The organism is Duganella vulcania, from assembly GCF_009857655.1.
In the GTDB taxonomy this organism is placed as follows: domain Bacteria; phylum Pseudomonadota; class Gammaproteobacteria; order Burkholderiales; family Burkholderiaceae_D; genus Rugamonas; species Rugamonas vulcania.
In genome coordinates, this window is record NZ_WWCX01000033.1 from 1 (window position 1) to 57,671 (window position 57,671).

Annotated in this window: 54 protein-coding genes (1 of these 54 running past the window's edge); 23 read left to right on the top strand and 31 right to left on the bottom strand. The window is 63.2% G+C overall.

The genetic code is table 11. The features are described from left to right. From GTP90_RS18130 to cyoA, 5 genes are all read right to left on the bottom strand, one after another. On the bottom strand, positions 1-432 hold a 432-nt coding region (locus GTP90_RS18130), incomplete at its 3' end, for an SURF1 family protein (RefSeq protein ID WP_308937308.1). Further along, positions 429-830, bottom strand: a complete 402-nt coding sequence (gene cyoD, locus GTP90_RS18135) for a cytochrome o ubiquinol oxidase subunit IV (protein ID WP_117010840.1) — start codon at positions 828-830, stop codon at positions 429-431. The genes GTP90_RS18130 and cyoD, both read right to left, overlap by 4 nt. Then, positions 827-1,456 carry a cytochrome o ubiquinol oxidase subunit III gene (gene cyoC / locus GTP90_RS18140; protein WP_117010842.1) on the bottom strand — a complete coding sequence of 210 codons (630 nt, stop codon included), beginning with the start codon at positions 1,454-1,456 and terminating at the stop codon, positions 827-829. Before cyoC ends, cyoD begins: the two co-directional genes overlap by 4 nt. Beyond that, on the bottom strand, positions 1,449-3,449 hold the full coding sequence (gene cyoB, locus GTP90_RS18145) for a cytochrome o ubiquinol oxidase subunit I (RefSeq protein ID WP_161084879.1): 2,001 nt from the start codon (positions 3,447-3,449) through the stop codon (positions 1,449-1,451). Before cyoB ends, cyoC begins: the two co-directional genes overlap by 8 nt. Before the next feature lie 2 nt (positions 3,450-3,451). After that, a complete protein-coding gene (gene cyoA / locus GTP90_RS18150; protein ID WP_161084880.1) occupies positions 3,452-4,450 on the bottom strand; it encodes a ubiquinol oxidase subunit II in 999 nt (332 codons plus the stop codon). 131 nt (positions 4,451-4,581) lie between these two features. On the opposite strand from cyoA, the gene GTP90_RS18155 reads away from it, so the two are divergent. Both GTP90_RS18155 and GTP90_RS18160 read left to right on the top strand, forming a co-directional pair. Next, on the top strand, positions 4,582-5,934 hold the full coding sequence (locus GTP90_RS18155) for an MFS transporter (RefSeq protein WP_161084881.1): 1,353 nt from the start codon (positions 4,582-4,584) through the stop codon (positions 5,932-5,934). Positions 5,935-6,023: 89 nt separating this feature from the next. Next, positions 6,024-7,013 (top strand): 2-dehydropantoate 2-reductase, encoded by a 990-nt coding sequence (locus GTP90_RS18160; RefSeq protein WP_161084882.1) that lies wholly within the window; start codon positions 6,024-6,026, stop codon positions 7,011-7,013. Between the two features lie 4 nt (positions 7,014-7,017). On the opposite strand, the gene GTP90_RS18165 is transcribed toward GTP90_RS18160, so the two are convergent. Next, entirely contained in the window at positions 7,018-7,209 is a 192-nt protein-coding gene (locus tag GTP90_RS18165) for a hypothetical protein (RefSeq protein WP_117010849.1), read from the bottom strand. Positions 7,210-7,522: 313 nt separating this feature from the next. Between GTP90_RS18165 and GTP90_RS18170 the strand changes: the two genes are divergently transcribed. Further along, positions 7,523-9,073 (top strand): fatty acyl-CoA reductase, encoded by a 1,551-nt coding sequence (locus GTP90_RS18170; protein WP_161084883.1) that lies wholly within the window; start codon positions 7,523-7,525, stop codon positions 9,071-9,073. Positions 9,074-9,119: 46 nt separating this feature from the next. Beyond that, on the top strand, positions 9,120-10,496 hold the full coding sequence (locus GTP90_RS18175) for a wax ester/triacylglycerol synthase family O-acyltransferase (RefSeq protein ID WP_161084884.1): 1,377 nt from the start codon (positions 9,120-9,122) through the stop codon (positions 10,494-10,496). A 174-nt stretch (positions 10,497-10,670) separates the two neighbouring features. Here the strand turns inward: GTP90_RS18175 and GTP90_RS18180 are convergent, their stop codons facing one another. The 5 genes from GTP90_RS18180 to GTP90_RS18200 all read right to left on the bottom strand — a co-directional run bounded on the left by GTP90_RS18180 (position 10,671) and on the right by GTP90_RS18200 (position 13,076). Continuing rightward, positions 10,671-11,144 carry a hypothetical protein gene (locus GTP90_RS18180; protein WP_161084885.1) on the bottom strand — a complete coding sequence of 158 codons (474 nt, stop codon included), beginning with the start codon at positions 11,142-11,144 and terminating at the stop codon, positions 10,671-10,673. A 94-nt stretch (positions 11,145-11,238) separates the two neighbouring features. Further along, a complete protein-coding gene (locus tag GTP90_RS18185; RefSeq protein ID WP_161084886.1) occupies positions 11,239-11,619 on the bottom strand; it encodes a hypothetical protein in 381 nt (126 codons plus the stop codon). Positions 11,620-11,786: 167 nt separating this feature from the next. Next, complete coding sequence (locus tag GTP90_RS18190; protein ID WP_161084887.1) at positions 11,787-12,068, bottom strand: hypothetical protein; 282 nt, start codon at positions 12,066-12,068, stop codon at positions 11,787-11,789. 47 nt (positions 12,069-12,115) lie between these two features. Then, on the bottom strand, positions 12,116-12,517 hold the full coding sequence (locus GTP90_RS18195) for a lysozyme inhibitor LprI family protein (RefSeq protein ID WP_161084888.1): 402 nt from the start codon (positions 12,515-12,517) through the stop codon (positions 12,116-12,118). A gap of 79 nt (positions 12,518-12,596) precedes the next feature. After that, the gene (locus GTP90_RS18200) at positions 12,597-13,076 is read right to left on the bottom strand and encodes a DsrE family protein (RefSeq protein WP_161084889.1); all 480 of its coding nucleotides are present in this window, start codon (positions 13,074-13,076) and stop codon (positions 12,597-12,599) included. Between the two features lie 662 nt (positions 13,077-13,738). Here GTP90_RS18200 and GTP90_RS18205 point away from each other — a divergent pair. The 5 genes from GTP90_RS18205 to GTP90_RS18225 all read left to right on the top strand — a co-directional run bounded on the left by GTP90_RS18205 (position 13,739) and on the right by GTP90_RS18225 (position 17,593). Then, on the top strand, positions 13,739-15,337 hold the full coding sequence (locus tag GTP90_RS18205) for an inorganic phosphate transporter (protein ID WP_161084890.1): 1,599 nt from the start codon (positions 13,739-13,741) through the stop codon (positions 15,335-15,337). Between the two features lie 14 nt (positions 15,338-15,351). Continuing rightward, on the top strand, positions 15,352-16,272 hold the full coding sequence (gene ppk2 / locus GTP90_RS18210) for a polyphosphate kinase 2 (RefSeq protein WP_175048137.1): 921 nt from the start codon (positions 15,352-15,354) through the stop codon (positions 16,270-16,272). Positions 16,273-16,497: 225 nt separating this feature from the next. Next, positions 16,498-16,869: a glyoxalase superfamily protein gene (locus GTP90_RS18215; protein ID WP_161084891.1), complete on the top strand. Its 372-nt coding sequence runs from the start codon at positions 16,498-16,500 to the stop codon at positions 16,867-16,869. Next, positions 16,859-17,221, top strand: a complete 363-nt coding sequence (locus GTP90_RS18220) for a hypothetical protein (RefSeq protein ID WP_254451924.1) — start codon at positions 16,859-16,861, stop codon at positions 17,219-17,221. The genes GTP90_RS18215 and GTP90_RS18220 overlap by 11 nt, the downstream gene beginning before the upstream one ends. Before the next feature lie 21 nt (positions 17,222-17,242). Further along, positions 17,243-17,593 (top strand): DUF3147 family protein, encoded by a 351-nt coding sequence (locus tag GTP90_RS18225; RefSeq protein ID WP_161084892.1) that lies wholly within the window; start codon positions 17,243-17,245, stop codon positions 17,591-17,593. On the opposite strand, the gene GTP90_RS18230 is transcribed toward GTP90_RS18225, so the two are convergent. The 5 genes from GTP90_RS18230 to GTP90_RS18250 all read right to left on the bottom strand — a co-directional run bounded on the left by GTP90_RS18230 (position 17,594) and on the right by GTP90_RS18250 (position 24,406). Then, positions 17,594-18,658 (bottom strand): porin, encoded by a 1,065-nt coding sequence (locus GTP90_RS18230; protein ID WP_161084893.1) that lies wholly within the window; start codon positions 18,656-18,658, stop codon positions 17,594-17,596. Between the two features lie 31 nt (positions 18,659-18,689). Then, positions 18,690-20,003, bottom strand: coding sequence for an MFS transporter (locus GTP90_RS18235; RefSeq protein ID WP_161084894.1), 1,314 nt, complete (start codon positions 20,001-20,003; stop codon positions 18,690-18,692). Positions 20,004-20,045: 42 nt separating this feature from the next. Beyond that, on the bottom strand, positions 20,046-20,519 hold the full coding sequence (locus GTP90_RS18240; RefSeq protein ID WP_161084927.1) for a gluconokinase: 474 nt from the start codon (positions 20,517-20,519) through the stop codon (positions 20,046-20,048). Positions 20,520-20,762: 243 nt separating this feature from the next. Then, a complete protein-coding gene (locus GTP90_RS18245) occupies positions 20,763-23,087 on the bottom strand; it encodes a GH92 family glycosyl hydrolase (RefSeq protein ID WP_161084895.1) in 2,325 nt (774 codons plus the stop codon). A 110-nt stretch (positions 23,088-23,197) separates the two neighbouring features. Beyond that, on the bottom strand, positions 23,198-24,406 hold the full coding sequence (locus GTP90_RS18250; RefSeq protein ID WP_161084896.1) for a cyanophycinase: 1,209 nt from the start codon (positions 24,404-24,406) through the stop codon (positions 23,198-23,200). A 148-nt stretch (positions 24,407-24,554) separates the two neighbouring features. Here GTP90_RS18250 and GTP90_RS18255 point away from each other — a divergent pair, with 148 nt between their 5' ends. The 6 genes from GTP90_RS18255 (at position 24,555) to GTP90_RS18280 (ending at position 29,479) form a co-directional block, all read left to right on the top strand. Beyond that, complete coding sequence (locus GTP90_RS18255; protein ID WP_161084897.1) at positions 24,555-24,890, top strand: hypothetical protein; 336 nt, start codon at positions 24,555-24,557, stop codon at positions 24,888-24,890. Positions 24,891-24,953: 63 nt separating this feature from the next. After that, positions 24,954-25,439 carry a hypothetical protein gene (locus tag GTP90_RS18260; protein ID WP_161084898.1) on the top strand — a complete coding sequence of 162 codons (486 nt, stop codon included), beginning with the start codon at positions 24,954-24,956 and terminating at the stop codon, positions 25,437-25,439. Further along, positions 25,436-26,329: a tetratricopeptide repeat protein gene (locus GTP90_RS18265; RefSeq protein WP_161084899.1), complete on the top strand. Its 894-nt coding sequence runs from the start codon at positions 25,436-25,438 to the stop codon at positions 26,327-26,329. The genes GTP90_RS18260 and GTP90_RS18265 overlap by 4 nt, the downstream gene beginning before the upstream one ends. A 5-nt stretch (positions 26,330-26,334) precedes the next feature. After that, positions 26,335-27,561, top strand: coding sequence for an ATP-binding protein (locus tag GTP90_RS18270; RefSeq protein ID WP_161084900.1), 1,227 nt, complete (start codon positions 26,335-26,337; stop codon positions 27,559-27,561). Positions 27,562-27,605: 44 nt separating this feature from the next. After that, positions 27,606-28,046: a RidA family protein gene (locus tag GTP90_RS18275; RefSeq protein WP_161084901.1), complete on the top strand. Its 441-nt coding sequence runs from the start codon at positions 27,606-27,608 to the stop codon at positions 28,044-28,046. Positions 28,047-28,117: 71 nt separating this feature from the next. Continuing rightward, entirely contained in the window at positions 28,118-29,479 is a 1,362-nt protein-coding gene (locus tag GTP90_RS18280; protein ID WP_161084902.1) for an amino acid permease, read from the top strand. Between the two features lie 24 nt (positions 29,480-29,503). Here GTP90_RS18280 and GTP90_RS18285 read toward each other — a convergent pair whose 3' ends face one another. After that, on the bottom strand, positions 29,504-31,264 hold the full coding sequence (locus GTP90_RS18285) for a glycoside hydrolase family 2 protein (RefSeq protein WP_161084903.1): 1,761 nt from the start codon (positions 31,262-31,264) through the stop codon (positions 29,504-29,506). A gap of 186 nt (positions 31,265-31,450) precedes the next feature. On the opposite strand from GTP90_RS18285, the gene GTP90_RS36985 reads away from it, so the two are divergent. Beyond that, positions 31,451-33,106, top strand: coding sequence for a glycosyltransferase family protein (locus GTP90_RS36985; protein ID WP_254451925.1), 1,656 nt, complete (start codon positions 31,451-31,453; stop codon positions 33,104-33,106). A gap of 57 nt (positions 33,107-33,163) precedes the next feature. Then, positions 33,164-35,245, top strand: a complete 2,082-nt coding sequence (locus GTP90_RS18290) for an NAD(P)-binding protein (RefSeq protein ID WP_371875078.1) — start codon at positions 33,164-33,166, stop codon at positions 35,243-35,245. Positions 35,246-35,272: 27 nt separating this feature from the next. Here the strand turns inward: GTP90_RS18290 and GTP90_RS18295 are convergent, their stop codons facing one another. Genes GTP90_RS18295 through GTP90_RS18305 form a run of 3 tightly spaced genes read right to left on the bottom strand, consistent with a single transcriptional unit; the run spans position 35,273 to position 38,311 of the window. Further along, a complete protein-coding gene (locus GTP90_RS18295; protein ID WP_161084904.1) occupies positions 35,273-36,550 on the bottom strand; it encodes an aminotransferase class V-fold PLP-dependent enzyme in 1,278 nt (425 codons plus the stop codon). A gap of 55 nt (positions 36,551-36,605) precedes the next feature. After that, on the bottom strand, positions 36,606-37,604 hold the full coding sequence (locus GTP90_RS18300) for a polysaccharide deacetylase family protein (RefSeq protein ID WP_161084905.1): 999 nt from the start codon (positions 37,602-37,604) through the stop codon (positions 36,606-36,608). 11 nt (positions 37,605-37,615) lie between these two features. Then, complete coding sequence (locus GTP90_RS18305; protein ID WP_161084906.1) at positions 37,616-38,311, bottom strand: SDR family oxidoreductase; 696 nt, start codon at positions 38,309-38,311, stop codon at positions 37,616-37,618. Between the two features lie 77 nt (positions 38,312-38,388). Here GTP90_RS18305 and GTP90_RS18310 point away from each other — a divergent pair, with 77 nt between their 5' ends. After that, on the top strand, positions 38,389-39,648 hold the full coding sequence (locus tag GTP90_RS18310; RefSeq protein ID WP_254451926.1) for a hypothetical protein: 1,260 nt from the start codon (positions 38,389-38,391) through the stop codon (positions 39,646-39,648). Then, positions 39,645-40,949, top strand: coding sequence for an amino acid deaminase (locus GTP90_RS18315; protein ID WP_161084907.1), 1,305 nt, complete (start codon positions 39,645-39,647; stop codon positions 40,947-40,949). The genes GTP90_RS18310 and GTP90_RS18315 overlap by 4 nt, the downstream gene beginning before the upstream one ends. Here the strand turns inward: GTP90_RS18315 and GTP90_RS18320 are convergent. Genes GTP90_RS18320 through GTP90_RS18330 form a run of 3 tightly spaced genes read right to left on the bottom strand, consistent with a single transcriptional unit; the run spans position 40,946 to position 46,531 of the window. Continuing rightward, entirely contained in the window at positions 40,946-44,002 is a 3,057-nt protein-coding gene (locus tag GTP90_RS18320) for a response regulator (protein WP_161084908.1), read from the bottom strand. The two genes, GTP90_RS18315 and GTP90_RS18320, sit on opposite strands and share 4 nt — an antisense overlap. Before the next feature lie 55 nt (positions 44,003-44,057). Next, entirely contained in the window at positions 44,058-45,197 is a 1,140-nt protein-coding gene (locus GTP90_RS18325) for a glycerate kinase (RefSeq protein WP_161084909.1), read from the bottom strand. A gap of 11 nt (positions 45,198-45,208) precedes the next feature. Continuing rightward, positions 45,209-46,531: an MFS transporter gene (locus tag GTP90_RS18330; RefSeq protein ID WP_161084910.1), complete on the bottom strand. Its 1,323-nt coding sequence runs from the start codon at positions 46,529-46,531 to the stop codon at positions 45,209-45,211. A 199-nt stretch (positions 46,532-46,730) separates the two neighbouring features. On the opposite strand from GTP90_RS18330, the gene GTP90_RS18335 reads away from it, so the two are divergent. The 4 genes from GTP90_RS18335 to GTP90_RS18350 all read left to right on the top strand — a co-directional run bounded on the left by GTP90_RS18335 (position 46,731) and on the right by GTP90_RS18350 (position 51,977). Further along, complete coding sequence (locus GTP90_RS18335) at positions 46,731-47,879, top strand: sugar diacid recognition domain-containing protein (protein ID WP_161084911.1); 1,149 nt, start codon at positions 46,731-46,733, stop codon at positions 47,877-47,879. A 105-nt stretch (positions 47,880-47,984) separates the two neighbouring features. After that, positions 47,985-49,373, top strand: a complete 1,389-nt coding sequence (gene bcaP / locus GTP90_RS18340) for a branched-chain amino acid transporter BcaP (RefSeq protein ID WP_161084912.1) — start codon at positions 47,985-47,987, stop codon at positions 49,371-49,373. 137 nt (positions 49,374-49,510) lie between these two features. Then, a complete protein-coding gene (locus GTP90_RS18345; RefSeq protein ID WP_161084913.1) occupies positions 49,511-50,812 on the top strand; it encodes a cation:proton antiporter in 1,302 nt (433 codons plus the stop codon). A gap of 61 nt (positions 50,813-50,873) precedes the next feature. Next, positions 50,874-51,977, top strand: coding sequence for a GNAT family N-acetyltransferase (locus tag GTP90_RS18350; RefSeq protein ID WP_161084914.1), 1,104 nt, complete (start codon positions 50,874-50,876; stop codon positions 51,975-51,977). A 10-nt stretch (positions 51,978-51,987) separates the two neighbouring features. Here GTP90_RS18350 and GTP90_RS18355 read toward each other — a convergent pair whose 3' ends face one another. The 8 genes from GTP90_RS18355 to GTP90_RS18395 form a co-directional block, all read right to left on the bottom strand. Further along, complete coding sequence (locus GTP90_RS18355; protein ID WP_161084915.1) at positions 51,988-52,440, bottom strand: DUF3304 domain-containing protein; 453 nt, start codon at positions 52,438-52,440, stop codon at positions 51,988-51,990. A gap of 23 nt (positions 52,441-52,463) precedes the next feature. Further along, entirely contained in the window at positions 52,464-52,925 is a 462-nt protein-coding gene (locus GTP90_RS18360) for a DUF3304 domain-containing protein (RefSeq protein ID WP_161084916.1), read from the bottom strand. Between the two features lie 28 nt (positions 52,926-52,953). Next, positions 52,954-53,415, bottom strand: a complete 462-nt coding sequence (locus tag GTP90_RS18365) for a DUF3304 domain-containing protein (protein ID WP_161084917.1) — start codon at positions 53,413-53,415, stop codon at positions 52,954-52,956. 160 nt (positions 53,416-53,575) lie between these two features. Then, entirely contained in the window at positions 53,576-53,749 is a 174-nt protein-coding gene (locus GTP90_RS18370; RefSeq protein WP_161084918.1) for a hypothetical protein, read from the bottom strand. Further along, entirely contained in the window at positions 53,746-55,920 is a 2,175-nt protein-coding gene (locus GTP90_RS18375) for a T6SS phospholipase effector Tle1-like catalytic domain-containing protein (protein ID WP_254451927.1), read from the bottom strand. Before GTP90_RS18375 ends, GTP90_RS18370 begins: the two co-directional genes overlap by 4 nt. Positions 55,921-55,946: 26 nt before the next feature. After that, complete coding sequence (locus GTP90_RS18380; protein WP_161084919.1) at positions 55,947-56,387, bottom strand: DUF3304 domain-containing protein; 441 nt, start codon at positions 56,385-56,387, stop codon at positions 55,947-55,949. A gap of 128 nt (positions 56,388-56,515) precedes the next feature. Beyond that, on the bottom strand, positions 56,516-57,427 hold the full coding sequence (locus GTP90_RS18390) for a DUF4123 domain-containing protein (RefSeq protein ID WP_161084921.1): 912 nt from the start codon (positions 57,425-57,427) through the stop codon (positions 56,516-56,518). 9 nt (positions 57,428-57,436) lie between these two features. After that, positions 57,437-57,671: the 3' end of a type VI secretion system Vgr family protein gene (locus GTP90_RS18395; RefSeq protein ID WP_161084922.1), read on the bottom strand. 2,639 nt of this gene lie beyond the right edge of the window; the window shows 235 of its 2,874 coding nt (coding positions 2,640-2,874); its start codon lies beyond the right edge, outside the window; it ends in the stop codon at positions 57,437-57,439.

Here is a 57,671-nt window from a genome sequence, read left to right on the forward strand (position 1 = left end):
GGCGTCCGCCGGCGCGGCAGGTGGCGCCGGCTGCGGCGCCCAGCCGCCGGAACCGGCGCGGATGAAGCCGCGATTGACCATGACGATGGCGCCGTCTGGCGTGCACAGCGGCGTCAGCACCCAGTAGCCGATGCCGCGGTCCAGCGAGGCCAGCACCTGCGTGTCCGAGCCCTTCAGGAAGTGGCCGCTCAGCCGCACGCGGCGGTAGTCGTCGGCCTCGGCGTTCAGGCCCGGCCACCGGGCCACGCCGGGCGCGTCCACCGGCGCGGCGTGCACGCGCTGCTCGACCCGCTCGATCAGCGCCAGCTTCCATTGCAGGCGGTATAACTGCCACGTCCCCAAAGCAAAAAACCCTGCAAACATCACCCCGGCCGCGATGGCCAGGATGATGCGCAGGGCGCTGGAACGTGGGCGCGATGGCCCGTCCATCATTGCATGTCGCGCATGTTGTGCACGTCCGTACCCATGGACGGCATCATGTTGACGTTCATGTGGTACATGACCCAGATCGAACCGGCCAGCACGATGACCAGCAACACCAGCGTGAACAAGGTCGCCAGCAGCGACCAGCCGCCTTCGATCTTGCCGTTCATGTGCAGGAAGTACACCATGTGCACCACTACCTGGACGGCGGCGAAGGCCAGGATCACCGCGGCGGTGGTGCTGGACTTGTCGAAGGCCTTGTGCATCACCAGCCAGAACGGAATCGCGGTCAGGATCACCGACAGCACGAAGCCGATCGCGTAGTCCTTCAGGCTGCCGTGCGGCACGGCGTCGTGGCCGTGGCCATGGTCGTCATGGCCGTGGTGGTCGTGATTGTGTGCGCTCATGGCAGGACTCCCATCAGATAAACAAAGGTAAACACACCGATCCAGATCACGTCCAGGAAGTGCCAGAACATCGACAGGCACATCAGGCGACGGTTGTTTTCCGGCGTCAGGCCGTGCTTGGCCAGCTGGAAGATCAGCGTGACCAGCCAGATCGAACCGAACGTCACGTGCAGGCCGTGCGTGCCGACCAGCGCGAAGAACGAGGTCAGGAACGCGCTGCGCTGCGGACCGGCGCCTTCGTGGATCAGGTGAACGAATTCATCCAGTTCCAGGTACAGGAAGGCCAGGCCGAACAGGCCGGTGATGGCCAGCCAGACGATGGTGCCCTTCACGCTCTTGCGCTGCGCGGCGATCATGGCGAAGCCATAGGTGATCGACGACATCAGCAGGAAGCCGGTGTTGAGCGCCACGGTCGGCAGGTCGAACAGCTCGGCGCCGGTCGGGCCGCCCGCGTAGTTGCGGCCCAGTACGGCGTAGGCGGCGAACAGGCCGGCGAACAGCAGGCAGTCGCTCATCAGGTAGAGCCAGAAGCCCAGCAGCGTGCCGTTCTCCGGGTGGTGTTCGCGCACGTAGTAGCGTGCGCTTGGGTCGGCGCTCACGGCGCCGTTAGCGATAGTTTCAGACATGGCTTTCCAGCAGACGAGTATGCGCTTCTTCGGTGCGGATGACTTCTTCCGCAGGGATGTAGAAATCGCGCTTGTAGTTAAAGGTGTGCGTGATGATGGCAACCATCATGGCGATGAACGCCAGGCCGGCTGGAATCCACATCTGCCAGACCATGGCGAAGCCCAGCGCGAAGGCCAGCGCCGAGATGATGAAGCCGGCGGCGGTGTTCTTCGGCATGTGGATGGCCACGAAGCCCTTGGTCGGACGCTGGTAGTGGTTGGCCTTCATGTCGGCCCAGCTGTCGCTCTCATGCACCACTGGCGTGAAGGCGAAGTTGTAGTCCGGCGGTGGCGACGAGGTGGCCCACTCCAGCGTGCGGCCGCCCCATGGGTCGCCGGTCACGTCGCGCAGCTTCTCGCGGTTCTTCCAGCTGACGTAGAACTGCACCAGCATGGCGCCGATACCTGCGGCGATGATCAGCGCGCCGATGGCGGCGATCACGAACCATTTTTGCAGCGACGGATCTTCGAAGTGGTTCATGCGGCGGGTGACGCCCATGAAGCCCATCACGTACAGCGGCGTGAACGCGACCCAGAAGCCGACCAGCCAGCACCAGAACGAGACCTTGCCCCAGAACTCGTCGAGCTTGAAGCCGAACGCTTTAGGGAACCAGTAGTTGATCGCGGCGAAGCAGCCGAACACCACGCCACCGATGATGACGTTGTGGAAGTGGGCGATCAGGAACAGCGAGTTGTGCAGCACGAAGTCGGCTGGAGGCACGGCCAGCATCACGCCGGTCATGCCGCCGATGACGAAGGTCAGCATGAAGCCGACGGTCCACATCATCGGCACGTCAAAGCGCACGCGGCCCTTGTACATGGTGAACAGCCAGTTGAAGATCTTGGCGCCGGTCGGGATCGAGATGATCATCGTCGTGATGCCAAAGAACGAGTTCACCGACGCGCCCGAGCCCATCGTGAAGAAGTGGTGCAGCCATACCAGGTAGGACAGGATGGTGATCACGACGGTGGCGTACACCATCGAGGTGTAGCCGAACAGTTTCTTGGCGCTGAAGGTCGAGACGATTTCCGAGAACACGCCGAACACCGGCAGCACCAGGATGTACACCTCGGGGTGGCCCCAGATCCAGATCAGGTTGACGTACAACATCGGGTTGCCGCCGAGGTCGTTGGTGAAGAAGTTGGTGCCGACCATGCGGTCCAGCGACAGCATCGCCAGCGTGACGGTCAGGATCGGGAAGGTGGCGACGATCAGCGCGTTGGTGCACAGCGCGGTCCAGGTGAAGACCGGCATTTTCATCAGGTTCATGCCTGGCGCGCGCATCTTGACGATGGTGGCGATCAGGTTGACGCCCGAGAGCGTGGTCCCCACCCCGGCCACCTGCAGCGACCAGATGTAGTAGTCGACCCCGACGTCCGGCGAGGCCGCGATGCCCGACAGCGGCGGGAAGGCCAGCCAGCCGGTGCGGCCGAATTCGCCGACGAACAGCGAGACCATGGTCAGCATGGCGCCAAAGGTGGTCATCCAGAACGAGAAGTTGTTCAGGAACGGGAACGAAACGTCGCGCGCGCCGATCTGCAGCGGCACCACGTAGTTCATCAGGCCGGTCACCAGCGGCATCGCCACGAAGAAGATCATGATCGTGCCGTGGGCCGTGAAGATCTGGTCGTAGTGGTGCGGCGGCAGCATGCCGGCGTTGTCGCCGAAGGCGATCGCTTGTTGGGCGCGCATCATCAGCGCGTCGGCGAAGCCGCGCAGCAGCATGATAATCGCCAGCACCATGTACATGATGCCGATTTTCTTGTGGTCGATGGAGGTGATCCAGTCGCGCCACAGCGGGCCCCACAGGCGGAATTTGAACATCGCGGCCAGGAAGGCCAGGCCGCCGATCGCCACCATGGCGAAGGTGCCGATCAGGATGGGCTCGTGGTATGGAATTGCTTCCAGCGACAGCCGCCCAAAGATCAGTTTGGTCAGGTTGAGATCAGACATGGTCATTCTTTACGGAGTGGTTGGGCCGTGGCGGTGGCGACTTTAGGCTCGCACACATCTTTCGGCAGTTCTTTCGCGGTCGCGGCAGCCTGCATGCGCATGGCGTCCTGCTCCATCTGCGCGTTCATGCAGGTCGAGCCTTCGGCCACGCAGCGGTTCAGCACCAGGTCGTACAGGCCCTTGTCGACGCTGCCGAAGTGCATGATCGGATGCTTGATGGTCGGCTTGTCCAGGTCCAGGTAGCCGGCGCGGGTCAGCGTGCCGCCGCCGGCGCGGGTCTTGGCGACCCAGGCGTCGAAGTCGGCCTGGGTGACGCCGTGGTACTTGAACTTCATGTCCGAGAAACCGGCGCCGCTGTAGTTCGACGAGAAGCCGTCGTACACGCCCACTTTGTTCATCACCGCGTTCAGTTGCGTGTCCATGCTGGGCATGGTGTAGACCATGCCGGCCAGCGCAGGGATGTAGAACGCGTTCATCACGCTCGAGGACGTCATGTGGAAGCGTACCGGCACGTCGATCGGGGTCACCAGCTCGTTGACGGTGGCGATGCCTTGTTCAGGGTAGATGAACATCCACTTCCAGTCCATCGCCACGACCTGCACTTCCAGCGGCTTGACGCCGACCGCCACGGGACGGTTCTCGTCGATGCGGCTCAGCGGACGGTATGGGTCCAGCAGGTGGGTGTAGATCCAGGTGATCAGGCCCAGCACGATGATGATCAGCAGCGGAGCGCCCCAGATCAGCAGCTCGAGCTTGGTCGAGTGGTCCCAGTCCGGCTGGTACTCGGCGGAAGTGTTGGACTTCCGGTAGCGCCAGGCGAACAGGCAAATCAGGAACATAACGGGTACGATAATCAGCAGCATCAGCAGCGTTGACACAACAACAAGATGTGCCTGCTGGGCTGCGATATCACCGGACGGGTTCAACACCACCGTGTTGCAGCCTGCTAGCCACAACAGCGGCGCGAGGAACAGTCCACGACGCGCGAGAGAAGGAATCATAGGTAATCTACGTTACAGTATGTGGATGATGTGTTACTGTACCAATCACGGAATGTTCCTGCCATTGGACACTTTGTCCCAGGGGCCGGGGCATGATCGTGATAAAAATATCAACGCAGGAGACAGAGACCATGGCCACTACGACTACACCAAACGGCGTGCATGTTGGCGCCCAAGAACCATCTCAGGCCGGTAATGATGCACGCAACATCAATGCGCGGGACGACGATCACATCTCACCGGGCGAAATAGCGGTCGGCGTGGTGATCGGCCGCGCATCCGAGTATTTCGATTTCTTTGTCTACGCGATTGCCTCCGTGCTGGTGTTCCCTTCGCTGCTGTTCCCTTTCGACGGGCGGCTGGAAGGCACCTTGTACGCATTCACCATCTTCTCTTTTGCCTTTATTGCAAGGCCGATCGGCACCGTGATCTCGATGGCCATCCAGCGCCGCTACGGGCGCGAGGCCAAGCTGACCGGCGCGCTGCTGCTGCTCGGCTCGACCACCGCCGGCATCGCCTTCCTGCCCTCGTACGCCGACAGCGGCTTCTATTCCATCGTGATCCTGTCGGTGCTGCGCATCGGCCAGGGCCTGGCGCTGGGCGGCTCGTGGGACGGCCTGCCGTCGCTGCTGGCGCTCAACGCCCCTGAGAACAAGCGCGGCTGGTACGCGATGCTCGGCCAGCTGGGCGCGCCGACCGGCTTCTTCATCGCGGCCGGCCTGTTCTGGTACCTGATCGGCAACCTGAGCGACCTGGACTTCATGGACTGGGGCTGGCGCTATCCGTTCTACGTGGCCTTCGCCATCAACGTGGTGGCGCTGTTCGCCCGCCTGCGCCTGACCTCGACCAGCGAGTACGCCAAGCTGCTGGAAGAGCGCGAGCTGCAGCCGACCAGCGTGATTGAAATGGCCAGCTCGCAATGCCGCAACCTGATCATCGGCGCCCTCGCCGCCCTGGCCAGCTACGCGCTGTTCCACCTGGTGACGGTGTTCCCGCTGTCGTGGATTACGATCTACTCGCCGCGCTCGGTCACCGGCTTCCTGGGCACGCAGATGGTGGGCGTGGCGCTGATGGCGGTGGGCGTGGTGGCTTCCGGCGTGATCGCCGACCGCATCGGCCGCCGCCGCACGCTCGGTTCGCTGGCCATCCTGATCGCGGTGTTCAGCGGCTTCGTGCCGACGCTGCTTAACGGCGGCGAAGGCGCGCAGGATACCTTCATCATGCTGGGCTTCGCACTGCTGGGCCTGTCGTACGGCCAGGCTGCCGGCGCCGTGACGGCCAACTTCCCGGCGCAGTACCGCTACACCGGCGCGGCCTTCACGTCCGACCTGGCATGGCTGGTGGGCGCGGGCTTCGCGCCGCTGGTGGCGCTGGGCGTGTCGTCGCAGTTCGGGCTGGCGTATGTGGGCTTGTACCTGCTGTCGGGCGCGGTCTGCTCGCTGGCCGCGCTGAGCCTGAACCGGGCGCTGGATATCCGCAACTAAAATTCCCCGTCGTTCCCGCGTGCGCGGGAACGACGTGCGTGCTTCTCTGATGTGGCAAAATAAGCAAACTTTCCCACACGGAGTATCAAATGAAAGTATGCATCGTCGGCGCCGGCGCCATTGGCGGTTTCATCGGCGCGCGCCTGGCCGCGGCCCAGGCCTGCGACCTGAGCGCCTACGCACGCGGCGACACGCTCGCCGCACTACGGCAACATGGCTGGCGCCTCCAACAAAGCGACGTCCTGATCCAGGCACCCGCCCACGCCAGCGACAATGCGGCGGACCTGGGACCGCAAGACGTGGTCATCATCGCTGTCAAAGGCCAGGCGCTCGCCGCCGTGGCACAGCAGATCGCCCCGCTGATCGGCCCGCACACCCTCATCCTGCCCGCCATGAACGGCGTCCCCTGGTGGTTCGGCCAAGGCGTGCCCGCCATCGGCAACGAGCCGCTGACCAGCGTCGACCCCGGCGGCGTGATCGCGGCGGCACTGCCTTACCAACAAGTGATTGGCTGCGTGGTCCACGCCAGCACCTCGGCGCCCTCGCCCGGCCTGGTCAGCCACAAGATGGGCAACGGCCTGATCATCGGCGAACCCGCCGGCGGCGACTCCGAACGCGCCCAGCAACTGGGCGCACTGCTGCGCCAGGGCGGCTTCGACGTCAAGGTATCGGCCGATATCCGCTACGACATCTGGTATAAATTATGGGGGAATATGACCCTGAACCCGGTCTCGGCGATCACGGGCGCCACGGCGGACCGCATCCTGGACGACCAGCTGGTGGCCGAATTCTGCCGCGCCGCCATGCGCGAGGCAGCCACCATAGGCGAGCGCATCGGCTGCCATATCGCTGAAACACCCGAGCAACGCCACCTGGTCACCCGCAAACTGGGCGCCTTCAAAAGCTCCATGCTGCAGGATGCCGAGGCCGGCCGCACGCTGGAACTGGACGCGCTGGTGGCGTCCGTGCGCGAGATCGGCCAGCGCCTGCAGCTGGCCACCCCGCACATCGACGCCCTGCTGGGCCTGACCCGCCTATTCGGCCGCGTCCACGGCTTGTACCCGGAAGCCCAGCAATGAAGGTCTAGCGCTCGTCGCGGTTGCCCCGTTCATCGCGGCTGCCGGACTGGCGCTGGGCCGGATCGCTGTTTTCCTTGTTCTTCGTATCGCGGCTGGTGTCCACGCTTTGCTGCTGGCTGCCGCCGCGGGTGCCGCTCTGCTGCGAGCCTGGCGTGCCCGATTGCTTGGCTTCATCTGGTTTCTGGCGCTGGGTCATGATCGTCTCCTGTGGAAGTTATTGAGCGCCGGCATTACCGGCAACCCATCATCTTCCAGCACGCCATGGGGCGGTATAGGCGTTCCGCCCACGCCGATGTAAGACCAGACTGAGTTCGCAAAGAACATAGGCCGTTGCGCAAATGCCTCAATGTTGCAAACGCGGCCATTTCAGTTTCCCCGGCGCCCACGCCCGCATGACTCGCGCAGCCATGCGTTTGGCTTCCAAAGCCACTGCAAAGTCGCCAGTCACTCCCCGGTTTCGCTCTAAGATCGGCTCATTGCAGTAATGACACCGTTTCTGAGAAACCGCTATGAAACCAGCATTGAACGTCCACGCAGCACTGTCGGGGAAGCGCGTACTGATTACCGGCAGCACCGGCTTCCTCGCCAAGGTCGTGCTGGAGAAACTGATCCGCAGCGTGCCCGACATCGCCCGCATCGTGCTGGTGATACGCGGCGGCCGCGGCAAAACCAACGGCGACGCCCGCACCCGCTTCGAGCGCGACATCGCCACCTCCTCCGTGTTCGACCGCCTGCGCGCAGAGCGCCCGGCCTTCCTGGCCGAGTTCTTTGCCGAGCGCATCGAATGCGTGACCGGCGAAGTGACCGCGCCCTGCTTCGGCCTGAAGCTGACCGAGTTCAACGCGCTGGCCCGCCGCATCGACCTGGTGATCAACGCCGCCGCCAGCGTCAACTTCCGCGAAGCGCTGGACGAGGCGCTGGCCATCAACGCCCTGAGCGTGCAGCACATTGCCGAACTGGCGCGCGCCGCCAACGCACCGCTGGTGCAGGTATCGACCTGCTACGTCAATGGCTACAACCGGGGCGACATGCTGGAGCAGAACGTCACCCCGGCCCGCGCCGCCATCCCGCGCCACACCGACGGCCATTATGATTTATACGGTTTACTCCAACACCTGCAGCACCGCGTGGCCGCCATCAAGGCCGAGACCACCGATCCCGAACAACTGGCGCGCCGCCTGACGGAGCTGGGCATCGCCGAAGCCAATTACCACGGCTGGAACGACACCTACACCTTCACCAAATGGATGGGCGAACAGCTGGCGATGCAGGCCATGCGCGGCCGCACGCTCACCATCGTGCGCCCGTCGATCATCGAAAGCACCTTGCAGGAGCCGGCGCCCGGATGGATCGAAGGCGTCAAGGTGGCCGACGCCATCATCCTCGCCTACGCGCGCGGCAAGACCAGCTTCTTCCCGGCCAAGGCAAATGAAATCGTCGACATCGTGCCGGCCGACCTGGTGGCCAACAGCATCGTGCTGGCCGCCGTCGAGGCGCTGACCGAACGCGGAACCACGCGCATCTACCAGGCCTGCACCGGCTCCGCCAATCCGATCTCGGTCGGTCGCGTGATTGAACTATTCCAGACCGAATCGCAGCGCAACTGGCGCAACTACGAACGGCTGTTCTACAACGAACCGAAACATGGCTTCCGCGTCGTCAGCCGCCCGGTATTCCTGTTGCTGCTGCGGGCCATGAGCCTCGGCGCAACCGCCTGGAGCGGCGTGCGCCGCCTGCTGGGCGCGGGCGACTCGCCCAAGCTCGAAGCGCTGCGTACCACGCAGCTGCTGGCATTGACCTTCTCGTTCTACACCGCGCCGCGCTACGTGTTCCATAACAAATCGCTGATGGCGCTGGCGCAGCGCTTCGGCAGCGAAGACCGCGCGCGCTACATGGTCGACCCGGCCGTCATCGACTGGCCGGACTACCTGTGCCGCATCCACATGACGGGCTTGAACCGTTACGCGCTGCGGCCGCGCTCACCCAAGTCGGTGGAAGCGGCGGCAGCGGCGGCGCCGGCGCCCGTGGCGGAGACAGAAGCACGACCGGTAAAAATATAAGCGGACGCCGGCAAAGATCCGGCGCCGCATGAGGAGACAGCGTCACATGAGCAAACCAACCGCAGCACCGGCGGCAATGACACGTCGCGACTATGCGTGGCATCGCATGGACACCGACAAGAACCTGATGGTCATCAACAGCATCCTGCTGTTCGAAGGCGCGGTCGACATGGAGCGGCTGATATCGACCATCGGCCTGCGCCTGCCCAACTACCCGCGCTTCACGCAGAAGGTGGTGCAGCGGCGCGGACGCCCGCATTGGGTGGAGGATGACCAGTTCAACATCGCCCAGCACATCAAGCTGGAACAGATGTCGCAGGACGTCAGCCGCGAAGAGCTGCAAGCCCACATGACCCGCATCGCCCACCTGCCGCTGGAGCGCGACCGGCCGATGTGGCACATGACGGTGCTGGACCGCGTCAACGGCGGCCACGCCATCGTGTTCCGCGTCCACCACTGCATCACGGACGGTTTGGGGCTGGTACACGTGCTCAATCACCTGACCGACGACAACGGCGTGCATGGCCGCACGCCCTCGCCGGTCGGCCATCCGCACCGCGCCACAGTGGCGCACAACGCCGTGTGCTCGGCGGTGGCGCGCGGCGTATCGTGGCTGAAGATCGCCTTCCACGTGGCGCGCCTGTCGGTGCTGTGGCCCGACGCGCCCAGCCAGTTCAAGGCGCCGATGACCGGCGCCAAGCAGCTGGTGTGGCTGCCGCCACTGGAGATGGACCGCGTGCGCGCGATGTCCAAGCGCATGGGCGTGACCTTGAACGATGTGTGGGTGGCAGCCGTCTCCGGCGCGCTGCGCCAGTACCTGGGCGAACGCGGACAGCGCCCCGACGGCCGCGCCCTGCGCGCCGCCGTCACCTTCAACCTGCGCGAAAAAGCCAACGCCTTCCAGCTCGGGAACGAGTTCGGGCTGGTGGCGGTGGACCTGCCAACCAATATGGACGATCCGTGCGTGCGCCTGCGCCAGTCCAGTGAACGCATGACCGCCATCAAGCGCTCGCACCAGCCGCGCGCCACCATGGCCTTCCTGTCGATCGCCGGCTGCCTGCCGACCGCCCTGCAGCATTTCGCGCTGAACCTGTTCACGTCCAAGGGGTCGGTGGTGCTGACCAATATCGAAGGCCCCGGCAGCCGCCGTTACCTGGCCGGCTCGCGCATGACGGATTTGATCTGCTGGGTGCCGCAGGCGGGCAAGCTGGGCGTAGGCTTGGCGTTCATCTCGTACGCAGGACAGATTCAACTGGCCCTGTTCGTCGACACCGACCTCGTGCCCGATCCGGAACGCCTGATGACACTGACCTACGAGGCCTTCGAAGAACTGGAGTTAGCCACCCGCACCGCGCCGTCCGAGACTCCTGAGCAAGCGGTCGATGGAGGGCTGGCCGGAGCGCCGTTAGCTCCGGCCCGGTAACACTGAAAAGGCAACGTGCCATGCGGATTCCAGATGCTGGCCTCAAGCAGCCGGGCTATTGACCGGCGCTTGTCGACCCGTTGCGGGCGTTCACGGTTCTACAAAGCGGTAGCTCAACGAACTAGCTTAGCCGCGCCGTTAGGCGCGGGCTGCAGCATCGGGTTAGGTTGCCGTTCAAAAAATTACTAACACGCATCTACCGTTGTCTATTTCCACAAATGTTAGCACTAAGTTTCCGACAGGGTAGTTTTCGGCCTGCACTTCGATTTCCACCGTCGGCTGTTGGTGCGATGTCGTCAGATTTCCAGCCTCGGAAACGGATGCAACAGAAACCAGTCTTGGGGTGGAGAGCAGACCGAGAAATTTCATGGCGCTCAGGCTTCCGGGAGCGCCTTTTTCTGACAATGCACCGCAAACCAAGTGGTTCCATGTCTCTGCATCATCGTTCTGATAGGCGTCAACAAGTCGATAGGACTTGTCGAGAAGGCCCCCCGCCCCTGGTGGAACGAGCGGGCGGCCATCAGCTGCAATAGCTTGGCCTGAAGTTTCGTACGTTTTTTTGTTTGTAGAATCGTCGTGACGACACTGTGCAGCAACACTGGTTGTAAGCAGGATCGTAAGAGAGGCAAGTATCATCCAAAACCGCATTTATATGTTCCTTCTCCCGATGGCCAGTATCTTTGATTTAAACGTCCGTTTATGGCCGATGCCCGTCGTTACGGTGTAGGTGCTAACCAATAGCCTAATTTGGAGTTATCTCAATATCGATGTCTCCATCGGAGTTTCCGGAAAACTTTACCTTACACCCTTTATAGATACCATAAGCAAGTATTCCAGCAATTAATGTTGCAACCCAAGCCAAAAGGGCAATTTCCAGGCCAGTGAGCGCCGCCTGGAAATTTGATGAAATCACCCTTTTTAAGGGGGAGTCTTCCCCGCCTTGAATTTTCTTAAATTCTTTTTCAATTTCGTTCCAGTTGTCACATTTTTTTAATCGCCGCCACAATTTTGAATCGTTCCCCACTCTTTCCTCGGAAATTCGTATCGCTGTTGGACCTTTTTTTATGAAGTCATCTAGTTGCGAAAAGAAAAGATCTGTTTCTGAAAAAATTATGTATTGCAAAGTTCACCTCATATTTTTTGGGATAGACATATTTCAGTCCATCCGTCATATCTTAATAATTACATGACGAAACTCAGCCATCTTGAAGTTTAATGTTCACCGCCACATACACAGAGTAACGCCTTCTTTAATATATCAAGGTCCTCTTTTGGCTGGTGGCAGTAGCATCAAGCTGGGCCCTTAAGGCTCTGCAATTGCGCTTGTGGAAATGGAAACTTAGGTTCCAATCCCTGACTTTGCATAGCGCCGACAAGCGCTCTATACCTTTCTAATAACGCGCCCCTTGCGGCCCAATCTTCCGATTCGTCATCGAGGCCCGGCTCAAGAAAAGTAGCGCCGGCAGCCTCGTCACCAATCATGATCTTCGTGTATTCCCAGTCGTATCGGAATACAACTTCAAACGCCCCTATAAATTCTATGAGTGCATCTGAAATATTAACTTCACTCATCCCGCATCTCCAGTATCCGATTTTACTTAAGCAGCCGCTGCTGGCCGTTAGCCGGCCTGCCAAGATGTTGGGTTAAGTTCCTTAATCCGCTGCTCCGTGTGCTCGGTCATGCAGTCCAAATAAATCTCCGCTGATGCAGAGCCCCCTTGGTATAGGCGTTGCTGAGCTGCACAGTCGGCGTCGCGAAACTCAACCCACCGGCGTTGCGAGGCGATCAGCATTTTTTTCGTGGCGGGGCCATTATCCTGATAAGAATCAAGTTGCTTAAGCACCGCTTGATAGGCAGCGTTAAGTTGCTGGTCTTTTGCCGAAAATTTTTCCTGAGCACAGGCCCTCGCATCAATGGTATTACCTGGCGCCTCGCACGAGTCTTTACTCTGCGCGAAAGTGAGCATAGGAAGCAAAGAAATCAAGCATGTCAGTTGATGCGGAAGCGATAATTTAGTCATGCATTACCTTGGTATTCATTTGGCTCTTTGAATGACCGTCAGCCAGTGGTCGCCAACCGCATCAACCACGAGGAATAACTCAATTGGCGGGATCAACAGCCCAACCGTGACTGGCGAGCCAACCCACTTCGGCAAATCCGGAAGGAACAATATCCACTTCTTGAAGCCCGTAAAGTCCATGCCAGTCCAGTTTCATGCCTTTGAGCGTGACGTTGCAAACGTTAAATTGCACGCCTGCGGCACGGGCGGCGTCAATCGCTTCCCTGATCTTTGGATCCATCGGTTGCGATAACAACTTAACGCCTGCACCGTACAACACAATCCTCGCCTTCATGCTCCCACCCAATCCAGCGGTTGCCGTTACCCCGTTGCCGACGTTGCGCAAACGGAATTGCCAAACTGCTGGATCGTCGCTGGTAATTGGCACGACCACCTTGACCTCGCCATACGGCGCATGCTGGATATTGGGCGCGACATATTCAGCGCGGGCTGGATTGGTGAGCACAATCGAAACGAAAGTGGCAAACAGAATATGGCCCAACGTAATATGATTTTTCAATTAGGTACTCCAGATTGAGTTTCAACGTGAACAGGCAATCGACGCTACCACGCCGCATTAATTTCGACTAAAAGCAACTTCTCTCGACCATATTTGGCTTGTGGACCTCGATTATTATGTTGTCTGACGTCCTGAATTTGAAGTCTATGAAGCGCCTCTGCGGGCACAAAAGCTCGAAACTTGCGTTGGAGCAGGACTGAGCCGTTACGGGCACTGCAATACCATTGTCCATCAGCGTTCTGTCAGCATACGGTTTGTCACACGAATAGCCGGCGGCTTCGATCTTTCGGACTGCCGCTGCCTGGTCCATACCCATCGGGTTGAGCTGGGCATATTCCTTCTTATAGGTAGCCATACTCACTCGCGTGATGGAACATCCACCAAGTGTGCCCATCGCTATGAGTGCACCAGAAATTATAAGGTATCGGTACAAGGTTCCCGCACCCTTGGCGCGAAATGTGAAGATCGCCGGGATTGGCATGTTCGGACTCCAAAAAGAAACGTGTTAGCGCGGGATTCCATTCTACATATTTCCTTACGGAAAATATCCGCCAACTGTCACGAACCTTGCCAAGCATCCGCGCAGCTCTTCGATGTCGTCATACCTCTGTCATATTCGACAAGTACATTCAGTTACCACTTTTATACTGGAGCTGAATGGCATGAATACGGTCGTCCAACCCGCGCGGATCAGTCCCGCCGACACCATGAACACCCCCATCACCGCCCTCATCTTCTTCGTGCTGCTGTTGGCAGGTCTGCTGTTCAGCGCCTACAGCCTGCGCTCCGACGTCACCGAAGCCGGCCCGGTCGCCACCAGCTGGCTGCCGTATGTGCTGCTTGGCGTGGCGCTGCTGATCGCCCTCGCCTTCGAATTCGTCAACGGCTTCCATGACACCGCCAACGCCGTCGCCACCGTCATCTACACCAACTCCATGCCGGCCAACGCCGCCGTGGTGTGGTCGGGCTGCTTCAACTTCCTCGGCGTGCTCACCTCCAGCGGCGCGGTCGCCTTCGGCATCATCTCGCTGCTGCCGGTCGAACTGATACTGCAGGTGGGTTCCAGTTCCGGCTTCGCCATGGTGTTCGCGCTGCTGATCGCCGCCATCGTCTGGAACCTGGGCACCTGGGCGCTCGGCCTGCCGGCCTCGTCCTCGCACACCATGATCGGCTCCATCCTCGGTGTCGGCATCGCCAACGCGATGATGCACGGCCGCGACGGCACCAGTGGCGTCGATTGGGCGCAGGCGGCCAAGGTCGGCTACTCGCTGCTGCTATCGCCGATGGTCGGTTTCGGCTGCGCCGCCTTGCTGCTGCTGGCGCTGCGCGCCCTCGTCAAGCGCCGCGAATTATACGAAGCCCCGGCCGGCAACACGCCACCGCCGTGGTACATCCGCGGCCTGCTGATCCTCACCTGCACTGGCGTCTCCTTCGCCCACGGCTCCAACGACGGCCAGAAAGGCATGGGCCTGATCATGCTGATCCTGGTCGGCACCGTGCCGATGGCCTACGCATTGAACCGCGCGCTGCCCACCGACCAGGTGACCCAGTTCGTCGCCGTGGCCCAGGTCACGCAGCAGTCGCTGCAAAAATACATGCCGCCCGGCGTGGCGCCGATGGCCGATCCGCATCCCGAGCTGTCGGCCTACATCCGCACCAAGACCTTGACGCCCGCAGTGGTCCCGGCGCTGTCCGTGCTGATCGGCGACATCGGCCAGGCGGTCAAGCAGCATGGTTCGCTGGCCAAGGTGCCGGCGGAGACCGTGAGCAACGTCCGCAACGATATGTACCTGGCGGCGGAGACCATGCACGTAATGGACAAGACCAAGGCCCTGCCCTTCGACCCCGACACCGCCGCCAACCTGAAGGCCTTCAAGCGGCAGCTCGACGACGCCACCAAGTTCATTCCGCTGTGGGTGAAGGTGGCGGTGGCGATCGCGCTGGGCCTGGGCACCATGGTGGGCTGGAAGCGCATCGTCGTCACCGTCGGCGAGAAGATCGGCAAATCCCACCTGACCTACGCGCAGGGCGCATCGGCCGAACTGGTGGCGATGCTGACCATCGGCGCGGCCGACATGTACGGCATGCCGGTATCGACCACGCACGTGCTGTCGTCCGGCGTGGCCGGCACGATGGCGGCCAACCGCTCCGGCCTGCAATGGTCCACCGTCCGCAACCTGGCCATGGCCTGGGTGCTGACGCTGCCGGCCGCGATCCTGTTATCGGGCTCGCTGTTCTGGCTGTTCCACCACATTTTCTGAAACAAGGAAGCAGCATGCGACTGAATGAAGCCGATTTGATGGAACGCGTACAGCGCGAACTGACCGACAGCTATGACGAAGAGCTGGAGATGGAACTGGAAGACCGCGAGATCGATCCGGTCACGCGCGAGGTGCGCGTGTCGGAGCGCAGCGAGGAAGCCAAGGAAGCCCGCCGCCAGTACTTCCGTGAGCTGTTCCGCCTGCAGGCGGAGCTGGTCAAGCTGCAGGACTGGGTGGTCCACACCGGCCACAAAGTGGTGATCCTGTTCGAAGGCCGCGACGCCGCCGGCAAGGGTGGCGTGATCAAGCGCATCGTCCAGCGCCTCAATCCTCGCGTGTGCCGCGTGGCCGCGCTGCCGGCGCCGAACAACCGCGAACGCACGCAGTGGTACTTCCAGCGCTACGTATCGCACCTGCCGGCCGCCGGTGAGATCGTGCTGTTCGACCGCAGCTGGTACAACCGCGCGGGCGTCGAGCGCGTAATGGGGTTCTGCTCCGACGACCAGTACGAAGAGTTCTTCCAGACCGTACCGGAATTCGAGCGCATGCTGGCCCGCTCGGGCATCCAGTTGATCAAGTACTGGTTCTCGATCTCCGACGAGGAGCAGAACGCGCGCTTCCTGGGCCGCATCCACGATCCGCTCAAGCAGTGGAAACTGAGCCCGATGGACCTGGAGTCCCGCCGCCGCTGGGAGGAATACACCAAGGCCAAGGAGATCATGCTGGAGCGGACCCACATCCCCGAGGCGCCGTGGTGGGTGGTGCAAGGCGTGGACAAGAAGAAGGCGCGCCTGAACTGCATTCATCACCTGCTGGAGCAGATGCCGTATGTGGAAGTGGAGCATCCGGCGATCCAGCTGCCGGAACGCGAGTACCACGACGACTACGTGCGCCGCCCGGTGCCGGCCGAGATCATCGTTCCGGAAGTGTACTGACCTGTGCTAAAGTTGGCCGATCGACTACGTTAGGAGATCGGCGGCCGGCCTGCCAGACCAGGGCCTGTCGCTGGCCAGGCTGGAGATCTTCCATCCCGATCAGCAGCGAGTCGCCGCCCTGCTGGCGTCCATCGGATTGGAGGACACCGTCGCCTGCCGGCATGGCGACAGGCCACGGCTGGCCGCGCACATCAACACACCACAAGGCATCAAGGAGTTATCGACATGAACCTTGGCGGCATCACCCCCATCCTGCGAAGCTTCAACGAAGCGCAGACGCGCGAATTCTACGTCGACTTCCTCGGCTTCAAAGTCGACTGGGAGCACCGCTTCGAACCCGGCACGCCCCTTTACCTGCAAGTGTCGCGGGATGGCTGCATCCTTCACCTCACCGAACATTTCGGCGATTGCAGTCCGGGCGCGGCCATCCGCATCGCCACCGACGGCCTGGATGAGTATCACGCCCAACTGATCGCCAAGCAGTTCAAACACGCCCGTCCCGGCATCGAAGCCATGCCCTGGGGCAGCCGTGAAATGTCGATCAAGGACCCATCCGGCAACCGGCTGACGTTTGTCAGCACGGACGATGATGCGTAAAATCGCGCTTCCGCTATTGTTCGCGTGCGCCACGGTCCATGCGGCGGACATGCAACGGCCTGCATCAGGCGGCAATGCGCTAAGTTCGCAAGGCGGCCTGCTGGTTCGTCGAACCTTTGACAAAGGACTGAAGGAGTTCGGCTTTGAAGCGATACGCGCGCCGGCCAGCGCCAGCGCCCGCGATACGCAACTCCCCCAGGCGATCGCCGGCGCCGCAAAAAAAGACTTCATCGAAGCAGGCATCGAGGAATCCAGGCGCGCATTGATCGAATGCCAGAAGGAGACCTCGGCCGTGCTGGTCATGCCGTCATTGCGCAGCGACAGCCAGCAGGCCCACTGCTACAGGTTTTAACGATTCAAATAAGGAAGGCACATGGCCTGGCTCATCATCAAATACCTGCTGACTTCAGCCGTGGTCGTGGCGGTCTCCGAATTCGCCAAACGCAGCGACCGCATCGGCGGCCTGGTCGCGGCGCTGCCGCTGGTGACACTGCTTGCCCTGATCTGGCTATACGTCGAAAAACAGCCTGAGCAGAAAATCGCCAACCACGCGTGGTACACCTTCTGGTACGTGGTGCCCACGCTGCCGATGTTCCTGGCCTTTCCGGCGCTGCTGCCACGGATCGGTTTCTGGCCGACCCTGCTGGCATGCGTCGCCATCACGATAGTCTGCTTCGGGCTGTTCGCGCTGCTGGTACGTCGATTCGGCATCGACCTGCTGTGATCAGAAGCGGTGGCGCAAACCCACCGTGACCTGACGATTGCCGATACCCGGCTCCTCGCTGTTACCCTCCGTGTAGCCGCCGCCGTTATGGTTGCGGATCATCGCGTACGACGTGTAGATGTCGGTGCGCCGCGAGAACGCGTACATATAGGCCAGCGCGTACTGCTGCGCATCCTGGTTGCGCGCCGTGCGGTCGTTCTTGCGGATATACGTCGCCACGACGGTGCTGAAGCCAAACGGCGCCGATACGCCAAGCAGCATATCGGTGCTGTCCGTGGATGCCACCGGCGCCGGACCTTCGAAATTGACCACCGAACTATTGAGCGTCGCGCTGTTCAGCCCCTTGTCGACGCCATAACCGAACCACGCCTTCGCCGGACCGAAATCATAGTTCGCGCCCAGCAGCGTATTGCGCGCCGAGCCGGTGTCCTTGAGCGTCGCCGTGTCGTTGTTCTTGTTGTGGTAAGCCAGGCGCACATTCAGCGGCCCGTTGCTGTAGCCGAACGACCCGCCCAGTGCCCGGTTGGCCTTCTGGTCGCCGGGCACCTCTCCCGCCACATACATGGCGTCAGCGCTGAAGCCGTTGATGGCCGCCGTGCGGTACAGCACCGAGTTACCGGCCCGGAAGCCGGTTGCCGCCATCAGGTTGTTGGAGCGCGCAATGCCGTTGCGCAGCGGGTCGACGATGGTGTTCAGCGTCGTGAACAACGGCGTGTCCTGCAAGCCGATCGACACCGCGCCGTACTTGCTGCCCAGGCCGACGATGCTGGTGCGGCCAAACAGCGTGTTGTTCTGCGTGGAGCTGCCCGTATCCGCATGGATGCCGCCTTCGATGACGAAGAAGGCGTTCATGCCGCCGCCCAGGTCCTCGCTGCCGCGGAAGCCCCAGCGGCTCTGGGTCGCCATGCCGCTGGTGGCACGGGTGGAAGTGCCGGCGATGCCGCCGCGGTCCTGGGAGATACCCATGTCCATCACGCCGTAGAAAGTCACGTTGCTCTGCGCCAGAACTGCGCCGGAACAAGTGGTAAGGACGAGCGCACCCAGCGCATAAATGCTCTTTTTCATTTCAGTTGTCTCCAGAATTATCGGGTCGGTATCACGCCGGCTGCTTGAGGCCGCGCGGTTCGGGATCGGGAATCGGTTCGATCTTGCCGAGGACGAAGACGAAGGAGACGATGCCGATCAACAGGATCACGCCAGCCACCATGAAAGCGTTGGTGAACGAGTTGGTGGCGCCGACGATCATGCCGGTGACGATGGGAGCCGCCGCGCCCATCAGGTTGTTAGCGAAGTTCATGATGCCGCCGATGGTGCCGGCACCGCCCTTCGGCGCGATCAGCGATGGCAGCGACCAGCCCACCGGCGCCGCCGCAGCCAGGCCGCCCAGCGCGATCGAGATCCAGAAGATGGCCCAGACCGGATCTGTGGTCAGCGTGGCGCCGAATACAGCCAGGCCCAGCGTCATGCCGCACACCAGCACGCCCTTGCGCACCAGCGATTCGTTCTTGCCACGCGAGATCAGGTGGTCGATCAGCCAGCCGCCGACGAACAGATCGGCCACCGTCGCCACCGCCCACGGAATCGCGGCAAAGCCCGCCGACTTCAGTATGCTCATGTGCATGGTCTGCACCAGGTAGCCGGGCAACCAGGTCAGGAACAGGTAGAACGAGTAGCCGTAGGCTGCGAAGCCGATGGTCAGGCCCCATATCTTGGATTTGCTCAGCAGGTAGCCCAGCATGTTCAGCGCGCCGGCCTCGGACGGGCCTTCCGGCGATGCGCCACCTTCCTGGATGTAGCGCAGTTCCTGCTTGCTCAGCTTGGGATCGGCGCTCGGATCGCGGTACAGCACAAAGAAGGCGATGAAGTAGCTGAAGCTCAAGAGAGCCGTCAAGCCGAAGCCCCAGCGCCAGCCGAAGGTCACGATGGTCAGCGCCAGCAAAGGCACGCCGATCACGTTGGAGAACTTGGCGGCGGCGTCGAAGATGGCGGTGGCCATGCCGCGCTCATTGCGCGGGAACCAGTAGCCGGTGGCCTTGGCACTGACCGGGAAGGCCGGCGCTTCGGCGATGCCCAGCAGGATGCGCGCCGCGAAGATGCCCGCGAAGCCGCTGGAGAACGCAGTGATGGTCGCGGCCAGGCCCCACAGGAAGGCGCCCCAGCGGCCAACCCTGGTGGGGCCGAAGCGGTCCATCACCATGCCGACCGGGATTTGCAGCAGCGAGTAGGACCAGGCGAAGGCGCTGAACAGCAGGCCCAGTTCAACCGGCGTCAGGTTGAACAACTCCTTGATCTGCGGCGCGGCCACGGACAGGCCGATGCGGTCGATGTAGTTGATGAGCACGCCGACGCCCAGCAAGGCGCCTATGCCCCAGCGCCGTTTCGGAATTTTTGTTGTAGTGACTGTTTTCATTTTATCTCCAGTTCGATTATGGATTGCCCGCTATTGCTGCGGCTAAGGGTGTTGCAAAATAAGGCTGACCAGCTGCTGTGGCGGCAAGGTCAGGTCCAGGCGCAGGCCGGCTTCGTCGGCCTGCAGAGGTTCAAGGTCGCGCAACTGGCTGTCGAGCAGGCTGGTCGGCATGTAGTGGCCCGGGCGGGATTGCATGCGGCTTTCGATCACGGCCCGCTCTCCGATCAGATGGGCAAAGCGCAAGTCCGGATCGCCCTGGCGCAGCAGGTCGCGATAGCGGCGCTTGAGGGACGAACAGGACAACACCAGCCCCTCGCCCCGCTGCGCTGCCTCGTGGATCTTGCCCCGCAGCGTCAGCAGCCAGCCGGCGCGGTCGTCATCATTGAGCGGAATTCCGGCCGACATCTTGGCGACGTTTTCCGCCGGATGAAAGCTGTCGCCCTCCAGAAACGGGTATCCGAGCGCAGCGGCCAACCGGGCGCCGATCTCACTCTTCCCGCAGCCACTGACTCCCATGACTACCCAACGATACACTGCTTTATTGTTCACACTTGCTCCTGATTTGTTAGCGCTAACATGCGAGGCAGTGTAGCGGCTGATCAGTTTTTGTAAAGAATATTCAGTGGTGCAGCGCAGCAAACGTGGTTATACGGGGACGTTGGGACGAAATTGAGCACCGTCCCGGATCTGGCACTTGAAAAATCCGGACAGTGATGATAGCGCTATCAGACGATCAGCCGCCCGCGGGGGCGGCGGCGGTCAGTAGGCGGTCTGGGTGTACGGACGGGCGGCGGCGCCCTTGCCCCATGCGGTATCGGGCTTGCTGGACATTTTGAAAACCAGCTCGCCGCCGGCAGTGATCTGGTCATGGCGCAGGAAGGTCTGCGCCAGCGGCTTGCCGTTCAAGGTCACACCGGAGACGTAGATGTTCTGCGCGCTCAGGCCCACGCTGCGAATAGTGAAGACCTTACCGTTCGGCAGATTCATCACGGCCTTGTCGATGAATGGGCGGCCGATCACATACTCGTTGCTGCCCGGCGCGACGGGATAGAAGCCCAGCGCCGTAAAGGCCAGCCATGCGGACATCTGCCCCAGGTCATCATTGCCGGAAAGGCCGGCCGGCGTGGTGTTGTACTGCGACGCGACCACCTGCGTCAAACGCTGCTGCGTCTTCCACGGCGCGCCCGCAAAGTTGTACAGGTACGCCACGTGGTGCGACGGCTCGTTGCCATGCGCGTAGTGGCCGATCAGGCCGGAGATGTCCTCCATGTGCGCGTAGACCTTCTCATCGACCTTGGCATCGAACATCATGTCTATCTTGTTCTGCAAGGCCGCATCGCCGCCCAGCATCTTGATCAGGCCCGCATTATCGTGCGGCATATACCAGGAATACTGCCACGCGCTGCCTTCGGTGTAGTCGCTGCCGAAGTTGGACAGCACCGGATCGAACGGCTCGCGGAAGGTACCGTCGGACTTCTTCGCGCGCAGGAAGCCGGTCTTGGTGTCGAACGAGTTGCGGTAGTTCTGCGCCCGCTTGTAGTAGCGCGCGGCGATATCCTTGCGGCCCATCTTCTCCGCCATGCGGGCGATGGTCCAGTCGTCGAAGGCATATTCCACCGTCTTCGACGCCGCTTCCGGCTCCAGGTCGATCGGCACATAGCCCAGCTTCATGTAGTGCTGAAGCCCGCCGTACGGGCCATATTCCGCGCTGCTGGTCATCGCCTTCAAGGCCTCGTCGGCGTCGAAGCCCTTCAGGCCCTTCATATAGGCGTCCGCGATCACCGGCACCGCGTGGTAGCCGATCATGCACCAGGTCTCCAGGCCGTGGAACTGCCACACCGGCAGGATGCCGTACGGGCTGGCCTTCTGCGATTCGATCAGCGAGCGCACGAAGTCCACATTGCGCTGCTCCGGCTGGATCAGCGTCAGCAAGGGATGCAGCGCGCGGTAGGTGTCCCACAACGAGAAGGTCGAGTGGAAGCGGAAGCCCTGCGCCTGGTGCACCTCGTTGTCCGGCCCCCGATAGCGGCCGTCGCGGTCCATGAACAGGCTGGGAGCCAGCATGCTGTGGTACAGCGCCGTGTAGACCATCTTGCGCATGTCGGGCGCCGCGTCGATCGCCACCGCGCCCAGCGCCTCGTTCCATGCGGCCGACGCCCTGGCGCGCTCGGCGTCGAAGTCCCAGCCGGGCATCTCGCCCAGGTTGGCGATGGCGCCCTCCTCGCTGACGGCGGATATCGCCACCTTCACCTCAAGCTGGCCGTCGGCCGGTACGCCGAAGTCCAGCGCGCCGACCAGCGCCTTGCCCTCGACCATGGCCTTGTCGCCAGGACCGCTGCCCGGACCGGCGAAGCCCTTGTATTCAACGTCGGTCTCCATGTTGCGCAGCGCGCGCGACGTCAGCGGATGCGAGAACGCGACCGCGAAGTACAGCTGCCGGCCCGCAGCCCAGCCGCGCGTCTCGCGCATGCCGGTGATGAGCGAGTTGTCGCGCACCCGCAAACGGGACCACAGGTTCTTGGCCTTGTAATCGTAGATGCTGCTGCGCAGGTCCAGGATCACCTTGGCCGCAGCGCCCTTGGCGTAGCGGTAGCGGTGCAAGCCAACGCGCTCGCTCGCGGTCAGTTCGACATCGACCTCGTTGTCCATCAACTTGACGGCGTAGTAGCCTGGCTCCGCGCGCTCGTCCTGGTGCCGGAAGCGTGACCGGTAGCCGCTGAACGGGCGCTCCGGATAGCCAGGTTCCAGCTTGGTCTCGCCGCTGTAGGGCATCAGCAGCAGGTCGCCGAGGTCCGAGTGGCCGGTGCCGGAGAAGTGCGTATGCGAGAAGCCCAGTATGCTGTCGTCCTCGTAGCGGTAGCCGGCGGCCCACGGGTAGCTTTGGCGGAACGGGCGCACCTGCGTGTCGGGACTCAGCTGGATCATGCCGAACGGCCGCGCCGCACCGGGGAATGTATGGCCGTCGCCACCGGTGCCGATGAAGACATCGACGGCGGCGGCTGGAGAAGACGGCTCCGCGGCGGTGGCGGGAAGAGTCGATGCCAGCGCGAGCGCGCCGGCTGCTAACAATTTAGTCGCGAACATACGGCTTCCGGTTGTGAGGTCGATCCAACGTTATAGCGCTGGCCGCCGCACCGGTCAACAGGATGCCGCGTCGATAGCCGCTTGTTTAGCGCCGCCGCTAAACAAGCGGCTTATTTGTACCATGGACGCGTGATTTGCAGCGGCCGTACGTCCAGCCGCAGGTTGAGTATCGAATACCCCTCCGTCGTGGCGGACGCGTAACCGATGCTGTCCGCAAGACGGGTGAAGTGGAACTCGAACCCCAGGTCCTGCCTCGCCTCGCCCGGACCGGCGGTGGCGATGCCGGTCGCCTCGGTCTGCGAATTGTCGATCAGCTTTTCCATCAACACCAGCACGGCGTTGTGGCCGAGGATGTCGGATGTGTAGACCGGCGCTCTCGTTGCGGGCTTTTGCGGATCGAGCTTGCCCCCCTCCACCTTGTCGGCCGATGGCGTGAACTGGCGGCTCGCGAGGTTATAGCGGTCGCCGCGATCCAGGTAGCTGACGCGCACATTCGAAATATTGAAGTCCCTGGCGCCCGGGTCGACCGCCGCCTGCGACAGGTCCATCAGCAGCGCGCCTTGATAGCCAAGCACTTCGACATCGCGCGCCGCGTTGATCACCATCGCCGTGTTTTCGTCGATGCCCAGTCCCAGCTTGTAGCCCTTCTTCAGCATGGCCGGCAGCATGCGGGCGAAGCGTCCGCGCGCCAGCAGGTGCTGGTCGACGAAGATGTCCTTGCCGATAAAGCCCAGGCCCGGCGCCAGCTCGCGCCCGTCGTTGACGCCTTGAGCGAGTGTGCTGAACACGGACCGGGTGCTGTCGAACATGGTGCTGCTCATGATCGCCGCGCCCGCACTGGTGCCGGCGATGACGCCGCCGCGCCGGTAGACGTCCCATATCGCCTCCAGCACCGCGCTGCGGCTGCCGTCGGGGCGCACCAGGGCCTGCGTGATCAGCGCCTGGTCGCCGCCGCAAAAATAGACGCCGCCGGCTTCGCGGATGGAGCGCGCCAGCGTCGCATCCTCGGCATCGCGACGGTAATCGCGATTAGGCAGCCGCACGGCCAGCGGCACCACGAAGGCAGACGCGCCATAACGATTCAGGTAAGCGGCCAGGTGGGCGCCGGAACCTTCAGGATTCGCCGCCGCCGACGGCAGCACCGCGATACGCGCGCCGGCGCCGCCGGCCAGTTGCACAATACGCTGCCACACCACCGCGTTATCCGACCGCAGCGCTCCGCCGACGATGACCAGCGAGCCTTGTGGCGCAAGGTCCGCAGCGCCAGCCTGGGCGCACCAGGCCAGCGCCGCCAACAGCAAAATACAAAACCGCCTCATTCAACTTTTCCTCTATATTTTCTCGTTTCTATCCGAAAGACCGTAAGCATACTGATATTTGCGCCGCGTATGGTAACCAATTTTCGTATGACTGGAAGTCACATACAAAATCGACTACCATGATAAAAAACTAACCGAGAGAATGTTTATGGTATCCAGCGTCACATCAGGCGGCACGCGCAGAATGGAACTGGGCGGCAGCGCACATGACCTCATCAACGCGATTCTCAAGCAAATCAAGACGCTACGAAAAAGAGCGGAGCAACTGCAAAAGCAGATGTTGAACGAGACCGACCCCGCCGTTCGCCTGCAACTATCCAAGGAAATCATCGAGGTGGAACGCACCATCCAGTTGCTGGAACGGCAGATCATGCAGATCGAAGAAGCCGAAAGGCGCCGCGCCAAAGCAAGGGAAGAGGCGCAGCATGCGATGGCGCTGGAAAACCAGGCAAGCCCGCATCACCGCAAGACCGGTGAGCGTTAATCGGCGGCTTCGGATACCCGTGACACAAATCCCTGGCTACCCCAGCGAAATTTGGTAACATAGGTGATTGCTTTTTATATCACCTTTATGCGCGAACACCTGCTTACACCTTCGCTGTCCGCTTCGGCGCCGCCGGTCTCGCTGTACTCGATCCGATCGAGCTTCTTCGTTGCGTTTCTTGGCGGGCCCGCCGCCATCATCCTGTATTCGACGCTGAATTCGTGGCGGCTGCGCCGCGCGCTGGACATTCCGGCCTACCTCATCGCCGTGGTCCTGGTCGTATTGCTGGTTTATGGCACGCGCGGCGATGTCGCCTACTTCGCGTGGCTGCGGGAACAACTGGGCAGCGACACCACCCGCTTCCTGTCGCGCGGCCTGGCGCTGGCGCTGTGCGGCATGTTCTACCTGCTGCATAAAAAGCAGCACCGCTCGGCCACGCTGTTCGACAGCAAAGCGCCGTCTCCGTGGCTACCCGCCATCGCCAGCACGGTGCTCGGTTATGCCGCCACCGTGGGCCTGGCCGCCCTGCTGCTCAAGGATGCCGCATGAGCGATACGATCGTACTCTCTCCCCGCGACTACGCCATCCAGCTCAATGGCCTGATCGAACGCCGGCGCTACCCGCAGGCGCGCACCATGCTGTCGGAAGCGCTGCAGCAATATCCCGAGGACAGCGAGCTGCTGTTCGCCTCCGCCCACATCGACTACCTGACCGACGACAAGGAAGGCGCGCGCCAGACGCTGCATGCCATCCTTGCGCGGGAGCCGCTGCACTACGGCGCCCGCTCACTGTTGATCAACGTGCTCGAAGACAGCGAGGAACTGGAACAGGCCGAGCTTCTCATCATCGAACTGCTGCGGGAATATCCCGAAGAAGCCTTCCAGTACGCCCGCTACGCGATGCTGATGTACCGCACGCTCCATATCGACAAGGCCAAGGAGCTGGCCCGCGAAGCGCTGCGGCTGGACCCGGAGGACGAGCTCGCACTGACCGCCTGCCTGATCGGCGACATCATCGACGGCCGGCGCGGCGCCGAAGCCGCAAGCCTGGCGAACCTGATGCGCGGCCACCCTGACAGCCAGACCACAGCACGCATGCTGGTCAGCCACCTGGTAAGCCGCGGGCACTATCGCGCCGCCAAGCGCATCGCGATCGAACTGCTGCACCTTTACCCGCACTCCACCGAGATCCTGGAGCTGGTGGTCAAGCTGGAGGCGCTGAGCCACTGGAGCATGCTGCCCTTATGGCCGCTGAATCGCTGGGGCTGGGGCGCGTCGGCCGCGTTCTATTTCATCACCCTGCTCGCGATGAACCTGATCCGCAAGGACGCGCCCACCATCGCCGGCATCGCCACCTGGACCATCCTCGGATATTGCGCCTATTCCTGGCTCTATCCTCCTCTCTTGACGCGCTGGCTGAAACGCCGCGCAGGACTTTAAACAGCATGGCACTGAAACGCGAAGAACTCGAATCCGCCCTCGTCACCGATCCGTTCAACCTGGGGCACCGCCTCGCCTACGCGCACCTGCTGCTCGACGGCGGTGACGCCCAGGCCGCGCTGACCCACTTCGAGCTGGCCGAGCGCCAACGTATCGACGCCGACACCCTGAGCGGCAAGGCCCAGGCGCTGCTGGCGCTCAAGCGCGAAGGCGAGGCGCTGGTCGCCTACGTGGCCGCGCGCCAGCACACCGGCTTTGAACCGATCGAAGCGCTGGAACACCTGGCCCAGCGCGCGCAGCCGGCATCAGCGCCGGCGCTGTCGCTGGTGCGGCCGGCGCAGAACGTCGCCGCGCTGCGTACCCAGTCGCCGCAACAGGTCCGCTTCGCCGACGTCGGCGGCATGGAGGACCTGAAGAAGACGCTGCGCCTGCACATCATCGAACCTTTCCTGCGCCCCGGCCTGTTCGCCAAGTTCAAGAAAAGCGGTGGCGGCGGCATCCTGTTGTACGGGCCTCCCGGCTGCGGCAAGACCATGATCGCGCGCGCCATCGCCAGCGAATGCAACGCCTCCTTCGTCTCCGTCGGCATCAGCGAGGTGCTCAACATGTGGATGGGCGAGAGCGAACGCAATCTGGCGCAACTGTTTGAAAAAGCCCGCGCCCAGAAACCGTGCGTGCTGTTTTTCGACGAGCTGGATGCGCTGGCGTTCTCGCGCTCCAAGGCGCAGAGTGAGCATAGCCGCACCATCGTCAACGAGTTCCTGTCGCAGCTGGACGGCTTTGAGCGCGACAACCGCGATGTGCTGTTCCTGGCCGCCACCAACATGCCGTGGGACGTGGACCAGGCGATGAAGCGCACAGGCCGCTTCGCCCGGCAGCTGTTCGTGCCGCCGCCGGACGAGGAAGCGCGCCGCCACATCATCGACATCAAGCTGCGCGACATCCCGGTCGAAGGCATCGACGTGCCGGCGCTGGTGGCGGCCACGCCGCACTATTCGGGCGCGGACATCGATGGCCTGATCGACCTGGCCAAGGAAAGCACGCTGCACGACATCCTGGCCGGGAACCCGGAGCGCCCCATCGGCCCGGCGGACATGGCCTACGCGCTGGACCTGATGCAGCCGTCGACCGTGGAATGGCTCAAGACCGCCCGCAACCTGGTGCGCTATTCCGGCAGCGACGACAGCTATCGGGATGTGGAAAAATACCTGAAGAAGACCAAGTTTCTGTAGCAAGCGCAGGCCGTTCGTCAATGCAGGCCACAAGGGAGATTGCCATGACACGTACACACCTGACCAAGCTGGCCTGCATGCTGGCCTTGTGCGCCTCCGGCGCCGCCTCGGGCATCGACTTCTACAACAAGGGCAACGAGCCGGGACGCCCGTTCTCGCTGGCGGTGCGCGCCGGCGACTACGTGTTCGTCTCCGGCCAGCTGGGCACCGGGCCGAACGGGCTGGTCAAGGGCTTCGACGCCCAGTCGCGGCAGGCAATGGACAACATCGCCGCCATCCTCAAGGGCTTCCACCTGACCATGGATGACGTGGTCAAGTGCACCATCATGATCGCGGACATGGCCAAGTGGGCCGACTTCAACAAGGTCTACGCCAGCTACTTCAAGCCTGAGCGCCTGCCGGCGCGCAGCGCAATGGGGGCCAACGGCCTGGCGCTGGGGGGCGAGGTCGAAGTCGAATGCATGGCCTACTCGCCCCGCCGCTAGCAGAAATTGATGTAGCGCAGGCGCGCTTTTGCTTTAGAATCGTCGTCTTTGCTTACCACCTTGGGGATCCGATGGCAGATGGGAAGAATGAACTCAAACGCGGCCTGAAGAGCCGGCATATCCAGCTGATCGCGCTGGGCGGCGCCATCGGCACCGGCCTGTTCCTCGGCATCGCGCAGACCATCCAGATGGCCGGGCCGTCGGTGCTGCTCGGTTACGGCGTGGCCGGCCTGATCGCCTTCTTCATCATGCGCCAATTGGGCGAGATGGTGGTCGACGAACCGGTAGCCGGCTCGTTCAGCTACTTCGCCGACAAATATTGCGGCCACCTGGCCGGCTTCATGTCGGGCTGGAATTACTGGGTCTTGTACGTGCTGGTCAGCATGGCCGAGCTGTCGGCGGTGGGCATCTACGTTCAATACTGGTGGCCCGCGATCCCGACATGGATGTCGGCGCTGGCCTTCTTCGTCATCATCAACGCCATCAGCCTGGCCAACGTCAAGGCCTTCGGCGAGATGGAGTTCTGGTTCGCCATCATCAAGGTGGCGGCCATCGTCGGCATGATCGCGTTCGGCGCCTACCTGCTGATCTCCGGCGACGCCGGCCCGCAGGCCACCGTGGCCAACCTGTGGCAGCACGGCGGCTTCTTCCCGAACGGGATCGGCGGCCTGGTGATGGCGATGGCCGTGATCATGTTCTCCTTCGGCGGCCTGGAACTGATCGGCATCACCGCCGCCGAGGCGGACGATCCGTCGCGCACCATCCCCAAGGCCACCAACCAGGCCATCTACCGCATCCTGATTTTCTACATTGGCGCGCTGGGCATCCTGCTGTCGCTGTACCCGTGGGAGAAAGTCGTCACCGGCGGCAGCCCGTTCGTGCTGATCTTCCATGCGCTGAACAGCAACCTGGTGGCGCACGCATTGAACGCCGTGGTGCTGACGGCCGCGCTGTCGGTGTATAACAGCGGCGTGTATTCCAACACCCGCATGCTGTACGGCCTGGCCAAGCAAGGCAACGCGCCGCGCCTGCTGCTGAAGGTGAACCAGCGCGGCGTGCCGCTGGCGGCGCTGGGCGTTTCGGCGCTGGCGACCGGCATCTGCGTGGTCGTCAACTACTTCATGCCGGGCAAGGCCTTCGGCTTCCTGATGGGCCTCGTGGTGTCGGCGCTGATCATCAACTGGGGCATGATCAGCTGGATCCACCTGCGCTTCCGCGCGCAGAAGAAGGCCGACGGCCAGGCCACCGCCTTCCGCAGCCTGGGCTACCCGCTCACCAACTACCTGTGCCTGGCTTTCCTGGCCGGCATCCTGGTCGTGATGTACGTGACGCCGGACCTGCAATTGTCGGTCTACCTGATCCCCGTGTGGCTGGCGGTGCTGGGCGCGGGTTACTGGATACGCCAGAAAAAGGCGGTGGCCATACCGGCCTGACGCTAACGCGCCCGCCCCCGCGCGTCATAACGGCGCGTTGCGGGTGGCGGCGTGGATCTGCTCCAGCGGGACCTTGGGTGTGCGGTCCGCCGTCAACAGGCCGTTCGTCTCCTGGAAGGTGTCGGCGAACTGCGTGTAGCAAAAGCCGCTGAACATGCTGGTCTCCGAGACCGCCTTCAACAGCGCCCGGTAATGCGCCATGAACGATGGCGCGTCGGCGGCGCGCGCATAGCCCCAGGTACTCCGCCCGCCCGCCTGCGGGTCGTAGGCGACTCCGCCGAATTCCGTCAACACGATGGGCTGGCCGCGATGCGGAAAACCGTCCAGCGTCAGGATGCGGCCACCCGGACGGCGCTGGTCGAACAAGGTGCGCACCGGGTCGCTGACCTCGTAGCGTTGCCGTAGCCTGTCGGGATCGGCGTCGTAGTCGTGGATGCCGAGGATGTCAGTGGCCGAGGCTTCCCAGCCGTCGTTGCCGATCACCGGCCGCGTCGAGTCGAGCATGCGCGTCAGGTGGTACAGCGCTTCGACCGCATTGCGATGTGCCTGCATCGCCGTCAAATTGGGCACGCCCCACGACTCGTTGAACGCCACCCACACGATCAGGCACGGATGGCTGTAATCGCGCTCGATCGCCTCGGTCCATTCCTTCAGCAGCCGCGTGATGGCGCGGGCGCTGAAGGCGTAGGCCGACGGCATCTCCTCCCACACCAGCAAGCCCAGGCGGTCGGCCCAGTACAGGTAGCGCGGGTCCTCGATCTTCTGGTGCTTGCGCACGCCGTTGAAGCCCATGGCCTTGGCCAGCTCCACGTCGCGCCGCAGCGCCTCGTCGGACGGCGCCGTCATCAGCGTCTCCGGCCAGTAGCCCTGGTCCAGTACCAGCCGCAGCGGGTACGGGCGGCCGTTGAGCATGAAGCGGTCGCGGTTGATCGCCACCGAGCGCATCGCCGTGTAGGAGCGCACGCGGTCGATCACCTGGTCGCCGCAGCACAGCGTCAGCTCGGCGTCGAGCAGCGTCGGGCTTTCCGGGCTCCACAGCAAATCGTTGCGTGAATCGTCGATGCCGGGGTCGGACAGCATGATCTTGCGGTTGGCCTCCTGGCCGACCAGCAGATAGCGATCGGCCGCCAGCAGCGTGCCGTCGTGCGTGACGCGCACCTCCACCGACAGGTCGGCGCGCACGTCGCCGCCCACCAGCACCTCGCAACCGATCTCGTAGCCGTCGAACACCGGCGTCCAGCGCAGCGCCGCGATGTAGGTCGCCGGCAGCGGCTCCAGCCACACGCTCTGCCAGATGCCGGTGGTGCGCGGATACCAGATCGAGTGTGGCTCCAGCTGCCAATCCTGTTTGCCGCGCGGCTTGGCCAGGTCGGCCGGATCGTCCTCGGCCTGCACCACCACGGTTTGTTCCGGCCCGTCCAGCAGCACGTCGCTGATGTCGGCGGAGAACGGCGTGTGGCCGCCCTCGTGCTCCGCCACCAGCATGCCGTTGACCCACACCCGCGCGCGATAGTCGACCGCGCCGAAATGCAGCCGCGTGCGGGGCCAGCGCGTGGCCAGCCTGAACTTGCGGCGGTACCAGCAGACCGAATGGAAGGACTGGTCCCCCAGGCCGCTGGCGGCCGCCTCCGGCGCGAACGGCACCTCGATCGACAGCGGCCATTCAATGTCGTCGGCCGCCTGGCTGTAGCGGCGTTGATCGTCATACGTGAATTCCCAGGGGCCGTTCAGCGACTGCCACGCATCGCGCACCAGTTGCGGACGCGGATATTCAAAGCGGCTCATAAAGCGCCTCCATCTGCAACATGACGCACCTATGGTAACAAGCTTGCAGCGGTCAACGGCGTTCAATTCCATCGGGTATCGAACTCAAATTTAGACAGAACATTGGTAGCATTGCCGGACCCGATTTTTGAGCTTCGCCTGCAACGGCGGGGCTCGCTTCAATTTCCACGTCTGGAGGCCAGCGCGATGAATTCCGCCGCACCACCCTTCGCCAGCTACTGGCAGGCCGGCTATGAAGGCGCCGACCACGTCAACCACGCCGGCGTCGCGCTGGACATGAACCGCACCACGGACCACCTGCGGCGCGTGCGCGAGGACTACGGGCGGCTGGCCCAGTTCGGCATCCGCACCGTGCGCGAATCGGCCGGCTGGCGCTTGTGCGAGCGCGCCGGCCGCTTCGACTTCAGCACCGTGCTACATCGCGCCGCCGCCGCGCGGGAGCTGGGGCTGCAGATCAGCTGGACCTTCTTCCACTATGGCTGGCCGCCCGACGTCGACCTGTTCGGGCCCGACTTCGTGCCGCGCTTCGCCCGCTATTGCCGCGCGCTGGCGGAGTGCCTGGCGCCCAGCGCCGGCCCGGAGCCGGTCTACTCGCTGATCAACGAGATTTCGTTCACCAGCTGGGGCCTGTCCACCCACATGTTCCACTTCGACGGCATGGACCATCCGCAAGCCGGCAGTGTGGGCAAGCGCCAGCTGGTGCGCGCGCAGATCGCCGGCTGCGACGCCGTACGCTCCGTCACGCCAGGGGCCCGCATCCTGGCCTGCGATCCGCTGATCCACGTGATCGCGCCCGAGCACCGGCGGGACTGGGCGGCGCAGGCGGGCGGCTGGCGCGCCGCGCAATTCGAGGCGTGGGACATGCTGTGCGGCCGAATCGAGCCGGAGCTGGGCGGCGCGCCGGACTATCTCGACCTGGTCGGCGCCAACTACTACCACAGCAACCAGTGGGAAAGCGGCACCAACCTGCGCCTGTGGTGGCACCTGGGCGAGCCGCGCCGCATGCCGCTGTACCGCCTGCTGCTGGAACTGGGACAGCGCTACGACAGGCCGCTGCTGCTGGCCGAAACCAGCCACGTGGGCAGCGGGCGCGGCGCGTGGATACGCCAGATCGCCGAGCAGGCGGCGCTGGCCGCACAGCACGGTGCCGACCTGCGCGGCGTCTGCATCTATCCGGCCATCGACCGCCCGGATTGGGATCACGCGGACCACTGGCACCGCAGCGGCCTGTGGGACCTGGACCGCGACGGCCCCGATCCGCTGGCGCGCCGGCTGGTGGCGCCCTACGCCACCGCCCTGCACCAGTCCATCCAGCTGACCGATCACCTGTGTCGCACCGCCGACACCTCCACCGATGCACCACCAACAAAAAGGGAGAGCGCCATGCCGACCATCATCGTCTTCAGCCACCTGCGCTGGGATTTCGTTTACCAACGCCCGCAACAGCTGATGTCCCGGCTGGCCGAGTACTACCACATCCTTTTTGTCGAGGAGCCGGTGCGGCACGAAGGCCCAAGCCACTTGCGCACGTCGACGCCGGCGCCCAACGTCACGGTATGCCAGCCGCACACGCCATTGTCGGCGCCGGGCTTCCACGACGACCAGATTCGCCTGCTGCAACCGCTGCTGGCCGCACAACTGCCGGCGGACGAACCGCTGATCGCGTGGTTCTACACGCCGATGGCGCTGCCGCTGCTGCAAACGCTGTCGCCCAGCCTGGTGGTGTACGACTGCATGGACGAGCTGTCCGCCTTCCGCAACCCGCCGCGGCAGCTGGCGCAGCGCGAGACGGCGCTGCTGAAGATCGCCGACCTGGTGTTCACCGGAGGCCCCAGCCTGTAAGAGGCCAAGCGCCAGCGGCACGACAACGTCCACTGCTTCCCCAGCAGCGTGGATGCCGTGCACTTCCAGCAGGCGTTGGACCGCGGCAACGGCCATCCGCTGCACGCCGACATCCCCCATCCGCGCCTGGGCTACTACGGCGTGATTGACGAACGTTTCGATGCCGAACTGCTGGCGGAATTGGCCGATGCGTGGCCGGACTGGCAACTGATGATTGTCGGCCCGGTGATCAAGATCGATCCGGCCTCGCTGCCGCAACGGCCCAACATCCACTACCTGGGCATGCAGCCCTACCAGGCCTTGCCGCACTTCCTGGCCGGCTGGGACGTGTGCCTGCTGCCGTTCGCGCTGAACCAGTCGACCCGCTACATCAGCCCGACCAAGGTGCTGGAATACATGGCGGCCGAGCTGCCCATCGTCAGCACGGCGATCCACGATGTCGAACAGCCCTACGGCGACGTGGTCGCCATAGGCCGCGACCATGCCGGCTTCATCGCCGCCTGCGCGGCGGCACTTGCGCAGACGCCGGCGCAGCGCGCGGCCATGGCGCAACGCATGCGGGCCATCGTCGAGCAGACATCGTGGCAGGCCACCGCCGAGCAGATGCGCGCCCTGCTCGCCGCAACGCCTCCGGGCGGCGCCAAGGCCGTAAACGTCGAAGCGGCGGCAAGCGCCGGGACGGTCGCATCCGGCGGCGCCAGCGTCAATCCGCTGCGGCCATCCGCACGCATCGGCTGCGTGATCGTCGGCGCCGGCCCCACCGGCCTTTCCGCCGCCTACCACCTGGGCGCGGACACGGTGCTGCTGGAAAGGCATGCCACCGTCGGCGGCTGGTGCCGCTCGATCGAAGACCGGGGCTTCACCTTCGATCATGCGGGCCATATCATGTTCTCCAACGATCCGTACGTGCTCAAGCTGTACGACCAGCTCCTGGGCGACAACCAGCACTGGCAGATGCGCGAAGCCTGGATCTACAGCAAGCAGGTCTACACCCGCTATCCGTTCCAGGGCGCCCTGTACGGACTGCCGCCGGACGTGATCAAGGAATGCCTGCTCGGCGCGATCGAGGCGCGGCGCGGCACGCCGGCCGCAAACGATGCGCCGCCGCCAGAGGACTGCTGCGCCGACGGCACCACCGACGTGGCGGCCGGTACCGCGTGCGTCGAGCCCGCATCGGCCGAGCCGGCCAATTTCGAGGAATTCATTTACCGCGTCTGGGGCGCGGGCATCGCCCGCCACTTCGCCATCCCCTACAACCGCAAGCTGTGGACCGTGCCGCTGACCGAGATGGAGACTTCCTGGCTGGGCGGCCGCGTGCCGCAACCGGACCTGGGCGAGATCATCGACGGCGCGCTGCGGCCGGTGCCACGGCCGATGGGGCCCAATGCCCGCTTCGGCTATCCGCTGCGGGGCGGCTTCCAGGCGCTGATGACGGCCTTCCTGCCGCACATCCGCGGCAAGGTCGAGCTGGACGCCGACGTGGCCGAGCTGCTGCCGCAACAACACGCAGTGGTGCTGGCCGATGGCCGCCGCCTCTGCTACGAGCAACTGATCAGCACCATGCCGCTGCCCGAGCTGGTGCGCCTGGCCGGCAGCGCCGCGCCGGAAGCGGTGCGCCGGGCCGCCGCGCAGCTGCGCCACGTGTCGGTCCGCTGCGTCAACATCGGCGTCGATCGTCCAAACCTGACCGACAAGCACTGGATCTACTACCCGGAAGACACCATATTCCACCGCATCTTCGTGCAGGGGAACGCCAGTCCGCACTGCAACGCGCCGGGCGGCTTCGGCTTCACCTGCGAGATATCCTATTCGCCCACCAAGCCGTTGCCGGTCACCGGCGACGCGCTGGTCGAACGCTGCGTGGCCGACTGCATCCGCGTCGGGTTCCTCTCGCCGCAAGACCGCGTCCTGGCGGCCAACCAGCTCGATCTGCCCTACGCATACGTGGTGTATGACCATGCACGCACGCAAAGCGTGGCGACCATCCGCGAATGGCTGGCGCAATACGACATCGTGCTGGCCGGCCGCTACAGCGAGTGGGAGTACTACAACTCCGACCACGCCTTCCTGGCCGGCAAAGCCGCCGCCGAACAGGTCAGGGCCCGGAATGGACAGGCGTTGCGCGCGGCCGAATCCTGAACAGGTGCGCTGAGCAACGGCGCCTGCTCAGCCCCGGCTGAGGGCCACGATGGCTTTCACCAGCCGGTCAAGCTGGCTTGGGCTGGTGAACAGCGCCGGCGTCACGCGCACGCAGCTGCCGCCCACGGGGCCGTTGCGCGACACGGTGAAGATGCCGTGTTCGTCCATCAGCCGCTTGGCCAAGCGCTGGTTGTCCTCCTTGCTGGTCCAGCCGTCGAAGCGGAAGGAGGTACTGGCGCCGTACATGGCGGGATCGTCCGGCGTCAGTATCTGCAAGCCCTTGACGCCGCGCACCCGCTCCACCCAGTAGCTGCGCAGGTATTTGAGCCGGGCCGATTTGTTGGCGACGCCGATCTGCTCGTGGAAACGGAACGCCGCCGGCACCGTCATGGTGTTGGCCGAATTGACCGTGCCCGAATGGACGCGGGAACGTATATCGGTGGCCGCATAGTCCTGGTCCGACATATGCACCCCGATATCCGGCAGCCGCGCCTTGCGGATGTACATGAATCCCACGCCCAGCGGCGCACCCAGCCACTTGTGCAGGTTGAAGCCGATGAAGTCCGCCTTCAGGTCCGCCACCATGAAATCGGTTTGGCCCCAGGACTGCGCGGCGTCCGCGATGACGTCGATGCCGCGCTGGCGCGCCATGTCCACCAGCTCGGCGACCGGCAGCACCAGCCCGGTGCGGTGGCTGATGTGGGTCAGCAGCAGCAAGCGTGTGCGCGGGTGGCGCCGCATCGCCTCCGCGTAGGCATCCAGGATGGCCTGGCGGCTGGGCGGCTCGGGGATGCGCACCACGGCGACCTCCGCACCGCGCCGCAGCGCCAGCTCGTTCATCGCATATTGGGTGGCGTCGTAATCCAGATCGGCGTACATGATCGTATCGCCGGCCTTCACGTGCTTGTAGTTGACGATCAGGTTTTGCAGCGATTCGGTGGCGCCGCGCGTGATGGCGATCTCCGACACGTCGGCGCCGACCGCCGCCGCGATCCGCGCCCGTATCGCATCCATGCCCGCGCCGTCGAACTGCTGGCGCAGGAAGCGGGAACTGTTCGCGTTCAGGTAGTCGATATTGCGCTTGTAGTCCTCGGCCACCGGGCGCGCCATCATGCCGAAGTAGCCCTGCTCCAGATTGATGAAATCCGGCGCCGGGTCATACTGCGCGGCCACCTGGGCCCAGTAGGCCTCGTTGCGCGGCTGTGCCTCGGCGCTGGGCGGCAGCCCGGCCAGCGCTGGCGGCAAGATGAGCGAACCGCCGGCAACGCCGGCGGCTGCATGAAAAAAACTGCGGCGTGTAAGCATGCGTGCTCCTGTCGGCCTGTGGAAGCGTCCAATATAGCACCGACAGGAGCGGTTTTCAGATGGTTTCGCTCTCGCGCACCGTCAGCGGACTGGCCAGCGCAAAGCGGGCGATATCGTCCTTGCGCATGAAAGCCACGCCTGGCTTGCTGCGCACATAGGTCAGGAACTCGTCCCAGATCCTCACCATCTGCGGCGTGCCGCTGATGCGGTCGTGCGCGCTGATCGACATCATGCGGCGCCGCGTTCCGGCTTCCTCGTAGAGCTGGTCGAACTCGCCCTTGATCTGCGCAAGGAAGGCCTGCGGCGAATAATTGCGGCCTTCGATCAGCAGGATATCGTTGTTCCGCAGCGTGTACGGCACGACCACGAAATCCTTGCCGTTCACCTGTTCGATAAACGGCTCGTCGCGGCTGACATCGTCGATGTGGTAGAGAAAGCCCAGCTCCTGCAGCAGCGACAAGGTGTTCGGACCGCGCCGCAGCCAGTTGCAGTTATAGCCGATGGTCGTTTCGCCGGTCTCCTGCCGCACCATGTCGCGGCCGGCGACCAGGAAGGCCTTTTCGTCCTTGCGGCTCATTGCGTACTGCGAGCTCCAGCGCGGACCGTGGCCCGACGCTTCATGCCCGCGCTTGACGATCTCCTTCGCCAGCGCCGGATGGTGGCGCACCGCCTCGCCGATCATGTGCGACGTGACCTTGACGCCATGCTTGTCCCACAGGTCCAGCATGCGCGGCACACCTTCGCGATAGCCGTAGGCAAACCAGGTGTTGGCCGCCGCGTCCGACGGCACGCTGGCCGGGAAGTCGACCTTGGGGAAGGGGCTATCGGCGCCCTTGGCCGGTTGGCCTCCCGCTTCGAACTGCATGGAGATCGAGATCACCAGCCGCGCACCGTTCGGCCAGAAGCCTGCGGAGTCGGGAGCGGGGGCCGTCGCCGGTGCAGAAGTCTGCGCCTGGACGCCTTGCGTCAGGCCGGCGGCCAGCAAGGCTGCGCCACCGGCGGCCTGGGTCAGGAATTGGCGGCGTTGAGGCGCCGCGCTAGAGGTTTTCTTCAATTTGAATCTCCTTATAACAAACCGCCGCCGTCGACATCGACGACCGCTCCGGTCATAAAACCGTTCTGCATCAGCATCAGGTAAGCCTGGGCCAGGTCATCGGCCTGCCCCACCCGTCCCACCGGCAGGCCCGCGCCCGCGCGCTCCGCCATCGCCTTGCGTTCAGCCTCGGACAGCGGCCCCCACATGCCGGTTTCCACCATCCCCGGACTGACCACATTGACGCGCACCGGCGCCAGCTCCTTCGCCAGCGTCTTGCCGATGGCCTCGACGGCGGCATTCATGCTCGCCTTGACCACCGCGCCCGGCACCGCCTTGCGCGCCAGCAGGCCGGAAGTCAGCACGATGGAACCGCCGGGACGCATCAGCCGCGCACCGTGGCGCGCCACCCGCAGCTGCCCAAAGACCTTGACGTTGAAGGCGGCCTGCGCGTCCTCCACATCCAGGTCCGACAGACGGCTGGACCCGATCACCGGACCGACCGTCGACACCAGATGATCGAAAGCGCCGATATCGGCGAAGAAGCGCTGCACCGCCGCCTCGTCTTCCACGTCCAGCTGCCGCGCCTCGATACCGGACGGCCAGTCCACCGGCACGGTACGACGGCCGGCAGCGATCACGCGCGCACCGGCAGCAGCGGCCTGTCGCGCCACCGCCAGCCCGATGCCGGACAAGCCCCCTACCACCACCACTGTCTGATCTTTCATGCTTGACTCCCAAAGAATGTGCGAACCATTCCATTCTCCCGCTGAAGGCGGCGCCTGATAATTGGCCCGAACCTTGAATGACCTTCAACGCAGGATTGAAGATGCGCCGCGACCGCACGCACTGGGCTAAAATGGCGCGCATGAAATCACCCAACAACACCTCGCTGTATTGCTATCCGTGGGATGTCGCGGACGTGGACCGTTTTGTGGACCAGGCCCGCGCCCTGGGCATGAACGGGGCGACGCTGGCCGTGAGCTACCACGCCGGCAAATTCCTGCGCCCGCACGCGGCCAGCGGCCCGCGCGTCGTCTTCCCGGAGGACGGCGTGGTCTACTTCGAACCCGAGCTGGCGCGCTACGGCGAGATCAAGCCGCAAGCCCATTCCGACCCGGCGCTGCGCCAGGTGCTGCCCAAGCTGGTCGCCAACGGCGGCGTCGCGGTACACGCCTGGACCGTCCTGCTGCACAACAGCCGCCTCGGCGCGGCACACCCCGAGTACACAGCCCGCAACGCCCACGGCGACGGCTACCTGTACAGCCTTTGCCCGATGCAGCAGCCGGTCTTCGACTACGCGGTCGCGCTGGGCGCCGACGTGGCCGCGCGCGGCGTCGCCAGCGTGGTGATCGAAACGCCAGGCTGGCTACCCTACGCCCACGGCTACCACCACGAATTCGCCCAGGTGCGCGGCAACCTCTGGCTCGACTCCATGCTGGGCCTGTGCTTCTGCGACGCCTGCATGGCCGCAGGCAAGGCAGCGGACATCGACATGGACGGCCTGCGCAACCGCGTCCGCCAGAACATCGACAGCTATCTCGACGCCCCTGTCGACGCCACGCCCAGCCAGGCCGCCGCGTGGCTGGCCGCCGATCTGCTGGAGGACGGCGATCTGGCCGCCCTGAACCGCCTGCGGCAGCGGCGGGTGACGCAACTGGTCGGCGCCATCCGCGCCTCCATGCCGGCGCAGGTGCAGTTGGCCGTGGTGGCAACCGTGCAGCGGCCGACCGCGCAGAGCTGGCTCGAAGGCACCGACCTGCGCGCGCTGGCCGGCGTGGCCGACTGGGTGGAGATTCCCTTCTACGAAGCCGATGCCGCCAACGTCCGCAGCGATGCCTGGGATTGCATCCGCCGCATCGGCACGCCAGACCGCATACGCGCCATCCTGCGCCCCGGACCTCCGGACCTGGCCGATGGCGCGCAACTGCCGGCGGCGCTGGAAGGCCTGCGGGACATGGGCATCCGCCACATCGGCTTCTACAACTACGGCATGTTGCGGCGCGACCGCCTGCAGGCGCTGGGCGCCGCCATCCGATCTTTCGAACAAAGGAGCCACACTTGACACGCACCGCCGCCATGCTGGACCTGGACAATCAGCTGCTGCAACCCGGCGTCAAGGGCCTGCCGATCACCGAACCGCTGCGCCAGGGCGACATCGGCGCGCGCCAGTGGAACATGCTGAACGCCGACACCAGCTTTCCCGTCGCGCTGCTGAAGGCTACGTCGTTGGAACACAACCTGCGCTGGATGCGCGGCTTCTGCGAACAGTACGGCGTGCAACTGGCCCCGCACGGCAAGACCACCATGAGCCCCCAGTTGTTCGACGCCCAGTTGACGAACGGCGCCTGGGGCATGACCCTGGCCACAGCGGCGCAGGTGCAGATCGCCTACCGCTACGGCGTGCGCCGCGTTCTGCTGGCGAACCAGCTGGTGGCGCCTGCCGACATCCAGGCCGTGCTGGCGCTGATGCGCGACGATCCTTCATTCGAATTCTTTGCCCTGGTCGATTCCAGTGCCGGCGTCGCACGCCTGTCGCAGGCGGCGCAGCAAGCGGACATGAAGCGAAGCTTGCCGCTGTTGGTGGAATTGGGCCTCGCCGGCAAACGCGCCGGCTGCCGCAGCATGGAAGACGCCCTTGCGCTGGCACGCGAAATAGCTGCCGCGCCAGGCCTGGAGCTGGCCGGCATCGAAGGGTACGAGGGCCTGTTGGTCGGCCCTGACCGAAACAAGGACCACGAGGAAGTCCGCCAGTTCGTCACCCAGCTCTCCGACCTGCTGAGCCAGGCCGATGCCGAGCAACTGTTCAATCGCGATGAAATCCTGCTGTCGGCGGGAGGTTCGGCATACTTCGATTTCGTGGCCAGCGGCTTCGCGCAGGTGAAGGATTTGTCGCGCCCCGTGCTGCCGGTGCTACGCAGCGGCTGCTACCTGACCAACGACCACGGTTTCTATCACGGCCTGATCGAACAGCTGAACGCACGCGAAGGCCTGGCGCCGGGCCAGGGCCTGCGGCCCGCGCTGGAAGTGTGGAGCATGGTGTTGTCGCGCCCTGAGCCGACGCTGGCGATACTCGGCATGGGCAAGCGCGACGCCTCCTACGACATGGAGCTCCCGCGCGCACTGGTCTCGCACCGCCCCGGCGCCGGCAAGCCCTCCGCGCTGCCGGACGGATGCCGCATCGAGAAGATGAACGACCAGCACGCGTACCTGCGGCTGCCGGCGGATCATGCGATCGCGCTGGAGGTCGGCGACCTGATAGGCTGCGGCATCTCGCATCCCTGCACCACGTTCGACAAATGGCCGCTGATGCTGGTGGTGGACGACGACTACCGCGTACAGCGCGCCATCAACACCTTTTTCTAGGCCGTTGCGGGACGCAGGTGTCTGACGATGGTGGTGAACATCTGCTCCACGTCCACCGGCTTGCCGATGAAATCATCCATGCCGGCGGCGATGCACTGCTCACGCTCGGACTCCATCACGCCGGCCGTCATCGCGATCACCGGCATCGTCAACCGCAGCTCTTCGCGTATCGCACGGGTCGCGGTGTAGCCGTCCATGACCGGCATCTGCACGTCCATCAGCACCAGGTCGCATTGCAGGCCGCCGCGCAGCAGCGCGAGGGAATGCTCGCCGTTTTCCGCCACCGTCACCACGGCCTCCATCTGTTCCAGTATGCCCTTGGCCACTTGCTGGTTGATCGGATTGTCCTCCACCAGCAGTATGCGCGCACCGCGCAGCGCCTGCTGATCGTCGGCCACAGGGCCGCCGGCGGTATCCGTATCGCTGTGCGCCAGCGCGGTCTGCACCGCATCGTGCAGACTGGACGAGGTGACCGGCTTGGTGAGGAATACCGGCGCGCTGACGCCATCCATGTCCTGAACCAGCTTGTTGCGGCCGTAGGCATTGACCATGCAGATCACCGGCTTGCCGGATTCCTCCCGCACCGCGCGCATGACTTCCGGGCCATCCATGCCCGGCATCTGCCAGTCGACCAGCGCCGCATCGTAGGCGTGACCGGCGCGTATCAACGCCAGCGCTTCCGGCCCCGATGCCGCGACATCGCAAGTCCAGTACCAGGCCTGGATCGCCTTGGACAGGAAGGATCGGCTGGTCGGATTGTCGTCCACCACCAACAGGTGCCTGCGCTGGCCGGGCTGCGCGCCCTCGCCTTCGCCGGCCCGCTTCAATGGCAGCGTGAAGGAAAAGGCGCTGCCCTCCCCGGCCGTGCTGCTAACTTCGATGGAGCCGCCCAGCAGCTCGATCAAGTCCTTGGAAATGGTCAGCCCCAGGCCGGTGCCGCCGAAACGGCGCGTGGTGGACAGGTCGGCCTGCGTGAACGGCGAGAACAAACGCCCCAGCTGCTCGCCGCTCATGCCGATGCCGGTGTCGCGCACCGTAAAGCGCAGCGTGCCCTCGTCGTCCCCGCGCTCCACCAGCAACGACACTTCGCCATGCTCGGTGAACTTGATCGCATTGCCGGTCAGGTTGACCAGGATCTGCTGGAGCCGCAGCGCATCGCCGACCAGCGCGCGCGGCACGTCCGGCTCCACGCCGACGCACAGCTCCAGGTTGCGATCGCCGACCGAAACGCTCATGATGCTGGCCACCGAATGCAGCACCTCGTCCAGCTGGAAGCGCACCGGATGCACTTCGATCTTGCCCGCTCCGATCTTGGAAAAATCGAGGATGTCGTTCAGGATGCCGAGCAGCGTTTGGCCGGATCCCCGTATCATCTCCAGATACCGGGCCTGCTCCGGCGACAGGCCGGTGGTGCTGAGCAGGTGCGCCATGCCCAGCACCGCATTCATCGGCGTGCGCAGTTCATGGCTCATGTTCGCCACAAAGACATCCTTGGCCGCGCTGGCGACCTGCACCTGCTCCATCGCCACCCGCAGATCCTTCTCCGCCCGCTTGCGCTCCGTGACATCGCGCACAATGCCGACAAACAGATGATGGCCTTCGACAAACAAGGCCCGTATCGACAGCTCCAGCGCAAATGTGGTGCCGTCCTTGCGCAACCCAAGCAGCTCGACGCTGTTCCTGCCCACCACCGTGGGCGCGCCGCCGGCGAAATAGCGCGCCATGCCCGCCTTGTGCGCGCCGCGCAAGGACTCGGGCATCATGCTTGTGATGTTGGCGCCTATCGCTTCCTCGGGGGTGTAGCCGAAAATGCCGCAGGCCGCGCGGTTGAACGATTCGATAACGCCGTCCCCGTTGATGGTGACGATGCCGTCGCCGACGTTGTCCATGACGGTGCGGGTGCGCAGCTCCTTGTCGATGGCCTCCCGCTGCGCCGATTGCAGCTGCAAGGTGCGCTCTTCGATCACGCTTTCAAGCCGATGCCGGTACTGGTGGAGCTCCGACTCCACCGACTGCAAGGTGCGGATCGCGTCATCGGCTTCGCGGAACGCCGGCCGCACCTGGTCCAGTCGCATGTCACCGTTCTTGCCCAGCGCGCTGGCCGCGTACGCCAACGCGCTCACCGAACCGTCGATGCGGCGCGCCAGGTACCACGCGGCCGCGACGCCCAGGCCGAGCAGCGCGGCCAGGAACAGCACGATCCAGCGGATCGAAGCGACCATCTCCGACAGCACCTCGCTGCGGGGCACGCCGATCGACACCGCCCAGCCGGACGCCTTGGAATGGCTGTACATCGAATACACCGGCGTACCGTCCAACGTCACCGACTCGATGGCCGCTTCGCCGCCGCCGGCCATGCTGGCCACGAGCGCCGGGGAACCGGGCTGGCCGACAAATTTTTCCGGGTCGCGCGTGCGCGCCACGATCACGCCGCGCGAATCGAAAATGCCAGCCACCCGGCCGACGGGCAGGCGCTGCTCCTTCAGTATCATGCCCAGGCGCTCGGGCACGAAGGCGACCGACAGGCAGTAGATCACCTTGCCCTCCCTGACCACCGGCACGTGCACCGCGACCAGCGGCCGTTTGAGCACGCCGCCGATGAAGACGTCGGAGATCACGGTCCGGCCGGTATCGAATACCTTTCTTGTCCGTTCCAGGCTGCCAGGATCGGGCGTAATCTGGCCGAACGGACGCACCGTGTTGAGCAATTGGACCGAGTCGCGGTCGCTCAGGACGAAGTTAAATCCGGGGAATTCGGGACGCAGCGCCTTGCTCGCCTGGGCGTGGAAAGCCGCCAGGTCGCCGTTGTCGAGGCTGGGCGAATTGGCCAGCGCCAGCGCCACGGTCATGCCGGTGTTGAGATCGCGGTCGACCGCCTGGATCAGCGCCCGCGCGGTGATCAGCGATTCCTGCTGGATCTGCGTGCGCTCGCGCTCGTAGAAGTGATGGGCCAGCATCCCGATGCCCACCACCGCCGGCAAAGCGCACGCCCAGACCAGCGTGTAGATTTGCGAGCGGAGCGATGGCAAGGGACTGTGGGCTGCAGGCTTCATTCTCGACGTCGGTGGCTGACACGAGAACGACTCTAGCACAGATGAGCCCAGGCAACTATAGCTTGGCGCCGAGGCTGAGGACGGCCGCGATATTGCGGGCGGCGCTGCGGACATTTTGCGCCGCCTCGGCCAGCGCCTGCTCGACCGTGCAGGGCCGGCTGACCGCGCCGAACACGGCCTGTATGCCGTGCTGGTGCACAACGGCCGCCCCCGGCGCCAGGCTGCCGGCGATGGCGATCACGGGCTTGCCGTGCCGCTGGGCCACGCGGGCCACGCCGATCGGCGTCTTGCCGTGAATGGACTGGCTGTCGATGCGGCCCTCGCCGGTGATGACCAGGTCGGCGTCGGCCACCGCCGCGTCCAGGCCGACCGCCGCGGTCACGATCTCGCTGCCGGGGCGCAGGCGCCCGCCCAGGAACACCAGCATCGCCGCGCCGATGCCGCCGCCCGCGCCGGCGCCCGGCACGCCGGCGACCTGATGGCCCAGTTCGCGGGCAATGACGTCAGCGTAATGGCGCAGGTTGGCGTCCAGCTGCTCGACCATCGCCGGGGTCGCGCCCTTCTGCGGGCCGAAGATATGGGAGGCGCCCTGCGGCCCCACCAGCGGGTTGCTGACATCGCAGGCGATGTCGAACACGCAGTCCTTGATGCGCGCGTCCAGCCCGGACAGGTCGATATGGCGCAGGCGGTCCAGCGCGCCGCCGCCCGGTGGCAGCTCGTTGCCAGCCTCGTCCAGCAGGCGTCCGCCCAATGCCTGCACCATGCCGGCGCCGCCGTCGTTGGTGGCGCTGCCGCCCACGCCCAGCACGAAGTGGCGGGCGCCGGCGTCGAGCGCATCGCGGATCAACTCGCCGGTGCCGCGGCTGCTGGTGCGCAGCGGATCGCGCTGCGCCACCGGCACAAGCTCCAGGCCGCTGGCGGCGGCCATTTCAATCACGGCCGTGGCGCCGTCGCCCATCAGGCCGTAGAACGCGTCCACCGGCTCGCCCAGCGGGCCCGACACCGTCAACGCCACGCGGCGGCCGCCGCTGGCGTCTATCATTGCCTGCACCGTGCCTTCGCCGCCGTCGGCCACCGGCAATTTGACGTACTGCGCGTCGGGAAAGAACTCGCGGAAGCCGGCCTCGATCTCGTTGGCGACCGCCATCGCGGTCAGGCTCTCCTTGAACGAATCGGGGGCAATGACTATTTTCATCGAGTGCTCTATCAACGGTTGACCAGTTTGGCGGGGACGCGCAGCACCAGTATCGCACCAAGCAGCAGCACGCTGGACAAAATATACAGCGCCGTATCGGTGCTCTGGGTCGCGTCCTTGATCCAGCCGACCAGGAAGGGACTGACGAAGCCGGCAATCTGGCCCAGCGAGTTGATCAGCGCCAGGCCGCCGGCCGCCGCCGCGCTGCCAAGGAAGGCGGCCGGCAGCGACCAGAACATCGCCAGCGCGGCCAGCGCGCCCATGGTCGCCATGCTCAGGCCCGCTATCACGATCACGGGACTGCTGGAGAAGTTGGCAGCCATCATCAGGCCGGTCAGGCCCATCAGCATCGGCAGGGACACGTGCAGGCGGCGTTCGCGGCGCTGGTCCGCCGAGCGGCCGGCCCACACCATGAAGAAGGCGGCGCACAGGTAGGGAATCGCGCTCAGCCAGCCGACCGTCACCGCGCTCTGGTAGCCCAGCGACTTGATGATGGACGGCAGCCAGAAGTTGATCGCATACACGCCCATCTGGATGCAGAAATAGATCACGCCCAACATCCACACATTGCCATTGCGGACCACGGACGAAAAGGTCTGGCCGGCGTCGCTGTTGGCCTGGCGCTGTTGCTCGTCACCCGCCAGCGCCGCCTGCATGGCGGCCTTTTCATCCGCGCTGAGCCACTTGGCCTGGGCGATGCCGTCGTTCAGGTAGAAGTACACGGCCACGCCCAGGATCACGGTCGGCAAGCCTTGCAGCAGGAACAGCCATTGCCAGCCCGCCATGCCGGCCTGTCCGGCCGAGAAATGCTGCAGCATCCAGCCCGACAGCGGGCCGCCGACCAGGCCGGAGATCGGGATCGCCGACATGAACAGGGCCATCACCTGGCCGCGTTTCTGGGCCGGGAACCAGTGCGTGAAGTACAGCACCATGCCGGGGAAGAAGCCGGCCTCGGCCACGCCAGTGAAGAAGCGCAGCACGTAGAACGAGGTTGGGTTGTGGACGAACAGCATGCAGGCCGACAGGCCGCCCCATGCCACCATCATGGTCGCGATCCAGCGGCGGGCGCCGATCTTGTGGAGTATCAGGTTGCTCGGCACACCGCTAAGCACGTAGCCGATGAAGAAGATGCCGGCGCCTAATCCGTAAACAGTATTGCTCAAATGGAGGGCGTCGAGCATCTCCAGCTTGGCGAAGCCGACGTTGACGCGGTCCAGGTAGTTGAAGAAGTAGCAGATGAAGATGAACGGTATCAGGTGCCAACTGGCCTTCTTGTAAGCGCCGTCCAGGACGGACGCCGCCGGCCACGGGGTGGCGGTGGTCGTGGTGTTCATGTGGGTCTCCTTGGTTTTTATAGGTGGTCTGTGCAGACGATTATCTGGAATCCATGCCGGAAAAACATCGGCCAAACGCACCATAATTCAGCCGGATCCCGGCATTTTATTGGGCATATGCACAATAAATGCTCCTTTCAGCCCGGGATTTACCGGGATTCCTTGTTATTTGGCACAATGACGGCAAGGAGAAACGCCCATGTACATACTGAGTACCGAGCTGGCGCAGGACATCGTCAGCCGGACGATGAAGATCATCCCGTACAACGTCAACGTGATGGACGCCAACGGCACCATCCTCGCCAGCGGCAACCCGGCGCGCATCGGCGAGTTGCACGCCGGCGCCATGCTGGCCCTGGCCAAGCGGCTGACGGTGGAGATCGACAGTGCCAGCGCCCGCAACATGCACGGCGCCCAGCCCGGCATCAACCTGCCGCTGACGGTCAACGGCCAGGTCTGCGGCGCCGTCGGCCTGAGCGGCGTGCCGGCCCAGGTGCGCCAGTTCGGCGAACTGGTGCGCTTGACGGCGGAGATGATCCTGGAACAAGCCCACCTGGCCGGCGAGCTCCAGCGCGACTCGCGCTACCGCGAAGCCTTCGTGCTCAACCTGATCCGCTACGAAGCGGCCATGGAGGCCGACCTGGCCGCCTGGGCGCGGCGTCTGGGCGTCAACTTCGAGCGCAGCCATCTGGTATTCCTGCTGGAGCTGGATGACAAGACGGCCGGCACCGACCAGGCACTCAGCGAGCTGCAGCGCCTGCAACTGCGCATGCTGGCCCGGCAGCCGTCCGCGCTCACCGCATCGGCCAGCGCCCATCAGCTGGTGCTGCTGGACTTCTACGACGCCCCGCCGGCGCACGACGCCCACTGGCCGCAGCGCCAGTTGCAGGCGCTGGCCGCCATCCTGCGCGAGGAATGCCAGCAGCCGCACACGCTGACAATGGGCATCGCCCAGTCCGGCATGGCCGGCGTGGCGGTTTCCTATCAAAGCGCGTTGACGGCGGCGCGCATTGGCCGCGCCCGCCATCCGCGCCGGTCGCGCTTCAGCTATTACGAGCAAACCCTGCCGGTGTTGCTGTCGGGCCTGGGCTCGGGCTGGGAGGCGGAACAGCTGCGCGTGCCCATCGGCCGGCTGATGGCGCAGGATAAAAACAGGGAACTGCTGCAGCGCACGCTCAATGTGTGGTTTGAACACGACGGTCATCCGGCGGCCACCGCCGAGGCCCTGCACATCCACCGCAACACGCTGGATTACCGGCTGCGCCGCATCGGCGAGATCACCGGGCTGGACCTGGGCAAGTTGGAGGATAGGCTGCTGCTGTATATCTCTTCGTTATTAACTACTTAACTCCCTCGGCAGAGCCGGAAAGTTACTGTATTATTTGCCGTCGCCCGAGCGCCCACAAGGCACAGGCTCGGGTACGGAGATAACCACAATAAAACTGGAGCCATTTTGAGCCTATTTCGCACTAAGAACCTGGACGATATGATCGCCAACAGCCGCAGACCCGGCGGCCTGGCGAAAGTACTCGGTCCCTTCGACCTCATTCTCATGGGCATCGGCGCCATTGTCGGCACCGGTATTTTCGTACTCACGGGCACCGGCGCCGTCACGGCCGGCCCGGCGCTGACGCTGTCCTTCGTGGTCGCCGCCATCGCCTGCGGCTTCGCCGCGCTTTGCTACGCCGAATTCGCCTCCACCGTGCCCGTGGCCGGCTCCATCTACACCTACACCTACGCCACCCTGGGCGAACTGGCCGCCTGGATGATAGGCTGGGACTTGCTGCTGGAATACGGCCTGGCCACCTCGGCCGTGTCGGTCGGCTGGTCCGGCTACTTCCAGTCGCTGATCGCCGGCTTCGGCATCCACTTGCCAGTCGAGCTCACGGCCGCGCCCGGCGCGATTCCCGGCGTGCACACACTGATCAACCTTCCCGCGCTGTGCATCATGCTGGTGCTGACCGCGATGCTGAGCTGGGGCGTGCGTGAATCGGCCCGCCTGAACAACATCATGGTCGCCATCAAGGTCGGCGTGGTGTTGCTGTTCATCGTCGTCGGCGCGCGCCACGTCGAACCAGCCAACTGGAAACCGTTTATGCCGTTTGGCTACAACGGCATGCTGAGCGCCGCCGCGCTGGTGTTCTTCGCCTTCATCGGCTTCGACGCGGTGACCTCGGCCGCCGAGGAAGTCAAGCGTCCCGAGCGCGACCTTCCGATCGGCATCATCGGCTCGCTGGCCGCCTGTACCGTGCTGTACGTGGTGGTCTCGGCCATCATGACCGGCATCGTGCCTTACCAGCAGTACCTGGGCATCGACCATCCGGTGTCGCTGGCGCTGAAACACGCCGGTGAAAACTGGTTCGCCGGCTTCGTCGACCTGGGCGCGATCCTGGGCATGACCACCGTGATCCTGGTGATGGCCTATGGACAGACCCGCATCATCTTCGCCATGTCGCGCGACGGCCTGCTGCCGAAACGCCTGTCGACCGTGCATCCGCGCTTCCACACGCCATTCTTCGCCACCTGGCTGGTCGGCATCGTGTTCGGCCTGATCGCCGCCGTGGTGCCGCTGAACGTGCTGACCGAGCTGATCAACATTGGCACGCTGGCCGCCTTCAGCCTGGTGTCGATCGCCGTGATCATCATGCGCAAAAAGCGTCCCGACCTGAAACGCGCCTTCCGCTGCCCGGGCGTGCCGGTGATTCCGGCGCTGGCCGTGATCTTCTGCGTCATGCTGATGACCTACCTGAGCTGGTTCACCTGGGTCGCCTTCGCGATCTGGCTGGTGGTCGGCCTGGCCATCTACTTCGGCTACGCCCGTTCGCGTTCCGCGCTGAACTAATTCCGCTGTTTGCCCGGCGAGGCCATGCCTCGCCGGCGGCCCGCCGCTCTGCCGTTGCCGCGCGCAGCGTGCCCTATCCCACAGACCGAAACGCCAAACTCGCCTAGCATCTGACTCGTCACTGCGAAGGAGAGCGTGTGAACACCACACTTTGGTTTCTGCTCGTCGGCAGCCTGATGCTGGCGCGCGGGCTGGCGGCCACCACGATCTCGAAGTCGCCTTTCACCTCAGCCATCGTCTACCTTGGCGCCGGCATCCTGATGGGGCCGACTTTACTTAACATCTTCGGCTTCGATCCCAAGCTGCAATCCGCCCTGCTGGAAGTACTGACCGAGATTGCCCTGCTGATATCCCTATTCTCCGCAGGCATCAAGATGCCGGTGCCGTTCAAGCGGGAGCGCTGGGATGCGCCGTTGCGGCTGGCGTGGCTGTCGATGTCGATCACGGTGGGCTTGGTGGCGCTGTTCGGCTACTACGTGCTTCAGCTGCCGGCGGGCGCGGCGGTGCTGCTCGGCGGCATCCTGGCGCCCACCGACCCGGTACTGGCCACCGACGTCCAGGTACGCCACGCGGGCGACAAGGACCAGCTGCGCTTCACCCTCACCTGCGAAGCCGGCATGAACGACGGCAGCGCCTATCCTTTCGTCATGCTCGGCCTCGGCATGCTCTCGGTCACCGATACCGACACACATCACCTGCGCTGGCTGCTGGTCGACGTGCTGTGGGCGACCGCTGGCGCGGCGGTGGTCGGGATGACGGCCGGCGCGTTGGTGGCCCGGCTGAGCTGGCGACTGCGCGGCAGCGATCCCAAGCATGAAATCATGGACGACCTGGTGGACCTGGGCATGATCGCCGTGGTGTACTCGCTGGCGACGCTGCTCAAGGCCTCGGGATTCCTGGCCGTATTCATCGCCGCCGTCGCGCTGCGGCAGTCCGAGCTGGTGCTGGCCGGCGCCCCCAAGGACCGTCACGGGCTGATGGAGCCGGACACGGCCAAGTCCGAATCCGCCAAGAATAGCGAAACGCACGAAGCGCCCCTCACCGTCAGCACCGAAGCGCTGGTATTCAAGGAACACCTGGAGCGGCTGTCCGAACTGACGCTGGTACTGCTGTTGGGCGGCATGATCTCGCTGAAAAGCATGCAATGGGACGTCGTGTGGACGGCCTTGTTCCTGTTCGTGATCGCCCGCCCGCTGAGCGTATTCGCGGGCCTGGCCGGCAGCGACACCAGCCTGCGCATGCGCGCCATGACGGGCTGGTTCGGCGTGCGCGGCATCGGTTCCATCTACTACCTGATGTTCGCCATCGAAGCCGGCCTGCCTTCGGAACTGGCGGCCCGGCTCACGCGGATAGCCGTGTTCGTCGTCATGCTGTCGATACTTGTACACGGCTTCAGCGTCAAGCCCCTGATGGATACGGTGTGGCGCCGGCGCCGCTGATCGCGCCGCTTCGACCTGCATCAACAATGGCCGGCGCAGGATGTGGGATCGTCGTGCGACCATGTCCAACACCACCTACCTCATCGAAGACGTCAGCGACCGCATCGGCGACAGTGCACTGATAAAGCGCTGGCGCGAACTGCTGGCCGAGAGCAAGAGCCACGAACGGGTCTACCAAAGTCCCGAATTTTTCGACTACCTGCTCAGCACGGCGACCGAGCACGCGCCGCCGCAGCTGTTCACGGTGACCGAGCGGGCAAGCGGGGCGGTGGTTGGCGTGGTGCCGCTGGTATTGCGCCGGCACAGCTTTGATTTTGTCGCCGGCCGCCTGCGGCTCGGCTCGTTACCAGTGCCTAGCGTGTGCTTGCTCGGTAGCGCACCCTTGATGCCCGCTCGTGCCGAGCTGTTGGATCTATTGTTTGAATTCCTGCTGGCGCATTTCCCGCTATGCCAGGCGATCTCGCTGACGTCCTTGCCATCGCAGAGCGACATATGGCACCGCATCAACGCCAAGCGCTCCCACGCCCCCTATCGCGCGCACGTACTCAATAACTGGCGTGACTGCCATCAGATCCCTCTGCCCGCCAATTTTGAAGGCTTCATGTCGCAGTTCAATTCAAAGCGGCGCTACAACCTCAAGCGACAGCTACGACAGCTGCGCGAGCATGGTGGCGGCCGCCTTAGTCTGCGTTGTATCGAATATCCCGAACATCTGGAGTCGATGCTCAACGCCCTCTCCAGTCTTTGCTCGCCAGAACATCGAACGCAATTGTGGACGCCGGCAGAAATGCGCGAATTGGCAAGGCACGGCATGCTGCTCTGCTACCAGGTGGATTGCGGCGGCCAGCCCTGCGCGCTGATCCTGGGCATGCGGTCCAGCGACACGCTACACCTGTTCAACATCTTCCATGACAGTGCGCTAGACCACCTATCGGTCGGCACCACCGCACTGCACTTGGCTATCGAAGACCTGTGCGGTCGCAACCAATTCAGATGTATTGACCTCGGCTACGGCACGCCCGGCCATACCTACCAATCCACGAACGTCACCCTACAACGCGCTCATGTGCTGCTGATGCGGCCAGGACTCAGGAATCGGTTGGCCTGTGTACTGCATCGCTGCTTTGGCCTTACCGTCACATGGGCACGACACTATCTTAAATAGCGCCCGGCTATCAGTTGTGCTCATTCGGATTACCTACATGGCGAATCGGAAAGTCTGAAGCGCGAGGCCCGTTCGCGCTGACCACCACACGCACTTCATCATTCGGGAAGAAAACCATATAGATGTCACCAGGTCTCTCGTATTTTTCGACTTCTACAACTTTTTCCTTCACGATATGCTGATGTCCCACTGGCATATCCCAACGCACTAATACCTTCATCCCTGGATGCCACACCTCTGGAATGGAGGTGCAGCAAATGTCGGGGCCTCCTACTCCCCAACGCGCCATATTCCCACCGCCAGCACCGTCAACCGAGGCGGAGTCAATGTAACTCCCGGTATGGTTAACAATACCGATCTGAGCTGGAGCTCTGTCGCTCTGCTGTGCCCTCGTTTGACGAAGCGAGCACCCCGAAATAGCTAAGGCTACGAATATAGCGAATAAGTGTATAAATCGTTTCATTTTCGTGATTTCTTCGCCCGTGATCAGTTTGAGGCCGGGGGCGCTTCAGGATTGCCAAGATGGCGAATGGGATACGCGGGATTGCCTGGCGCAACTCGGCTTACCACCACACGGACCTCGTCGTTCGGGAAAAAGTGCATGTAGATGCTGCCTGGCGCTTCGTACTTCTCGACTTCCACCACTTTTTCTTTGATGACATCCTGAATACCAACCGGCATATTCCAGCGCACCAAAACCTTCATGCCGGGATACCATACGCGCGGGATGGAAGTGCAGCAGATATTGGCGAAGCCTTGCCCCCATCGCGACATATTCCCGCCGCCAGCACCGTCAACCGATGCCGAATAAATATAATTGCCGGTATGGTTAACGATACCGACCTGAGCAGTAGCTCTATCGCTCGGCTGCGCGCTCGACTGATGCAGTGCGCATCCCGAGATAGCTAACGCCGACGCGATCGCGAATAAGTTTATAAATCGCTTCATGTTTGTGATTGCTTCATTTAGCCTAAGCTCAGTTTGAAGCAGTGGGCGCGCTAGGATTGCCAGGTAAGTGAATCGGGTATGCAGGATTACGAGGACCAACCCGACTAACAACTACACGAACTGCATCGTTTGGGAAAAAATTTATGTAGATACTGCCCGGTGAATCGTATTTTTCGACCTCCACGACTTTTTCTTTCATGACATCCTGAACACCAACCGGCATGTTCCAACGTACTAAGACCTTCATGCCGGGATACCACACGCGAGGAATTGACGTACAACATATATTGGCCACCGCCGCTCCCCTGGCGCCCATATTTCCTCCGCCAGCACCATCAACCGAAGCGAAATAAATGTAATTGTCGGTGTGGTTAACGATACCGACCTGAGCAGTAGCTCTATCGCTCGGCTGCGCGCGCGACTGATGCAGTGCGCATCCCGAGATAGCTAATGCCGAGGTCATCGCGAATAAGTGTCTAAATCGTTTCATTTTTTAGTCCACCCGCCTCACCGCTCCGTCATTCTCCACAAACTTCGCGAAGACTTGGTCGCTAAATGGCATCTTGTCGACCAGCCGGCACCGCCGACGTGGCCTCGCCCTGCCGGCTGAGCAAGGCTCCGCCGTGCCAGGGCTCTGCAAAGCGGTACCGTCATACAAAGACTGCCTCGGAAATAGGCGCGGTGAACGCGCCAAAAAACTCTTCAGCGAAAGCAGCACCGACCAGCGCAAACAGCCGCACCACATCCGACGGCGACGCATCGCACAGTTGCTGAAATTCCTGCGCAAGCTGATAAGTCGTAAGCCAAGCGCCCGGCTTCCTCACGCCACCATTCTGTCCGATTCGACAAAATCAGGAAGCAACTGATCCCCCCTGGCGAGAGCGAGCGGCAGATTCTCGACCCAGACATATTCCACCTCGGCGGTCTGTTCGGCGACCTTTTTCGGTGTGGTGGAGCTGGTTGGCTCCGTATCGAGTTCCTTCTCGTGGATACTCTTCCGTATGATGAAGCCTTCCAGCGGATAATAGCTGCGCCGCAGGAGATAGCCGCCGCCTTCGCGCCGGGTGGCTGTCTGCGTGGTGATCACGGGGCTGCGCATGTCGGCGGCGTCGGCGTCCGTCATGATGGGGAATGGCGTGTCGTACTTGGACTGTTCGAGCAGGTCTTTCTCTTCGTCGGTCAAGGGTTCGTGCTTTTTCTCCTTGGCTTTCGCCGCCTCGATCTTCTGTCCGAGGGCGAAGACTTTGTCCTCGAATTTATTGCGCCACCATTTTTTCTTGACGTCCGCCATTAGCTGGCGTTTGTCGAACTCAGTTACCGCGCCGGCGAGATAGAAGCCCGCCAGTGAGTCGTGCACATAATCGTCGAAGAAGCGCATCACCTCCGCCGGCAGCGGCTCGGGTTTATTGAAAATCTCCAAGGCCCACTCTTCCCATGAGTCTAGCGGCGTATATTGCAGAGCCCGGTAGTAGTGCCACTGGTTTATCCGGGACAAATCCCTTGGCGTGTAAGGCGGTGTGTCAGCGTCAGTCCTTACAGTGTTTTTGTGCTCTAGCCGCCACCGCACGGCCTCCAGATCGCCGCTGAGCATCCTGTTACTGCTTCGCAGGTCTTCTTGCGCTTGCGGGCTTGAGGCCTTAAAGCTGGCCGTGCTTTCCAGCGTGGTCAAGCGAGCCGCGCGCCAACGGTAATACAGTTTCATGTGTTCCTTGATGAGATGGCCGTTGTCTCCAAGCTCATCGGTATAAGCGTTCCAGGCGGAGGCAAGTTCGGCGCCTACTTGAAAATCGTCTTGATCAGCCGTCGTAAGTTCGCTGAACGGCAGCAGCGGTACGCCCGCCTCACGGGCGGCTTTGAACATATACGCCAACGGAATCTGCGACAACATGGCAGATTGCGCGCCGCGTCCTTTGCCATATTCTCCGGGCGCGTAGCCGCCGCCGACATCGGAGTGCATGCCGGGGAAATAGACCTCAGCGAATTCGCTGCTTGTCGTCTGTAGTTGTGTGACCGGAAAATTCATGCGTTGTTCGTGCGCGGCAATATAGTGCCTGCCGCCCTTCACGCAATCGGGCAAGGGCAGGAGCAGCTTCTTGGCCCAAGCCCAATGGCCATCGAAAAAGACGCGTGGTACTGGCGTCGTGCGTCCTGCAGAGTCCGACATACCGACTGTGGCCACCACGTCGAACACGCCGAGAAAATCAATACTGGTAGGGATGCCTGCCAGCTTACCGTCGCTCAGCAGTTCTGATAGATAATGGCAGAAAGCGGTCGCCTCCGCTCCGCCACGCGAAAAGCCGAAAACTGAAATCGTGAGCGACGGAATGGACGGTTTAGGTTTGCTCGCTAACTTTGCGCTTAATTTTTGAAGATGAGGTTCGAACCAGTCGCGATGCGTCTTGCGAGTGTGCTGCTTATTCTCAGCGTCCCACTCAGTTTGGCCCACTTGATTCTCGTGGGATTGAGCGAGTTCTCCCGCTTCGTCTGCCGAATACAGTACCTTGTTATCATTGGCCATCCGATAAAGCGAGTTAATTACTTGAAACAGGCCCCATATGATTCGGGCTTGGCCTCCCTTAGCAAAAGCCTTGCCATCATCAGTTTCAGTTAATTCGCCGATTTCCCGAAAGGGCGTCCCTACGCCGGCAATATAATAGGGAAAATAGCCACTTTTCGGTTTATTGCTTGGAAATGCTTGGAATAGCCTTGCCACGTTGCTATGGCTAAATTCCTCAGGCTTTAGCTCTCTGCTTAAAACCGGAGCTTGCTCTTTAGTCCTAGGATCAATAATTACCCCTGTACGCCGTCCATTTTTGTCTCGATCTAGGTTGTTATTCGTACCGTCAAAGAACACACCCACGCGTACAGGGATACTGCACGGAGCGTCAGATTTTATAGGAGAAGCGACCGCAGCGATCTTCGACTGTTCTTCAGTTGTTGGCTTCAGAAAGACATCTGTAGGATACGGTGCCTTAACGGGAGTAGTTTCGATCATGGCTGTACCAAATTTAAAGAGGAGAGTTAGTTGTTATTATTGCCATAAGCGGGGAAATCAGGAGCGCCAGGCCCATCCCGGCTGACGACAACATGCACTTCGTCATTCGGAAGAAAAACCAAATAGATATCACCCGGCCTTTCGTATTTTTCGACTTCTACAACTTTTTCCTTCACGATATGCTGATGTCCCACTGGCATATCCCAACGTACTAATACCTTCATTCCCGGATGCCACACGCGTGGGATTGAAGTGCAGCAGATATTGGCGATGCCCACCCCCCAACTTGCCATATTGCCCCCGCCGGCGCCATCAACGGAGGCAGAGTAGATGTAATTGCCAGTGTAGTTAGCAATGCCGACCTGAGCATTGGCGCTATCGCTTGCTCGCGCCTGCGATTGACGCAGAGCACACCCCGAGATAGCTACAGCAACGGCCGCGACGAGCAAGTATGTGAATCGTTTCATCTTTGTACCTCTTTCAATTTTTTACTCGCTTGCGCCTGCGATTGTCGCAGCGCGCATCCTGAGACAGCTAGCGCTACGACAATGGCGAATAAGTGTATAAATCGTTTCATCTTTTACGCCCAACCGCCTCACCGCTCCGTCATTCGCCAGAATTCACCAGGCAACGCGGAGATTTCATCCTTGTAATCCGCTCCCTGCCGGACCCGCCTCAGCAGATCGGTCATGGCCGCGTGCTGCGTAAAATCGTCAGACAATATCAAGGCCAGCGCGCTGAAGTGCTGTCGCGCTGGCGCGGCGTGAAGGCCGTTGGCGCTGGCCACCCGCAGATGCCGCTCCACACGCGCATGGCACTGAGCCGGACTATCCTTCCTGAACAAATCCGGCTGGCTATCATACAGATTCGCCAGCACCCCGTCGGCCTCCGACCTATCCACCAACTTCGCAAAAACCTCGTCGCTGATCGGCATCTTGTCGAAATCTGTCGGCACCGGCTCCGTAGCCTCGCCCTGCCAGCTGAGCAAGGCTCCATCGCGCCCCGGCCACCACCAACGCGCTACCGGGGCGAGCAACTGACCGCATTCCGGCTCGGTCAGCACATCGAGCAACGCCGGCAACACGCGCGTGTCGCCCCAGCGCACCGGCCACTCCACCGTATCAGGCGTCATGGCGATCAGATAGGGACGCATGTGCTGCACCAGCTCATCGGTGTCGAGCACGCTGGCCAGGATGCTGAGCATCGGCTTGGCGCCGCAGTCGGCAAACAGCCGGTTCAGCCACGCCAGACGCGCTTCCGCATCCTCGGGCGCTGTCAGCAGATACGGCACCGCCGTGCCCAGCCCCTGCAAGGAAGTATCCTCATACAAGGACCGCCTCGGAAACAAGCGCGGCGAACGCATCCGGAAAAACTCTTCATCGAAAGCACCATCGACCAGCGCAAACAGCCGCACCTCATCCGACGGTGACGCATCGCATAGTCGCTGAAATTCCTGCGCGATCTGAACAGGCAGCGTGGCGAGGGGCGGATTAGTAGCAAAAAACATGATTCCTCCTCAGCCGGCGCTCGGCGCCATGAACGGACTGCCCGCGCGCAGCGCGGCCAACAAGCACGCCTTGCACACGCTGGTCGGCAGCGCCGGCAGCGGGTAATCCAGTTTCCCCGGACCGGCAAAGTTCTTCGTGCCGGCATGGACCGTGATCTTGCCTGGGCATTGGACGGTGATATCGCCGCCCGCAATGGTGATGTTCGCGCCGCCCGCTGTCGACAGCGTGATGCTCTTGGCCGCC

Coding starts and splice junctions, on each gene's coding strand:
- GTP90_RS18310 (WP_254451926.1), top strand. CDS start 38,389: ATGACCTTCAACGCAGGATTGAAGATGCGCCGCGACCGCACGCACTGG.
- GTP90_RS18170 (WP_161084883.1), top strand. CDS start 7,523: ATGAAACCAGCATTGAACGTCCACGCAGCACTGTCGGGGAAGCGCGTA.
- GTP90_RS18235 (WP_161084894.1), bottom strand. CDS start 20,003: ATGAAAACAGTCACTACAACAAAAATTCCGAAACGGCGCTGGGGCATA.
- GTP90_RS18230 (WP_161084893.1), bottom strand. CDS start 18,658: ATGAAAAAGAGCATTTATGCGCTGGGTGCGCTCGTCCTTACCACTTGT.
- GTP90_RS36985 (WP_254451925.1), top strand. CDS start 31,451: ATGAATTCCGCCGCACCACCCTTCGCCAGCTACTGGCAGGCCGGCTAT.
- GTP90_RS18205 (WP_161084890.1), top strand. CDS start 13,739: ATGAATACGGTCGTCCAACCCGCGCGGATCAGTCCCGCCGACACCATG.
- cyoA (WP_161084880.1), bottom strand. CDS start 4,450: ATGATTCCTTCTCTCGCGCGTCGTGGACTGTTCCTCGCGCCGCTGTTG.
- GTP90_RS18245 (WP_161084895.1), bottom strand. CDS start 23,087: ATGTTCGCGACTAAATTGTTAGCAGCCGGCGCGCTCGCGCTGGCATCG.
- GTP90_RS18390 (WP_161084921.1), bottom strand. CDS start 57,427: ATGTTTTTTGCTACTAATCCGCCCCTCGCCACGCTGCCTGTTCAGATC.
- GTP90_RS18275 (WP_161084901.1), top strand. CDS start 27,606: ATGACACGTACACACCTGACCAAGCTGGCCTGCATGCTGGCCTTGTGC.
- cyoD (WP_117010840.1), bottom strand. CDS start 830: ATGAGCGCACACAATCACGACCACCACGGCCATGACGACCATGGCCAC.
- GTP90_RS18175 (WP_161084884.1), top strand. CDS start 9,120: ATGAGCAAACCAACCGCAGCACCGGCGGCAATGACACGTCGCGACTAT.
- cyoB (WP_161084879.1), bottom strand. CDS start 3,449: ATGTCTGATCTCAACCTGACCAAACTGATCTTTGGGCGGCTGTCGCTG.
- GTP90_RS18350 (WP_161084914.1), top strand. CDS start 50,874: ATGTCCAACACCACCTACCTCATCGAAGACGTCAGCGACCGCATCGGC.
- GTP90_RS18155 (WP_161084881.1), top strand. CDS start 4,582: ATGGCCACTACGACTACACCAAACGGCGTGCATGTTGGCGCCCAAGAA.
- GTP90_RS18250 (WP_161084896.1), bottom strand. CDS start 24,406: ATGAGGCGGTTTTGTATTTTGCTGTTGGCGGCGCTGGCCTGGTGCGCC.
- GTP90_RS18190 (WP_161084887.1), bottom strand. CDS start 12,068: ATGAGTGAAGTTAATATTTCAGATGCACTCATAGAATTTATAGGGGCG.
- GTP90_RS18330 (WP_161084910.1), bottom strand. CDS start 46,531: ATGAACACCACGACCACCGCCACCCCGTGGCCGGCGGCGTCCGTCCTG.
- ppk2 (WP_175048137.1), top strand. CDS start 15,352: ATGCGACTGAATGAAGCCGATTTGATGGAACGCGTACAGCGCGAACTG.
- GTP90_RS18270 (WP_161084900.1), top strand. CDS start 26,335: ATGGCACTGAAACGCGAAGAACTCGAATCCGCCCTCGTCACCGATCCG.
- GTP90_RS18320 (WP_161084908.1), bottom strand. CDS start 44,002: ATGAAGCCTGCAGCCCACAGTCCCTTGCCATCGCTCCGCTCGCAAATC.
- GTP90_RS18305 (WP_161084906.1), bottom strand. CDS start 38,311: ATGAAAGATCAGACAGTGGTGGTGGTAGGGGGCTTGTCCGGCATCGGG.
- GTP90_RS18195 (WP_161084888.1), bottom strand. CDS start 12,517: ATGACTAAATTATCGCTTCCGCATCAACTGACATGCTTGATTTCTTTG.
- GTP90_RS18255 (WP_161084897.1), top strand. CDS start 24,555: ATGGTATCCAGCGTCACATCAGGCGGCACGCGCAGAATGGAACTGGGC.
- GTP90_RS18295 (WP_161084904.1), bottom strand. CDS start 36,550: ATGCTTACACGCCGCAGTTTTTTTCATGCAGCCGCCGGCGTTGCCGGC.
- GTP90_RS18285 (WP_161084903.1), bottom strand. CDS start 31,264: ATGAGCCGCTTTGAATATCCGCGTCCGCAACTGGTGCGCGATGCGTGG.
- GTP90_RS18280 (WP_161084902.1), top strand. CDS start 28,118: ATGGCAGATGGGAAGAATGAACTCAAACGCGGCCTGAAGAGCCGGCAT.
- GTP90_RS18325 (WP_161084909.1), bottom strand. CDS start 45,197: ATGAAAATAGTCATTGCCCCCGATTCGTTCAAGGAGAGCCTGACCGCG.
- GTP90_RS18165 (WP_117010849.1), bottom strand. CDS start 7,209: ATGACCCAGCGCCAGAAACCAGATGAAGCCAAGCAATCGGGCACGCCA.
- GTP90_RS18240 (WP_161084927.1), bottom strand. CDS start 20,519: ATGGGAGTCAGTGGCTGCGGGAAGAGTGAGATCGGCGCCCGGTTGGCC.
- GTP90_RS18365 (WP_161084917.1), bottom strand. CDS start 53,415: ATGAAACGATTTAGACACTTATTCGCGATGACCTCGGCATTAGCTATC.
- GTP90_RS18380 (WP_161084919.1), bottom strand. CDS start 56,387: ATGAAACGATTCACATACTTGCTCGTCGCGGCCGTTGCTGTAGCTATC.
- GTP90_RS18180 (WP_161084885.1), bottom strand. CDS start 11,144: ATGCGGTTTTGGATGATACTTGCCTCTCTTACGATCCTGCTTACAACC.
- GTP90_RS18225 (WP_161084892.1), top strand. CDS start 17,243: ATGGCCTGGCTCATCATCAAATACCTGCTGACTTCAGCCGTGGTCGTG.
- GTP90_RS18335 (WP_161084911.1), top strand. CDS start 46,731: ATGTACATACTGAGTACCGAGCTGGCGCAGGACATCGTCAGCCGGACG.
- GTP90_RS18160 (WP_161084882.1), top strand. CDS start 6,024: ATGAAAGTATGCATCGTCGGCGCCGGCGCCATTGGCGGTTTCATCGGC.
- GTP90_RS18375 (WP_254451927.1), bottom strand. CDS start 55,920: ATGATCGAAACTACTCCCGTTAAGGCACCGTATCCTACAGATGTCTTT.
- GTP90_RS18355 (WP_161084915.1), bottom strand. CDS start 52,440: ATGAAACGATTTATACACTTATTCGCTATATTCGTAGCCTTAGCTATT.
- GTP90_RS18220 (WP_254451924.1), top strand. CDS start 16,859: ATGATGCGTAAAATCGCGCTTCCGCTATTGTTCGCGTGCGCCACGGTC.
- cyoC (WP_117010842.1), bottom strand. CDS start 1,456: ATGTCTGAAACTATCGCTAACGGCGCCGTGAGCGCCGACCCAAGCGCA.
- GTP90_RS18265 (WP_161084899.1), top strand. CDS start 25,436: ATGAGCGATACGATCGTACTCTCTCCCCGCGACTACGCCATCCAGCTC.
- GTP90_RS18215 (WP_161084891.1), top strand. CDS start 16,498: ATGAACCTTGGCGGCATCACCCCCATCCTGCGAAGCTTCAACGAAGCG.
- GTP90_RS18360 (WP_161084916.1), bottom strand. CDS start 52,925: ATGAAGCGATTTATAAACTTATTCGCGATCGCGTCGGCGTTAGCTATC.